We start from the raw sequence: 53,336 nt of genomic DNA on the forward strand, positions 1-53,336 counted from the left end.
TGTGCATAGGAGGAGCCGAAGGTCGGGAGATCGGCGGCTGTCGCGATCGATTCGGCGCGGCGCTCGTGATGGGGCCAAAATTTCGGATTGCACGTCTCGATCGCGTCGATCACGCCCCGATATTCTTCGATCAGCGCCGGACCTAAACTGACATTCAGGAACGACGGATGTGGCGTCAGTACAGCCACGCCCTGGCGATCGAACTCGTTCATTGCTGCTTCGAGCGTGATGAAATCGGGGATGGGCGCCTCGAGTCCGACCGCGAGGACGTGTCGACGGTTGCGCCAGGAGCCAGTGAACACTTCCCGACCGGGGACGACGAGCAGTTCGTCGTCGGAATACTGCTCGGCTCGCTCCCGGATGTCGTCCAGTCGCTTGAAGTGGGGTGCATACACGAGGACGTCGAGACCGCGAGCCTTCGCTCGACGGACGACCGTCCCGTCGAGTACCTTGACGTGGGGATCGACGGCGGTCACGCCATCCGGTAGCTACCCGTGGATCATATCCGTTCTGGTTCGGCGACACCCAACCCACCGTCAAAAGATGCCTTTATACGACTCTCCCGATATACGTCACGGTATGTCACGCTGGGAGTGCACAATCGAGGGCTGCGGGGACACGTTCGATCGGGTCGAGGATCTGGTCGTCCATCAGTCGACGGGCCACGAGCGCGTCGAGTGTGAAGTCTGCGGGACGGTCCTGCCCGATGGCTACTTCGCCATCCGGCACGCCTTCGAGGAGCACACCCGCGCCGAGTACGTCCGGTCGTACGACGCAAGCGCGGCCGAAGTCCGCCATCGCGAGAACGTCAAGGAGACCATCGAAGACCAGGCCGACATCCGCGAGGTCGTCGACCGACTGGAAGGCGGCGACGGCCGGAGTTTCTGACCGGACGCCTCGGCCTGCAAATACTTTTGCCCCCGGCGGCGCAAGCCACTCTCATGTACGTCCGGGACGCGAAAAACCGAGACGAAGTCTGGTTGCTTGATCGGATCGAGGAGATGGGCCTGGACGAGACGGCCTTTCGATCCCGCGATTACGTGATAGCGGTCGACGAACAGTCCAACGATCGGACGGGATTCGGGCGGATCCGCATCCACAAAGGCGAGGACGGCGATGTCTGTGAGCTTACGAGCATCGGCGTTCTCGAATCCTGGCGCGGACAGGGGATCGGCGCACACGTCGTCGAACGACTGGTTCAGGAGGCTGGCGACCAGGACTTCGAGACCGTCTACTCGCTGACCGACGAACCCGAGTACCTCACCAAGTTCGGCTTCGAACCCATCGATCCGAGTGATCTCCCGCCGTCACTACAGGATCGCCTCGAAACGAAGCGCGAGTCACTCCTTCCCGACGCCGTGCCGGTCGAACTTGCCGTCGAGGCGTTCACCATGCCACAGCATCTCCGTGACGCGTTCAAAGCTGCCGCCGAAAACGAGGGCCCGAGCGAACCCGAGGAGTCGGCTGAAGACTTCGGCATCGACCCCGACGAAGCGACCTACAAATACGACACTGGCAGCTGACCCCGGTTTCTCTCTCTCAGCTCCTTCTCGCTGACTGTTCGCTCTGTTCCCGTTTTTCCCGATCAAGGTGACTTCCATGTCGCAGGCTGTATCACTAGGTTATATAATCTAGTAGTACCACGATACGCTCGATGATGGGAACCCAACTGCAGCGCGCACGCAACGGTGAGATCACGCCGGCGATGGAGCGCGTCGCCGAGCGGGAGAACCGTGATCCCGAGTACGTCCGCGAGAAGGTCGCCGCGGGCGAGGCAGTGATCCCGAACAACCACGAGCACGACTCGCTGGATCCGATGATTATCGGGAAGGACTTTTCGACGAAAGTCAACGCCAACATCGGCAACAGCGAACCCGAAAGCGATATCGAAACCGAACGGGAGAAACTCCACACGGCCGTCGAATACGGCGCGGACACGGTGATGGATCTCTCGACGGGTGGTGACATTCCGGAACTTCGCGCCGGCCAGATCGAACACTCGCCGGTCCCGCTCGGGACAGTGCCGATCTACGAGGCGCTAAAGCAGGCCGGATCACCCGAGGAACTCACGGCGGACCTCCTCCTGGACGTGATCGAGTCCCAGGCCGCCCAGGGCACGGACTATCAGACGATTCATGCGGGGGTTCTCCGGGAGCACTTGCCGCTGACCGACGGCCGGATCACGGGCATCGTCTCCCGCGGTGGGTCGATTCTCGCCGAATGGATGGAAAATCACGGCGAGCAGAACCCGCTGTACACGCATTTCGACGAGATCTGTGCGATCCTTGCGGAATACGACGTGACGATCAGTCTCGGCGACGGGCTCCGACCCGGGAGCCTGGCAGACGCCAACGACGACGCCCAGCTGGCGGAACTGGAGACGCTGGGTGACCTCACCGAGCGCGCCCACGAGCACGGCGTCCAGGTCATGGTCGAGGGGCCGGGCCACGTCCCCCTAGACGAGATCGGCGAACAGGTCGAGTATCAACAGGAGGTCTGTGACGGCGCGCCGTTCTACCTGCTGGGCCCGCTGGTGACTGACGTTGCGCCGGGGTACGACCATATCACGAGTGCGATCGGCGCAACCGAGGCCGCCCGTCACGGCGCGGCGATGCTCTGCTACGTCACACCCAAAGAGCACCTCGGTTTGCCCGACGCCGAGGACGTCCGGGACGGGCTGGCGGCCTACCGGATCGCCGCTCATGCGGGCGACGTGGCCGCCGGGAAGCCAGGCGCTCGCGACTGGGACGACGCGCTTTCCCAGGCGCGGTACAACTTCGACTGGCGCGAGCAGTTCAACCTCGCGCTGGACCCCGACCGAGCCAAGGAGTATCACGACCAGACGCTCCCGGAGGACAACTACAAGGAAGCCCGCTACTGCTCGATGTGTGGCGCGGAATTTTGCTCGATGCGGATCGACCAGGACGCCCGTGAGGGGGAGGAGATGGAGGGACTGGACGCCGACGTCGATCTCGCGGACTCGCCCGCAGCCGACGTCAATCTGCCGCCGACGGGCAAACACGATACAAGTGGCCTGCCCACGGTGCCCGAGGCGTTGTGTGACCACGCCGGGGGCGAGGGTTTGCCGGGCGACGACTGATACGGATTGCTCTCACTGTTTACCGTGACGACCGCCCGACTGCGGGCGGTCGATCTGGTACTGACTGAGAGCAATCCGTATGAGAGGACTGTCTGGCCGTCCACTGATCTTTTGCAGGTAGTTCCCGACAGACCCACCGAGTCACGGACTGTCCCTTCCTTCTCGGGCCATGCTGTAGCCAGTGCGTCTCAGTCACTCCGGCTGATATGGGTTGTTCGCGGTGTCGAGACGGCTGATGTCCTCGGCGGCGTCGAAGTCGTCGTCGAGCGCGTAGAGGTACTGTCGTCCATTGGCTCGCATGAACGCGACGATACAGGCGTCGACGAGCGAGAACGCCTTGTATTGTCGAAAGAGTGCTTTCGCCGTTGCGAACTCGTCAGCCGTCAGTGAGTCGATGTGAAACTGGGCGTTTTCTTCGATCCGATCGAGAAAATCCGTCGCAGCGTCGTGGCCGGCATGTGTCGTCAGCCCGTTCATCGTCTCCGCGAGCACGTAGTCGAGCACTACCGCTTCCGGAAGGGCTGTACTGTCGATGCCCTGTACAATGGGGAGCGCGTCGTCGTGTGCACTGTCACGGCGGTAGGCAGCCGCGAAGAGGACGCTTGTGTCGAGGAGTACCCGAGGCATTTATTCGACGGTGACGCCCCACGAGTCGTGTTCACGTTCGACTGTCGTCGTCTGATCGCCCTCGTAGCCGTCGAAGTCACTGAACGTGCCGCTTCGTTGCTGGACGACTTCCACGCGGAGCGTCCCATCGTCTTCGAGGTGCCAGCGGAGTCGGTCACCGTCGTCGATGTCGAGTTCCGTCCGGATTTGAGCGGGAATGTTCGCCTGGTTCCCCGAGACCTTGCTCTCGGAGTTGATCTGCTCACTGCTCATAGACGAACGGAAGCGATGGCGCTTGATAAACCTAGTGTGCCTTCACACTAGCCCGGACAGGGTGATGACCATCCCTGGACATAGATGGCCAATTGCACTGATGACGGTTGCCCGAGCGCCTCACCCAATGAGACAGTATGGATGACTGCAAAACTCCCGCCGAAACTAACCCTTACCCGCCACTCGCGGTAATCGCCGGTATGTCACAGAGCGATCCCGACGCCCAGCGCAACGTACTGGGCGAGGCACTCGAACCCTGCAGCAAGACACTCTCGACAGGCTACCAACGCGACGGTCACTGCACGGCGGTTCCCGGCGACCGTGGCAGCCACCATCTCTGTGCGAAGATGACCCAGGACTTTCTGGAGTTCTCCCGCGCGCAGGGCAACGATCTGGTCACGCCGCGGCCGCAACTGGACTTTCCGGGCGTGAATCCCAAAGATCACTGGTGTCTCTGCGTCGGTCGCTGGCTGGAGGCCCACGAAGCCGGCGTCGCCCCGCCGGTCGTTCTCGAGGCGACCAACGAAACAGTGCTGGAAGAAATCGAACTGGAGACCCTGCAAGCCCACGCCGTCGAGGAGTGACTGGCCGACTGGCCGTTCGCCAGATCAGACCGGGAACGTCTCTTCGTGCTCCCGACTCACTTCTCCGGGTTCGACACGCTCGCCGTCGACGTCGACGGGCTGTCCGCTCGCCAGTTTGCCGAACTTCGGCCCCTCCGGGACGCCAGCATCCGCGGCCAGTCCGGGGTCGAAGGCTTCTTTCCTCGCAACGACTCGATCGTCTCTGACTGTCACCACGTCGTAGTCCGCGCGGAGGACGTCCGCGAGCGCCTCGACCAGTGCAATTCTATCATCGCCGTCGACAACAGCGGCTCGGTCGCCGACGAGCGTGGCGCTCTGCTCGGTGGTGAACGCGAGTGCGACACCCTCGACGGCGTCGCGGGTCGCCTCGCGGTCGATCCCCTGTGCTTCGTTGAGCAGCTCGCCCGGGATGTCGACGATCTGGAAATCACCGTCGTACCCGCGGGCCGGCTCCCCGAAGCGAAGCCCGTCGTCGATGGCTGCCAGTCGGTCCTCGACGCGGCGGGCAACGGGCAGCGGGACGCCCTCGACGGCCCGGAGCCACGACTCGCCGACGATCTCGAGTCCCAGGTCGTCGATCGCCCGTTCGAGACGCGGGCGATCACCGTCGATCAGCGCGTACTCGGCTGCGCTCTTCTCGAAGGCCGCCCGGAGCACGTCCTCGTTGTCGAGTGGATCCCCGAGTGCGTCCAGTCCCCAGTCAGCGGCGATGTGGCCCACGGCCCAGTCAGTCTCGCGGACGATACGCTCGAACCGCGGGACGTAGTGGTTCCCGTCGAACCCGACGAGGTGCCGGCGGGCGCTTGCCTCGCCGTCCTCTCGGGGCGCATCGGCCGCGACGCCACGCAGGTCGAGGATGGCCTGTGCGACCGCGCGGGCGGCGTCGGGGTCGTCCCACTGGTCGGGACCGCTGCCGACCTCGACGAACAGCGACGGGGAACCAACCTCGGTCGGACCGTGGTGGGTGCACTCCATGCCGACCTCGTAGCCTTCCGGCGCGTGCTCGGCCAGCGCGTCGAGGACGCGGCTATGAGCGTTCGGTGCGGCGCGGGCGAGGTCACGGTCCGCGCCGCCGTACTCGGCCGGCCCGAAGTTGCCGGTGTGGTGGGCGGCCAACAGTGGCCCGGTCTCCCCGGAGTGCCGGGACGCGAAGACGACGAGATCGGGGTCGTCGAAGGCCGCGGCCACGCCGTCGAGCTCGAGGTGCCATTCGTCGAAGACGCGCATTTCGAAGCCGTCGGTGCGGGAGACCTCGCCACCACCCTCGCCAGGGGATCGACTTTCGTCACGGGTCGTCGTCCAGTCCGCCACTTCCAGGAGGTGCTCGTGGATGTGTTCCGAGGCGCGATCAGCTGTCGAGACGACGATGCCGATCATGAATAGCCCTGCTTCGGGCGCGGTACTTTACTCGATATCGAAGTCGCTCCGGCGACCGAACGCCGTCTGGACTACTTCGTAGGTCATGCCGAGCATCTCCTTGACAGCCTTGCGGCGGCGGACGAACATCGCCAGCCCGATGAGGAGGTAGACGGCGGTGTAGCCGAGCAGGATCTGGTGGCTGAGTGCTTCGGGATGGGACAGCGAAAGGACGTTCAACACCATGAACTCGGCGAACACTTGGCTGACGAACAACACGAGCAACGCGACGGCCTCCCGGAGGCTGATGTTGAAGTTGACCAGGATCGCCAGCGCGAAGAACGACTGGGCGGCCGTGATCCAGATCTCCAGGCTCTGCTTGTAGTCGAATTCGAGGACGCCGACCCCGCCCGCCGCGATCGAGTAGACGATCGCGAGCGTCCCGATCAACAGCGTCCACTGGTTGAGTTTCGAGGAGATCAGGGCGTTGAACCCGGCCGAGGATCGGGCTTTGTTGACGAGATAGACGACGACAATCAACTCGGGTGACTCGCTTGCCAGCGGGGCGATCCACTGGATCATGAAGAACTTCGGCACGCCGTACTGCAGGCCGAGGTTTTCGAGGCCGTGGGCGAACGGTTCGACGGCGATCAGGATCATGACGCCCGAGTAGATGAACAGCGAGAGGACGGTTGCGATCCGCTTTGGTTTGCGGTAGGATTGAAGATAGCCCGGGACACCGATCTGCTCTTTTTCGGTTTCGATGCCGGAGCGGATGATGATCAGGATGTAACTCGCGTACAGGCCGACGAGGACGACGGTGTCGATCAGGTCGATGCCGCCACCGAGTGGGACCAGAAACGCCCACAGCGTCGCCAGCCAGAGGAACGTGATTTCGGTCGTCAGCGCCTTATCGAGCGTCACGACATCGGCGAGGAAGCCGGATCGCTTCTCGACGTTGTCGTCCCGAACCTTGTAGGCGCGATAGACGGTGAACAGCGCGATCCCGGACCAACCCAGGCCGATCAGAATCCGGTTGGCTCCCGTCATGTTCGCGATGGCGAGGTTGCCGGCCTCCGCGCCCGCGGTGGTCCCGGCTTGCGCCCCGGCGTCCCAGGCGTACAGCGCGTCGACGGCGTACTCCGGGGCGACGGCGAGGACCGCGAGGACGGCGAGGGCGAACGCCCGGGGGACGTCCTTCTCGGCTGTTTCGGCCCCCCACGCGAGCAGGAACGACGCGCCGACGACGGCCAGGCCGGTCACCAGGACGGTCGGGCCCGTCGAGAGCGCGATCCCGGCGTCGATCGGCATCCAGTCGAGTCCAGCGGCGAGCCGTGACAGTTCGACGACGACCCACGGCAGCGTCAGTACCAGTGCAGCGGCGACTGCCGTCAACGGATGGCGTAGACGAGACACACTGCGTGCTTAGCCCTCCCAAAATAATGTCTTGCGGTGTGGAGTGGCCGTGTCACACAGTGACACCGCAAGGGGCCACCGGTCGACGCCGTCACTGCCGACCGTCGTGGTTTTGACGCTCCCGGCCGTCGCCCTCGCTATGGACGTGTACGGACTCCTTGGCAACCCCGTGGAACACTCGCTGTCGCCGCCGATGCACGAGGCGGCCTACGACGAACTCGGCATCGACGCACGATACGTCACCTTCGAACCACCGGTCGACGCGGCACGCGAGGCCGTCGAGGCGGCCGAAACCCTCGGCGTCTCTGGACTCAACGTGACGATCCCGTTCAAACAGGACGTTCTCAACGCGGTCGCGGTCGACGACCTGGCCGAGCGGATCGGCGCGGTCAACACCATCGACTTCAGCGGTGATCAACCGACGGGGCACAACACTGACGCGATCGGTGCCGTGCGGGCGCTCACACGTCACGGTGTGGCCCTCTCCGGGACGGCCGTCGTCGTCGGAGCGGGCGGGGCTGGTCGCGCGATCGCCTTCGGTCTCGCTGACGAAGGCATGGACGTCGCAATCGCCAACCGGACCGTCGAGACGGCCCACGCCCTCGCCGAGGAGGTCCCGGGTGCCAGCGGGCATGGCCTCGATGCACTCGACTCCTTGCTGGCGGACGCGGATGTCCTCGTCAACGCGACGAGCGTGGGGATGGACGAGGACCGATCGCCAGTCCCCGCGACGGCGCTGCACGCCGACCTGGCGGTACTCGATGCAGTCTACAGCCCGATCGAGACGCGATTGTTACGCGAGGCGGCCGCGGCGGGTGCGACGACCGTCGACGGTGCCTGGATGTTGCTGTTCCAGGGCGTCGAGGCCTTCGAACGCTGGAGTGGGCAGGACGCTCCTGTCGAGGAGATGAACGAGGCACTTCGTGAACGCCTTTAAGTCCTGGCGTGTGTATTGAGGAGTATGGCACTCTTCCAACAGATCAAGGAACTTCTCGGTCTCAGCTCGGGGGAGTCTGATACCGAGATGCCAAGCCAGAACGCGGGGGAAACCGAGAACGTGGCCGTCACGGTCGAGCACGAACCGGATACCGAAAGTGAGGATGCAGTCAAGGGAACCAGAGCGGTCGCAACCAGCGAGTCGAGCGTAGACACGTCGACCGATGTCGAGACCGACACTGACGCCGCTGAAGACGCGGTCGAGAGAGACGACGAACCTGTCGAATCCGCCGATACGGAAACAGACGAGCCGGACGAGTCGGCCGAGGCGGAAGCGTCCGAGGAGGCTGAAACGGCTGGCGAAGGCACGGCGGCGACCGCAGACGAACCGACAGACGGAGCCGAATCTGACTCGGCAGCGTCGGCGAGCACAGAACCGGTCCAGTCGATCAACGGGATCGGGCCGGCCTACGCCGAGCGACTCGCCGAGGCGGATATCGAGACTGTCGGGGAACTCGCCGCCGCCGACGCCGACGCCGTCGCCGAGACGACCGGCATCGCAACTTCGCGCGTCGAGGGCTGGATCGACCAGGCCGGCGAGTGAGCACTCGCCAGCAGTCGGTCTTGCGAGTTGTGCCCCGATCGTAACACGATTAGTAGTCCTCCGTCTGTGTGAGTGTAATGACGGACCCGGAACTCGTGACCGACCTGGCGACGTTCCGCGCACGTGCGGCCGGGGCGGATCCTGGCGATCGCGTCCCGGTCGAGGCTCGCGTCACGGTCACGGATCCCTACGAAGCCTACCGGCGCGCGCGCCGGTCGACCGGCGGCTGTGTGCTGGAAACTACCGGCGGCACCGAGGGCTGGAGCTACTTCGGGGTCGAGCCCATCGAGTGGCTGACTGTCGACCCGGGCGAGGACACGATCGGACGGCTCGTCGATCGACTCGGCGAGGAGCACCTCCATCGCGCCGGGGCGGACGTTCCCTATCCGTGCGGTGCCATCGGGTGGCTCTCCTACGACATCGCCCGGGAGATCGAGGCGCTCCCCGGCTCGGCCGAGCGCGACCGGGACCTGCCACGCCTGCAGGTGGCCGTTTACGACACGCTGGTCGCCTGGGAGGAACCCGCCCAGGCTCCGGTGACGCTCCGCGTGACGGCGTGTCCGACGGTCGACGGCGATCCCGACGCGGCTTTCGAGCGTGGGCGCGAGCGCGCGCTGGAGCTGGCTGGCCGCGCCATCGACGGCGACCCCGGCGTCGAAGAGCCGCCGGCGACGGGGCCAGTTCGCTTCGAGAGCGACACCGGCCGCGAGGCCTTCACCGACCGCGTCGAACGCGTCAAGGAATACGTTCACGAGGGCGACACCTTTCAGGCGAATATTTCCCACCGGTTGGCCGCGCCGGCGGCGGTCCACCCGGTCGAGGCCTTCCAGTCGCTCCGGATCGGCAACCCGGCCCCGTACTCGGCGCTGCTTGAATTCCCGGCCGCCGACCTGGTGAGTGCCAGTCCCGAACTCCTCCTCCATCGCGAGGCCGACCGGCTGGTCACCGAACCGATCGCAGGGACGCGGCCGCGGGGCCGAACGGCCGACGCCGATGCCGGGCTGGAGAGAGAACTCCGGGACGACGAGAAGGAACGCGCCGAACACGCGATGCTGGTCGACCTCGAACGCAACGACCTGGGCAAGGTCAGCGAGTACGGGAGCGTCGACGTCGAAGAGTACCGACGGGTGGATCGCTACTCCGAGGTAATGCATCTCGTCTCGCTGGTCGAGGGGCAACTCAGGGACGATCAGGACCTGGCCGACGCGATCCGCGCGGTGTTCCCGGGCGGGACGATCACCGGCGCGCCCAAGCCACGGACGATGGCGATCATCGACGAACTCGAAGCGACCCGTCGTGGCCCGTACACGGGCAGCATCGGGATCTTCGGCTTCGACGACCGGGCGACGATGAACATCGTCATCCGGACGCTCGTCCGGCACGGCGAGCAGTACCACCTTCGCGTCGGCGCGGGGATCGTCGAGGACTCGGTGCCCGACCGGGAGTACGACGAGACCCTCGACAAGGCCCGGGCACTGGTGACCGCCGTCGACGACGCGCTCGCGGACGGGACGGACCTCTCGGTCGTCGAGCCCTCCCGCGCAAGGGATGCCGGGCGACTGGACGCGGGCGAAGAGGGGGCGTCCGGGGGGCCGGAGGAGGGCGAGGATGGCTGAGCCGACGGTCCTCGTCGTCGACAACTACGATTCGTTCGCCTACAATCTCGTGCAGTATGTGGGCGAGGTGGTCACGACGGACGCGTGGCTCCCCGGCGTCGACGGCGAGGTCCTGGTCCGGCGGAACGACGCGGTCGACCTCGCGGATATTCGGACGCTGGACCCGGACGCGATCGTCGTCTCGCCAGGCCCGGGCACCCCGCAGGCTGCCGGCGTTTCGATGCCCGTTTTCGAGTCGCTGTCGACACCCGCACTGGGGGTCTGCCTCGGTCACCAGGCGCTGTGTGCCGCACACGGCGCGTCAGTCGGCCACGCCCCGGCGGTGGTCCACGGCAAGTCCTCGGCGATCACCCACGACGGGCGGGGTGTCTTCGCCGCCCTCCCACAGGAGTTTCCGGTCGGCCGGTATCACTCGCTGGCTGTCGAACGCGACGCCCTGCCCGACTGTCTGGAAGAGACGGCCCACACCGACGACGAACGGTCGGTCGTCATGGGGGTGCGCCACCGCTCGAAGCCCCACGTGGGCGTCCAGTTCCATCCCGAGAGTATCCTGACCGACAACGGTAAGGCGATGATCGCCGCCTTCCTCGAGCAGCACGTCGTTTGACGCAGGCGACGTGCTCCCGGTCAAATGGACGTTTGACCGTGAGCAGGGCTTTTCGGCTCCGGGTACATCGGCATGGATATGCTCAGGGACACGTCTCTCGCGCGTTCGGCTATATCGCCCGCCCTTCCACCCAACAGTCGACCCGATCAACAGGCCGGGTGTCGAGATGCGTAGACGGCGCTTTCTCGCGGCGGCGGGTGTTGCCGCTGCCGGCGCGAGCGCGGGCTGTGGTGCGCTCAGATCCAAGACGACGCTTTCGGAGCCAAGCCGTCACTCCGATGCCCAGGGGGTAGCCAGCATCCACTTCAGCGAGGACGGCGAGGAGGTCGGCCACTTCGGCGTCAACGGCGGCGTCGCCGACGGCGTGGTCCCGATGTCGACCGAGATCTGGCACCGCGAGGGGACGACTGTCGAGTCCGTCCGGCTGCGCGTCTGGATGCCCGACGCCGAGACGCCAGCGGACGTGGCGGTCGTCTCGCCGGTCGAGGGCGACAGCTCGCCGCCGCCCGAGGTCAGGCTGTATTCGCCCGACAGGAGACCCGGAACGGTGATCGAACTGTCCGACCTCGACGACCTGGCTGACGAGACCATCAGCACGCTCGAGTGCATCGTCCGCCCGTGGTCGGAGACGGCCACGACGGTCGCCTTCGACGTGACGATGGCACTTGCCGGCGGCGGGATGCTGGGAACCGATTACGAACTCGACGGCGAACTCCGACTCGAGTACCCCGCCCTGGCCGAGTGATCGAACGCCAACACACAAGCCCCGGGCCCCCGTTGGCCGACGCGATGGAGTACCACGTCGACGGCGAACTTGTCCCGGCCGAGGAGGCCAGCGTCAACGTGCGCGACCGCGGCTTCATGTACGGCGACGCGGCCTTCGAGACGCTCCGGGCCTACGGCGGCGAGGTTTTCGCCTGGGACGCCCACGCCGACCGGCTCGAACGCACCTGCGAGACGCTCGGCTTCGCCCGGGCGATCCCGCCGCGTGCGGACCTCCGCGAGCGAATCGCGGAGACGCTTGCGGCAAACGACCTCACCGACGCCTACGTTAAGCTCTCGATCTCACGTGGCGTCCAGGCCGGAAAGCTCACCCCGGATCCCGCTGTCGACCCGACGATAGTCGTGATTGTCGACTCGCTTCCCCGGGGAGGAATCGACGGCGATCCGGTCTGGGACGACCCGGCGACAGTCCGGACGGTCGAGACCCGGAAGATCCCCGACGCTGCGCTGCCGGCGGATACCAAGACGCATAATTATCTCAACGGGATTCTCGCCCGGCTCGAACTCCAGCAGGAGGCCAGTGGCGACCCGGCCGACGAAGCACTCCTGCTCGACACCGACGGGTATCTCGCGGAAGGGGCGACGAGCAACCTCTTCTTCGTGGCGGATGGCGTCGTCCACACGCCGACGACCGACCAGCCGATCCTGCCCGGCGTGACCCGCTCGATCGTCCTGGATCTCGCTCGCGAGGAAGGACTTCCTGTCGAGACCGGCCCTTACGAGCGCGATGACCTGCTGGCTGTCGACGAGGCCTTCCTGACGAACACGACCTGGGAACTCCGCCCGGTCGGGGCCGTCGACGGCGAGTCCATCGGCGGCGGCCCGATCACGCGGCTGCTCTCCCGACTCTACGATCGGCGCGTCGAGCGCTCGTGTTACGAGTGACCAGCGGGTCGGCCGACAGTCTCCCCTCAGTCCGTCCGGGGCAACGTGAGTGCTCCGAGTCCGAACGTGACGAGCGCCAGCATCGACAGGATCGCGAGGTTGGCGGCCGGATCGGGGCCGGCGGGCCAGACGGCGACGACCGTTCCCTCGACGCCCGCGCCGGGATCGGTCACGACCGCTCGGACGCCCCGCGAGAAGTATGTCAGCGGCGAGAGCTCGATCAGCGGGCGGAACCATTCCGGGAGGAGTGCCGGCGGGACGAAGGTTTCCGAGAGGAACAGCAGCGGGAGGGCAAGCGTGTTCGAGGCGGCGATGACGCCGTCCTGGGAGTCCGTGAAACTCCCGAGTAGCGCGCCGATCCCACAGAACAGCGCGACGCCGATCGCGAGGAACGGCACCAGCCACGGTGACGGGGCGACCGTCGCCCCGGTGACGGCCACCATCACCGCGAGCACCAGCACGGCCGCGACGCCGATGATGGCGACGTTGACGAGCGTCTGGGAGAGCAGCCATTCGGCCCGCGACAGCGGCGTCGTCGCCAGCTTCTCGAAGCGCCGATCGTCGCGATGGCGCGCGACCTCGCTACCGACCCGAGAGAGCGGGGTAAAGAGGACGACGACCGCGAGATACCCCGGGACGTAGTAGGCTGGTGGCTCCGTAAAGAGACCGCCGCCGGTGGGCTGGGTCTGGACCAGCGCGCCGAAGATGAGGACGATCAGGAGCGGAAACAGGAACGTGAAGAAGACCGCGGTCCGGCGACGAAGGAACGCTCGCGTCGCGGCGCGCGTCTCGCTCGTGATTCGGCCCAGCCGGCTCACGACGATCCCTCCGTGGGGGGTGTCGGCGCGTTCGGTTCCTCGGCCGCGCTCGCGGCCCCGTCGTCGAGCCGCTGCCCGCCGCGCCCGACGGCGGTCCCCGTCAGTTCCAGGTAGACGTCTTCGAGCGTCGGCTCGGCCCAACTCAGCGATTCGACCTGGACGCCCGCATCTGTGAGACTGTCGACGACGGTGCCGATCTCCGTCGGCGCGACGTCGAAGACCCGCAGGTCATTGTCGACGATAGCGGCTCGGTAGTCGAGGCCGGACGCGTCCACTTCGGCGAGTGGGGACGCCGTCTCGACGGTCAGTCGGCTCTCGCCACCGTGGGCGTCGATCAAGGCACGGGGCGTGTCCACGGCGACCAACTCGCCGTCGGCGAGCAGTCCCACGCGGTTGGCCAGCCGCTCGGCCTCGTGCATGTCGTGAGTCGTCAGAAAGATCGTCGTGCCGTCTGCGGCCAGCCCTTCGAGGAGGTCCCAGAGCTGTCGACGGCCGGCAGGGTCGATTCCCGTCGTCGGCTCGTCGAGGACGAGCAGATCGGGGTCGTTGACGAGCGCGCTCCCGACACAGACCCGGCGTTGCTGGCCGCCCGAGAGGTTCTCGTAGTACGTGTCGGCGCTGTCGATCAGGCCGACGTCGTCGAGCACGCGCCCTGGCGTGAGGGCGTCGTCGTACAGGCCCGCGTAGTACTCGAGTAGCTCACGGGCGGTCAATCGCTCGTGGGGCGAGAAGGACTGGGGGAGCGAGCCGAGTCGGGAGCGGTCGATCGCCCGCGGCTGCTCGCCGAACAGCGCGACCGTCCCATCGTAGTCGGTCGTCCCGGTGATCGCCCGGGCGAGTGTGGTCTTGCCCGCGCCGTTGGGCCCGACAAGTCCGAAGATTTCGCCGGGGTCGACCGATAGCGAGACGGCATCCAGCGCGACAGTGTCGCCGTAGGTTCGCCGGACGTCATCGATGGCGATGGCAGTCACGCTTCGATCACCGCCGACCTCCACCTAAGTCGATTCGGTTCCCGACGGTCGGTCGCCACGCGAGCAGGACCACCGAGACGACGAAGATCGCCGTCGAGAGATCGTAGCCGCCGCCGAAGACGAGGCTCGCCAGGGCTGTCGAGCCGCCGACCGTGCCCGCCAGCGGGACGACGACCGCTGCCCAGACGCAGGACACACACGAGAACAGCCCCAGGATCGCCGGCAGCACGCCAGCGGCTTCGACGACCAGCGCGTATACGAGGTATGACAACGTAATGTATCCCAGAACCTTGTACGGAAGCAGTGTCAGCGAGAGGCCGGCGATATCGGCCGAGACCACTGGAGCCCAGCCGGGCGGAAACACCAGCGGTCGGATCGAGAGGCCGATGCCGTCGGTCATGGCCGTCGAGACCAGGCCACCGAGATATGTGAGGACGAGGGCGTAGCCGGTGGCGACCGCGCCCCCGAACAGTTTCCGGCGACGCGGGGCAGCCGGCGGTCGGACCGTCGCGAGCGCCCACAGTGAGACGTTGATCCAGACGAAGGGGTAGACGTACAGTCTGAGCGACGCCAGATCGAACAGCTGTGAATCGCTGACCGAAAGATACCCGAAGAGGAGGAGTACTTCAGTGTTGACCAGTAACGCGCCCCAGAGGAGGTGACTTTTCGACGGCGTCGGGATCGGTCCGAAGCGTCTCGCGGTGCTCATACGGCCATCGCGTCGATCACGACTGCGACCAGCAGGGCCCCGAGGAAGGCGTTCGAGGCGTGGAAGGCCCGGAAGGCCGCGTCGGTCGTTCGCTCACGGTGCAGTACCAGAACGGCCCACAGGAAGATGGCCCCGACAATCGAGACCGTGGCTCCATAGAGGACGCCGAGGTTCGCCAGCGTCGCCAGTCCGCTTGCGGCCAACAGCGTCGCACCGAGGTACAGCAGGATGTGCTTGCGCGTCACCGTCTCGCCGCGGACGACTGGCATCATCGGGAAGCCGCCGCGTGCGTAGTCGTCCTGGTAGGCCAGCGCCAGGTTGTAGAAGTGCGCCGGCGTCCACAGGAAGACGATTCCCGCCAGCGCGAGGCCTGGAACCCCGAACGTCCCGGTGACGGCGACCCAGCCGATGAGTGCCGGCAGCGCGCCGGCGAACCCGCCGATGACGGTGTTCTGGACGGTGTTTGGCTTGAGCAACAGGGTGTAGACGACGCTGTAGAAGAGGATCGCCGAGAGGCCCAGTGCGGCAGCCAACACGTTGACCGTGGCGAAGATGGCAAGCGAGAGTGCAGACAGGAGTAGTCCGAACGCGACCGCGTTCCGGATCGGGATGCGGTCGGTCACCACCGGTCGGTCGGACGTGCGCTGCATCCGCTTGTCGACGTCACGTTCGAGGACGTGATTGAACGTGCCACTGGCACCGATCGCCAGCACACCGCCGGACAGCGTTGCCAGGATCGTCTCGACCGTCAGCGTCCGTCCGCCCGTCGTCGCCAGGGCCATGCCCGCCGAGGCAACCAGACACAGCAACCACATCAGGCGTGGCTTGGTCAACCGGACGTAGGCTTGCAGCGTCGCCAGCATCTCTCCCGCCGGTCCTCGGTCACGCCGGGTCGACGGGTGGTCGTCATCGACGGCTGTCTCGACCGGCTCTGGTTGGGTCGTCACGCCCGAATCTGGTTCCTCAGTCGGGTCGCCGTACATCGTTTCGAGATGCCAGGCCAGCGCGAGCACGAGCGATCCGAAGATGCTCATCGCCACGCCGAGGTGGACGGCCGGCGAGATTCCGGCGGCCCCGGTGACCGTCACCACGGCACCCAGCGCGACCTGGACTGGAAAGAGGACGACCGCGACGGCAAGAGCGGCCCGGACCCGGCGATCCGAGACGCGCCGGAAGCCGACGATCGCACTCAGTAGTACTGCAACGCCGACGGTTGCCGCAAGCACCCGATGGCCCCAGGCGACGGCAAGCGCTGGCGACTCCGTAGAGGGAAGCTGGCAGGCCGGCCAGGTCGAGCAGGTCGCCGCCGCGTCGGCGATCGAGGCGGTTGCCCCCGCAATGACAAGCAGATAGACGCCGACGATCGTCCCGGCGAGCAGCGTCGAAAGTGGGACATCGTCGATCTGGTTCCGTAGCACTGATTCTCGTTTCATCTCGGTGGCGAGCGATACTTAGGCTTCCCCCCGATGCAACACTTGTCGCGTTTGTCGGCATGGAAGTCGAGTAACTCTCACGGTAGAACGACGGCTGGACAGGAGTGGCCCCCCGACTGTCAATTCAGCCCTCTGTGGCCGCCCAAAGAGTCATCCTTCCAGCCCCCCTTCATTTCAATATGAGATGCCCTCAGCCGCCAGTGTGTCCCGATCGCAATCGGACAGTCCGCTGAGCAGGTGAGACAATGACTCATTCCGAACCGATCCATGTCCTCACGGTTTCGACGGACGGCACGACCCACTCCTTGCAAGCGAGCGACCGGATCGATGTTTCGGCCGTGACGTCGATCGAGGCGGCGATCGATGACATCGATCGGAACGGCGGCGTCGAGTGTGTGGTCTGCGATCACGATCCGCCGGCGATCGACGGTGTGGCGCTGCTGGAGGCGGTCCGATCCCGGGAACCCGACCTGCCAGTCATGCTCTTTGCCGCCGGCGAGGCGGCTCGACGAGCAGCGGCAGCCGGTGTGACTGATACGTTTTCCGACCGGGCGGACACCGATCGACTCCCGACACTCATCGAGGAAGCTGTCGGCTATTACCGCGCGAAACGGGATCAGGTCGCCGCCGAAGCCCGGGCGGCGACGCACCTCGACGCGGCCAGAGATGGGGTGGCGATCGTGCGGGACGGCCGCTATGTCTTCGTCAACACCCAGTTGCTCGAGCTATTCGGTGCCCAACGCCGCGAACACGTCGTCGGTGAATCGTTCCCGGCAAATCTAACCTTCGAAGGAATCGATCTGGATGCGGCTCGTCTCGAGGCCGTTTCGAACGGTGGGCGAACGCTCGACGCCGCAGACGCGATCCTCCAGAGCCAGGCGGGATCGCTTTCGGTGGAGGTATCCGCCCAGCCGACCGAATGGGTCGGTCGCCCGGCGGCTGTTCTAATCGTCAGAGACGTCAGCGACGTCCGGCGGGTCGAGGAGCGACTTCGCAACTACGAGCAAGCCGTCGAGAGTTCGACCGATCTGCTGGCGGCACTTGACGCTGACCGGCGGTTCCTGTTCGCCAACGAGACGTACTGTGCTTACCACGGCGTCGAACCGTCGACCATCGAAGGCAGCCCGCTGGCAGATGTCGTCGGTCCCGATACCGACGACCGGCTCGATGCATACGTCGATCGCGTGTTGGCCGGCGAACGCGTCCAGTATGAGACAGTACGTGACCATCCGGAGCTGGGAACTCGATTGCTCGACGTCCGGTACTATCCGCTCCGGGGTGTCGACGGCGAGGTTCGTGGGTACGGGTCGACGATCCGGGATATTACCGAACGGAGCGAGCGCATCAACCAGTTACACAAGATCGACCGGATCCTTCGGCATAACGCGCGGAACAGACTCAACGTCATCACCGGCCACGCCGAGATGATCGAATCAGCGGGCGATGTCGAAGTTCGGACTCACGCCGGCAAGATTCTCGAGACGAGTGAATCGCTGCTCGACACGTTCAACAAAGAGCGCCGGATCACGCAGCTACTTGCTCACCCACCCAGCCGTGAACGAGTCGACGTCTCGACGGTCGTGCCCGCTGCCGTCGAGATGGCCCGTCGCCAATATCCTGCCGCCCGAATTTCGGTCTCGACGCCCGACGGCGCGACCGTCAAAGCCTCGCCTCGCTTGACGGAGGGCATACTCGAACTCATCGAGAACGCTGTCATCCATGCAGACGACCCGGCACCGACGGTGACAGTCGATGTCAGCATCGATGACGAGGCTGTTCGCATCGAAATCGGTGATTCCGGCCCGCCCATTCCGGACCAGGAAGTCAACATTGTGACGGGTGACAGTGAAATCGACTCCCTGAACCACGCCCGTGGACTCGGGCTGTGGCTCGTCTCGCTGATCGTGAGGCGATCGGGTGGTCGCCTGGAGTTTGATGACAACGAACCGAGTGGCAACGTGGCCCGGATCGTCTTACCCGGTTGAGCACTTCGTTCCATGTCGAACTCGGTCGAGTCCGGCTGGGACACCCGCGAGGAATCGCCGAAATTCGCCGGATGAACGCTCTTTATGACCGGCTGTCCCAAAGCGTTGCATATGACCAAGACGCGAAACGGACTGGTGGCAGCACTCTCGGTGGGGGGACTCGCGACGTTCGTCTCCACTGTGGCCGCCCAGTCCGAGGGAACCTCGACGACGAACGACCTGATCTGGGGGCTGATGAACGAGTTGCTGTGGGTTGCGATCCCGATCACGCTGCTCGTCGAGGCGATCCTGCTCTACACCGTCTGGCGATACCGGGCCGGCAAAAGCGAGGCGGCAAAGCCAACCCAGGAAAACCGCCGGCTCGAAATCACCTGGACGGTCACCACGGCGATCGTCCTGCTGTTCGTCGGCGTTGCCTCCTACGGTGTCCTCGGCCAGCAGCCCGTCACGGATACGGGTCCGTCCGAAGACGCCCTGGAAGTCGACGTGGTTGCCGAACGATACGCCTGGACGTTCAACTATCCCGAACAGAACGTCACCACGGGCGAGACGCTGGTCCTTCCGGTCGACCAGAAGGTGCGTCTGAACGTCACCTCCAAGGACTGGATTCACTCCTTTCACGTCTCCGGGCTGGGGCTGAAACAGGACGCCTTCCCCGGTAAATCGAACCATTTGACCACAACCCCGACAAAAACTGGCTCATACCAGCTGTACTGTGCGGAGTTCTGCGGTGTGGGTCACTCCGCCATGCTCGGGACGGTCGAAGTAATGGAGCAGGACGACTTCCAGGACTGGCTCGATCAGCAATCCGAATAAGTGTCGTCGACGGTCCTGCAGGGTGGCCTGGTGAGGACATTTTTCGAAGCGACGTTTCGGGACTACCCGCGACACGAGGTTGTTTTGTCCGCTCGGCCGCTATGATCCAGCGATGGTTCGGCACTACGAGGACTTTGCTGTCGGTGAGTCCTGGACGTTCGGAACGCGGCGTGTTACCGCCGACGAGATCCAGGACTTCGCACGCAAGTACGACCCACAGTCGATGCACGTCGATAGCGAGGCCGCGAGCGAGGGGCCCTTCGAGGGCCTGATCGCGAGCGGGTGGCACACCGCCGCGCTCTCGACTCGGCTGCTTGTGGATGGACTCTTCGAGGATGCGGCCGGCCGTGGCGGCCTGGGTGTCGACGATCTGGAGTGGCGGACGCCGCTTCGGCCGGGTGACGAACTCACCGTCGACGTCGAGGTGGTCAATACGGAACCGTTCGACGACGACCGCGGCCAGGTCGACCTTGCGGTGCGGACGACGACACAGGAGGACGACGAGGTACTCTCGATGGTCGTCAAGGGGCTGTTCGCGCGCCGGAACGACGGACATTGACATCCTCCCCGCCCTAAAGGGCGAGGATTCCCCGAAGGGGATATTCAGGTTGCGCGTTTCCTCGGTTCTCAAGTACGCTTTCGCGTGGAACGTCGAAGGTCGCCGTCCAGTTGTGACCAAGGACGTGCTTTCCAGCGCGTGTAGCCCTGTCAATGGGGCCTTCCTCCCCGCATACAGCGGGCGTCAACAGCGTGGGACAACGTCCCACGAGCAATCGGGCGTAGCCCGATGACGACGACTGGCTATTCAACCAGCGAGGTAGCACGGTTCGACTCGCCCGAAGGCTACGGAAATCAGAGATTTCCGTGCTCCCGAAAACGCCGAGCGTTTTCGAAGACGTTAGCCCGTGCATGGTTCACCCTCCCGTTGTGCGATATTCTCGGAAGCGTTCAGGTCGGCGTGGCGTCCACGACCACACTCCGAACACGAAAAGTGGTCGCCATCACGGGTTCCCATCGAACCACATTCCGAACACCGCTGACTGGTATGGTACGCATCGACTTTCTCGACGCGGATACCAGCGCGTTCGGCCTTGTACGTGATGAACTGTTGGAGTTGGTGGAAATGCCACGAGTGGACACCTGACCACGAACTGTTCTCGCGGATGCCTTCGAGGTCTTCCATTCGAATGACGGGGTTCTCGAACTGTTCCGCGAACGTGATGAGACGACGGGAGAGTTTGTGGTTCAAGTCCTTGATTCGACGCTGTTCTTTGTCACCCACACGGTTACGTGCGCGAAGCGCACCCGCTTCCGAAAGCGAATCGCGTAGGGAACGATATTTGCGTCGAACGTACTTCGCCTCACCACCAGACACCAGCATCGACTCGTCCTCACCGTAGGCGGTCACAGCGAGGATGTGCCGTTCACCAATATCGACACCGATGGCCGTTTCGCCCGACGTACCAGTGTCGTACTCGATGTTGAACGTACAGTACCAGTCGTCTCCGCGACGGTAGACCTGTAGACGGGTCTTGTCGGCGTCTCCTTCGACCAGTCGGCCTACGGGGTCGGCAATGTCATCGTACACCTCTATGGGAGTGTACCACCATTGAGAGACGCATGGGAAGCCGACGACGACTGTGCCGTTCTCGGTCGTGTCAAGTTCCCAGTTCTGGTTGTTGACTGCGAACGGTTGACTCTCTCGGTAGCGAACCTCTCCGTCCGTGTTGTGGTCGGATTTCGCCTCTCGGATGGCTTGGTTCTGGATGGCCGAGTAGAGGTCGTTGTCGATGCTGGCCGTGGTCACGGACTTGTCGAAGTCGCCGTTCTCCCATCCGTCGATGCAGAACTGTTTGGTGTCACGGTAGAGGCAAGAGGCATGTTGCCACTCCTTCCGTCGTGCGAGAGATGGGTTGTGAAACTTCGCGGTGACAGTCACCGTGACCATTACATTTGTAATTGGGTGCGCCTGCTTAAGTATTTGTTGGAATATCAGGCCGTGCTATCGTCGGTGGTTTGTGCCATCGTTTGTCGGCTTCATCCCCGCCCTGAAGGGCGAGGCTTTCGCCTCGAATTTTCCGTAACACGCTTTTCCGAACGCCGATCAGTCGTCGGCCGGCACCGCCTGTGGGCGTATCGTCTCGGCGATCGCCGGGACGAGTCCGTGAATCGATGCCGTCAGCGCCCGCGATTCGAGGTCGCGATATCGATCTCGTGCGTCCTGGCCGCCGTGATTGCGCTCTCCGAGCGGACGCGTTTCCACCAGGATCGGCCGCCCGCTCGACTCGGCCAGTTCGAGGACGGTCCCGTCCGGCCCAACCTCCGGATCGGCCAGGACTGTCGCTACGGCCGTCCGGCAGTGTTCCTGGGCTTCCCGGAGCGCCGACTCGCTTGGGCCGGAAAGTGGTGGAGCGGTGATCGCCTCGATGTCGAGTTCCGCGGCGACCGACAGCGCGGTGTCCCCGCTCGGCATCGGGCCGGCAGTCACCTCGAAGCCGGCCTGCCAGAGCTTCGTCAGGGCGCGGGCGGCGGTCGCGCCGCTGCCAAGGACGTGGACGTGCGCGTTTCGATCCCGCCGCGGTTCGGCGATGGCCGTCACACTCGGCGTCCCGGTGACGGCATCGGGCGTGACGGCCGTCCGGGTGTCGAAGGCCGGCCGGAGGTGTTCGTCCGACAGGACTGTCTCCGGGTCGCCGACGGCCTGGAGCTCCCCGTCGGCGAGCAACGCGAGTCGATCGCAGTAGCGGGCCGCCAGATCCAGGTCGTGGATCGCCGCGACTGCCCCTCTCCCGTCAGCGATCAACTCTCCCACCAGCTCCAGGACGCCGACCTGGTGGTTGATGTCGAGGCTGGCGGTCGGTTCGTCCAATACGAGCGCCGGTGTGTCCTGGGCCAGGGCTCGCGCGACAAAGGCCCGCTGGCGCTCGCCGCCGCTGACGGCCGTGATCGGTCGGTCACGGAGATCGGCCATTTCAGTTCGTTCGAGCGCTCGCTCGATGGCTTCTCGGTCGGCCTCGTCGCCGGTCAGGTCGGTCCGTGCCCGATAGGGCGTCCGACCCATCCGGACGACGTCCTCGACGCTGAACGCGAACGAGACGGACGTATCCTGGGGCACCGTGGCGACGTGTCGACTCACGCCCCGCGGTCCGAGTTCAGTTACCGCCGTGCCGTCGAGACGGACGGCTCCGCTGTCCGGTGTGATGACGCCGTTTACCGTCCGCAGGAGCGTCGTCTTTCCGGCCCCGTTCGGGCCGACGAGTCCCAGGAACTCCCCGGCATCGACCGACAGTGAGACGTCACGTAGTGCGTCGACCTCGCCGAGCGAGACCGAGACGTCGTCCAGTTCGATCGTGTGGTGGTTCATAGTTCGTGCACCTCCCGGCGACGCAGCAGATAGAGGAAGAAGGGGGCCCCGAGCGCGGACGTGACGATCCCGACGGGCAACGGGGCGGGGTTGGAGCGGGCGACGGTGTCGGTCGCGACGAGGAAGGCCGCCCCGGCCAGTGCGCTCGTCGGGAGGAGAATCCGGTGGTCGGGGCCGACGAGCAATCGCATGACGTGGGGGACGATCAATCCGACGAAGCCGATGACGCCCGCGACGGCGACCGCGGCGGCGGTCACGATACTCGAAAGCGCGAGCAAGATCCGCTTGGTCCGCTCGACCGCGATCCCGACAGTCTGGGCGTCCTCCTCGCCGAGCATGAGGGCGTTGAGGTCCCGAGCGTAGGCAAGCAGACCGAAGAACGTCACCAGTACCACTGGCAGCGTCACCTCGACTTCGGCCCAGGAACTACTGTGAAGGTGCCCCATCAGCCAGAAGACGGCCCGTTCGAGGCTTTCGCCGGCGTGCAAGAGGAGATAGGAGATCACCGCGCCCAGGAAGGTCTGGACGGCCACGCCCGCAAGCAGCAGCGTCGCGACCGGCGTCCGGCCGTTCTCGGTGGCGATCGCGTAGACGACGAAGGCCGCCACCAGCGCGCCGGCGAAGGCGGCAGTCTGGAGCCCGAACGGGAACGCGATCGGAAACGCGATCGTCGCGACTGCGCCGACCGCCGCGCCCGAGGAGACGCCGATGATCGAGGGGTCGGCCATCGGATTCCGGAAGAAGCCCTGCATGACGGCACCGGCACTCGCCAGTGCGAAACCCACGACACCGCCGAGTGCGATCCGGGGGAGGCGAACGTCTCGCACGATCGTCTCGGCCGTTCCGGGCACGCCAAACGAGAACGGGTAGGCGTAGCGTACGTCGACAGTGGGAGCGGGGACCGACAGACTGAGAACCGATGTCTCGACGATTCCGACGTTGAGACCTGCCGGGATGCCGACCGCGTTGAGCGTCGCCTTCGCGACAGTCGGCAGGTCCAGGGCGACTGGTCCGATCGCTGCACTCGTGACTGTGACGACAAATAACGTTACCGTCAGGCCAACTGTCCAGACGCCGATCCGCAACCCCATCCGCATTGACGACAAGTTGAGTTGCATTAGATAAGTATTTATTGGATAAGCCCACAGCCCGGAGTACATGTCACGGACCATCGCAGGCGTACTCGCAGTGCTGTTGGTCGTCGGTGGTGTGGCCGGTGTGGCGCTGTCGCCCGCTGCCGGCCAGGCCGCTACCCACGAATCGACTGTCAACTGCTCGTTCCCGATCACCGTCACCGATGCCAACGGGGCGAACGTGACGGTGAGTGAGCGACCGGAACGAGTCGTCACCCTTGCACCGAGTGCTTCCCAGGTCGTGTGGGAACTCGGTGCCCAAGACAGCGTTGTCGGGATGCCGGTCAACCAGTACACGAGCTACCTGAACGGATCGAGCGAGAAGACGAACGTCGTCACCGACAACGGACAGCCCCAGATCGAGACGATCATCGGACTCGAACCCGATCTGGTGCTTGCGCCGAATATCATCAGCTCTGACGCGGTCGAACAACTCCGGGACGCGGGCGTGACGGTCTATCGTTTCGAAAGTGCGAGTTCGATCGGTGACGTCGTCGAGAAGACGCGACTCACCGGGCGACTGCTCGGCACCTACGAGACCGCCACCGACGTCAGTGCTCGGACGCAGGCAGCCGTCGAGGCTTACCGGAATGCGACCACCGGGGCGGAACGACCGACAGTCTACTACGCCATGGGCGGTGGATTCACCGCCGGTCCCCAGACGTTCATCGGTGACGTGATCGATGCTGCCGGCGCGGATAACGTTGCCAGTGCCGCAAACATCAGCACCTACGATACGATCAGTACCGAAGTTGTCGTCGAGGAAAATCCCGACTGGATCGTCGTCTCGGGGCAATCGCCGATCCCGTCCGATCCCGCGCTGTCGAACACCACGGCGATACAGGAAAACCAGACTGTCCGCGTCGACGCCAACTTCATCAGCCAACCCGGGCCGCGGGTGACCCAGCCGCTACGGACGCTGGCGACGGCATTCCATCCCGAAGCGGCGGCCGACGTGACTGCGGATCCGTCGACGGTGTCGGCCCCGGTCTGTGCGGCTGATGCGATGGAGCCGACGACGACTGAGTCGGCGTCGGCAACGACGACCGATTCATCGGCCGAGACGACCGAGATGACGACCGATTCAACGACCGAATCGACGACGGCCGAGACGGTCACGCTGGAAACTAATCAGACGATGGACCAAGCCACCGAACAGACCACGACCGCCACTGGCCCTGGGTTCGGGATCGTCGCGGCACTCATCGCGCTGGTTGGCGCGGGAACGGTTACCCGGCGTCAGTAACGTGACGATCATCGCGGCGGCCCCAGGCGAGTTCGTGGTTCGCATCCAGCCGGGGATCTGCGTCGCGCTCGCCCTCGCGCTGGACGGGGCTGTCGGCGAACCGCCCGAATCGATTCATCCCGTCGCGCTGTTCGGTCGAATGATCGCTCCCCTTGATCGCGAGTGGCCGTTTTCGCGGGCCGTGGGCACGTCGATCGCGCTGGCTGCTCCACTCGCCGTCGCTTTCCTCGCCTGGCTGCTCGTCGAGTTTGCCACAACTGTCCCGGTCCTCAGCTCGATCGTCGCCGGCCTCGTTCTTTTCAGTACGCTAAGCCTCCGCCGGCTGCTCACGCGGGCCCGAGACGTGATCGATGTCAGCAGGACAGATCTGGAGACGGCCCGGGAGCGCCTCCCCGCGCTGGTGGGTCGCGACCCGAGTTCCCTCTCGCCGCCATTGATCCGGAGTGCCAGCGTCGAGAGTCTGGCCGAGAATCTGGCAGACGGGTTCGTCGCGCCGTTGCTCGCATTCACTCTCGGCGCGCAGCTCTCGCTGTCGGTCGGCGTCGCTGCCGCTGTCTGGATCAAGGCGGTCAATACGCTCGACTCGATGCTTGGCTACCGTTCGAAGCCCGTCGGCTGGGCGAGCGCGCGACTCGACGATCTCGTGATGTGGCTGCCGGCGCGGACGACGGCTGTTTTGATCGCGCTGGCGGCCCGTGATTTCGGGGCACTCTGGCGTGCCCGGGGATGGCGTGGCGCGCCCCCGTCGCCCAACTCCGGGTGGCCGATGGCGACGCTGGCTGCCGTACTCGACACCCGGTTCGAGAAGCCCGGCGTGTACGTACTCAACCCGGATGCAACGCTACCCGACGCAGCGGCGGCGACGCGAGCGATTCGGATCGTGGCGATCGCGGGGACCATCGCCGGCGCGATGTCACTCCTCATCGCGTCCGTTCAGCTCAGTCCTGGCTCACTCGGACTCGTCGCCGTGGGGGTGGGGTCATGTTGAGTGCGCTCCGCGGTGCAGTGGGATTCCTGACGCGGCTCCCGGTGGGCCACGACGAGGCGGCCTGGGAGGCGTTCCGATCGCAGCCAGCAGCGTTCCCGCTGGTCGGCTACGCGATCGGCGCGCTGGCGGCGCTTCCGTTGCTCGCGCCGGTCCCGTCCGCCACGGCGGCCGTTGGCTTTCTCGCCTGGTTGTATGTTCTCACTGGCATCAATCATCTGGACGGCGTGGCCGATCTGGGCGACGCGGCGGTCGTCCACGGCGACTCCGAGCGCCGCCAGGAGGTGCTTGCCGACACGACCGTCGGCGTCGGCGCGGTCGCCGCGGTCGGCATCGTGTTCGCTGGACTCGCGACGGCGGGGTACACCCTGGCCCAGTTGCCGGCACGTGCCGCTTTGCTCGTCGTCGCGGGTGAGGTCGGCGCGAAGACCGCTGTCGCACTCGCGGCCTGTCTCGGCACGGCGACGCACGACGGCCTGGGTGCGCAGTTCACGGACCGGCTTCACTACCGTCACGCGCTCGCTCCGCTGGTCGTCGCTTTTCCCGCTGTCGCCCTGACCTGGCCTGATCCCTCGGCGCTCGTGGCTGTCGCCGCGGCGGTTACGTGTGGCGTGGGCATGGTCGTCTGGGCTCGCCGGACGCTCGGCGGCGTCGACGGCGACGTCCTCGGCGCGACTGCGGAACTCGCCCGCGTCGTCGGGCTACACGCGGGGGTGATCGCGTGGACGCTCTTTTGATGTGTGGCGGCCGCGGGACTCGACTCGGCCTCGACAGGGAGAAACCGCTTGTCGAGGTCGGCGGGCGACCGCTGGTCGATCGCGTCGCGGCGGCGCTGGCGTCGAGTTCGATCGACCGGAGCCACGCCGTCACATCGCCCCACGCCCCGGAAACACGAAAACACGTTTCCCGCCCGACGATCGACGCCCCCGGCGATGGATATGTGTCCGACCTCCAGTATGCACTCGAACGCATCGATTCGCCAGTGGTGACAGTCACTGCGGATCTGCCCCTGTTGACGGGTGCAACGATCGACGCTGTAGTCGATTCCTTTGAAGGTAATTCAATGACAGCCTGTGTTCCAGCGGCACTGAAACGACGGCTCGGAGTTCGCGTCGATACGACGATGCCCGGTGACGGGCAGCAACTTGCCCCGACCGGCGTCAACGTGATTGCGGCGGGTGATGGCGATCGCCAGGTCGTTTTCGAGGACCCTCGACTGGCAGTGAACGTGAACTACCCGCGGGACGCACTCGTGGCCGAAGGGCTCCTTCGGTCGGGGGTGGTCGGGTGACGTTCGTGCTGGTCGCCGGGACGACCGAGACGGCGCGGATCGAGGGGATTAGCGCGGCGGGGGCCGATCCCGCGGCGATAGCGATGACCCCGACGGCCGACGCGGAGATCCTCCAGAAGGGTCGGCTGGTGAACGCACCGGCGGTGCCCGTCAGTCCGACCGGGTGTCCCACGCCGGCGCTCGTCACCCGGGCCGTCCGCGAACTCGTCGGGTTCGACGTCGAAGTCATCGATGCCGGACTCGCGGTCGAGCCGGGGATCACGACGCGACCCGTCGCCTCGGATCCGGGTGGCGACGTGCGGACGAGGGAGTCAGTACCGGACGCCGCTTCACTCTGGGAGCGTGCCAGGGAGATCGGCGAGAAATTGGCCGGGCAGTCCGACGAGCGGGTCTACATCGGCGAGACGATTCCCGGCGGGACGACGACCGCCTTCGGGGTCGCCCAAGCCCTCGGCGTCGAACTGTCGGTGTCGTCCTCGCTTCCCGAGAACCCGATCGAGCGAAAGCGAGCCGCGATTCGAGAGGGATTTACCGCGAGCGAGATCGAGCCGGGGGAGCTGGCTGGGGAGCCGCGGCAGGCGCTCCGACGACAGGGCGATCCGGTCCTGGCCGGCGTCGCGGGGCTGGTCGAGGGCGTACTCTCATCCGAGGTGTCAGTGACGCTCGCCGGCGGGACGCAATTGCTCGCGGCTGCCGCGTTAGTTCGACATGCCGGGATCGAGGCTTCGTTCGAACTCGCGACGACCAGCTACGTCGCGGACGATCCGACGGCGAGCGTCGAGGTGATCGCCGAGGTGTTGGATCTCTCGCTTACGGTCACCGATCCGGGCTTCGCGGGCTGTGGACACACCGGCCTGGAACGGTTTGGGACGGGCGAAGGCAAGGAGGGCGTCGGGATGGGCGGCGCGCTCGCGTTAGGGAAACGCCGCGGGATCGAGCTGTCGGCGGTTCGGGACCGGACACTGACGCTGTATGATCGACTGCTGGGGGATCCCTGATGGATCGTGATCGTGCACGCGAGGTCGGTCGCGTCGAACACGGCGGCAGCGACGACCCCGACGTGCTGGACCTGAGCGCGAACATCAACCCACGGACGCCGATGGGGGTCGAGGAGGTCTACCGGAACGCGCTCGAAGACGCCAGACGATACCCGGCCGAGCCGCCGGACGCCTACCGGGATGCGGCCGCCGGGTACGTCGACTGCGATCCGGAAGCCGTGGTCCCGACGCCCGGCGGGCTGGCAGCGATCAGACTGGCGATCGACCTCGCCGTCGAACCCGGCGAGTCCGTCCTCGTCCCAGCGCCGAGTTTCAGTTCCTACGCGCGGGAGGTCCGACTCCAGGGGGCCGAGCCGTCGTTCGTCCCTCACGAGGAGATACTGACTGCCGATCCGGCCGGTCACTCGCTGGCAATCGTCTGCAATCCGAACAATCCGACCGGGACGCTGTACCCGCGCGAGGACCTGCTCGCGTTCGCCCGGCAGTGTCGCGAGACGGACACCCACCTCCTGGTCGACGAGGCTTTTCTCGGGTTCACCGAGCAGGCGTCGCTGGCCGGGACGCCGGGGGTGACCGTGGCCCGATCGCTGACGAAGCTCTTTGGCCTGCCGGGCATCCGGTCGGGATTTGCGGTGGCTACCGGCGAGATGCGCGAGGCGATGGTCGCCGCTCGCCGCCCGTGGAACGTGAGCGTGCCGGCGCTTGCGACCGGTCGCTACTGTATGTGCCAATCGGCGTTCGTCGAGACGACTCGAAACCGAGTCCGCGAGGAGCGAGCACTCCTTCGGCATGGACTGGACGATCGATTCGCGATTCGGCCTTCGGACGCGCCGTTCGTGCTGATCGATGCGGGAGGTCCCGGCGTCGATGCCGTGCTCAAGACGGCGGCCGACCACGACGTCGCGATCCGTGACGCGCGAACGTTCCGGGGGCTGGACAATCACGTCAGGGTCGCTGTGCGGGACAGTGCGGCGACCGATCGGACCGTGGAGGTGTTCGCGGATGTCTAGGCACTTCGAGACGACGCGACGGGGTGGTGTACTCCGGCTCGAACGCTCGGACACTCGCTGGCTCTCGACTGGCTGGAATGGTGGGTTCTGCCGGGCGGGGGCAGCCTACAACTGTACGGTTCCGGCGGGCTGGAACCCGGATGATATCCGGGCGGACGTTACTCAGCGGCTCGACGATGCCGGGTTCGATCGGGGCGACGGTCCGGTGCTGTTGACCGGCGTCGATCAGCGTCACGCGAGGGGCGCGCGCCTCGGTCCCGTCACTGTCTTTGGGACCGTCGGGCTCTCGAATCCGGCGACGCTCCCCGTCGATCCGGCCCAGAAACCGGCCGACACGAGGGCGGCCACCGGTGCGGAGACGGGTGGACCGCCCGGCCCAGGGACGGTCAACCTCTTTGTCGGCACGACACGGTCGCTGACGGAGGCGGGCATGGCAAACCTCGTTGCGATCGTCGCCGAGGCGCGGACGGCCACGTTGCTCGAACTCGCCGGCTTCACCGGGACGACCAGCGATGCGATCGTCGTCGCCTGCGATCCTGGCGGGGAGCCCGCGCGGTACACGGGCAGTGCCACGCCGGTCGGCAGCGCGGCGAGAGCGTGCGTCCGGGAGGCACTTACGGCGAGCTATCGGTCACGGTACAGCGGTTGGAAGCCGCCTGAAAGTGTCGCCGATGCCGAGCACGGCGAGTCGACCACCTGCCGGGCAACGGTGTTCGAGCCATGATTCCCACGAGATCCACCGCTGAATCCATCAGAGAGACACGATGACACGAAAACCAGCCGACGACAGTGAGGCAGCGACGAGTGAGCGTGAGGCAGCATCGACGACCGACGAGGGCGGCGACGGGCCGGAGACCGAGGCCGTTCCGGATGTCGAAGTGATCGCTCCCGCCGCGCCCGACGCATTCGGCCTCGTCCAGGCGTGGTGGGGCGATGGCAAAGGCAAGACGACGGCTGCCCTCGGGATGGGCTTGCGTGCGGCCGGGCACGGCTATCGCGTGCACGTCCTCCAGTTCATGAAAGGTGGCACGCCCTCGGTCGAGGGTGTCCGCGGGGAGTACAACGCGATCGAGCACGTCCCGGGATACACCATCGAGAACACTGGCCACGTTGGCTGGCACGGCTTCATGGACGACACCGCGGACGACGAACACGCCGCCAGGGCACGGGCAGCACTGGAACGTGCCCGGGCGATCGTCGACGCCACTGGCGAGCGTGATCCAACGACGCCATTCGCGCTCGACGGTGCGCCGACTGACGGTGTCCACATGCTGATTCTGGACGAAGTGCTGTATGCGGCCAACCGTGGACTGATCGACCCCGCGGATCTGCTCGATCTGATCGCCGTGAAGCCGGACGGCCTCGAATTCGTTTTGACCGGCGGCCACGAGCATCCGGCATACCTTGAAGGGGAAGCCGACCTCCTCAGCCACGTCGAGAAACAGGCCCACCCGCTGGAGGCGGGCCAGCCAGCGCGGAAGGGGACCGAGTACTGAGGAGGCCGGGACCACTCATCAGAGGGACACCGACAGACCGGGTATCAACGCAGCCATCACGACGCCGTAGACGAGTGAGTAGGTGACATTGGCGACGCTTCCGGTCAGATAGTACGTCGTGTTGCCGCTCGTGATATCCTGCCAGCGAACGATCGACTTCGCGGTGAAGACGAGGCCGAGGGCGGTGTACGCCGAGAGCAGGGTCAGTGTGAGGATGAGAACGTTCTCGACCTTGCCGACTGCCCGGCCGGTGTCTGCTTCCTCCCCGCTGACTTCCGCGCCCGCAAACCGGAGCGTGCCGTCGACGACGTAGCCACTTGTTGCCACGAGGAGGCCGTAGCCGCCGAGGACCGTGCCGATCCACTCGAGTTCGACGTCGCTCGTGACGGTCGCCGGCGCGGACGCGATCAGCAGGGCGATAGAGACTCCCGCCAGGACCAGCGACGCTGCAGTCCAGCGATTCATGGCGTCCCCTCCGCGAGGTGAGACAGTGCCGTCTCGAGTGTCTCCTCTATCTCGATGATCGTCACGGCCCGCGCACGCTTGAGCGTCTTCGAGACTGATTGCACTGAGACACCAAGCCGTTTCGCTGCGGCTCCCATCGTCGCCGCGTCGCGGTAGGTCCGGACGACCTCTGCCTGCCGTGGCGTCCACGCTTCCTTCCACATCGAGAGCAGTTCCATCTGCGCTTCGATCAAGCCGACCTGCCACGAATGGGCCTCCTCGAGGGACAGGGCAACGAGGCGTTCGCGTTTGTCGAGTCGTCCGAGCGCGTCGTCGGCCGTGTGAAACGCCGGGCCATCCATCTCGGCGACGTCACCAGTGTTTGCACCGATGTCGACCGACCCATGAACGATCGCCACCCGCATCGTGGTCGGATGGATCGCCTCGGTCAACAACTGAAGTGCACGGTAGGCACCCTCCGGGGATTCCAGGACGCCGCCGACCTCGTCGACGCCTTTCAGCGTCGCGAAGGGGGCGACGAGCCGATCAGCAAGCGCGTCGTTGACCGCTTCGAGCCCGGTTTCGAGACGATCCCGCAACGCCGTGCGATCGTCCACCTCGCGGGACCCGATCACGTCGCCGATGACGACACAGCGTCGGGTGGTCATGCGTGAGTATTCAACCACTTCTGGTTTATGCGCTTTGGTTCAACCGATATAGTCTCATCATCGTCAAAGATTCAACCGAAAAAAGTTGTTTGCGTGGAGTTCAACTATATATAGTTGATTCGAGTGGCGGGAACCCCTCACCTCTCTTCTCCCCTCGACGCTGTCACTGACCGCAGGACCGGTCGAAAGACACGTGTCTCCCCGACTCCCAGAAATGGCCAGCAGATGGGACGAACTGTTCTGGTCGCCGGGACGGCCAGTCACGTCGGCAAAAGTACGATCGTCGCCGGACTTTGCCGGCGGCTGGCCGACCAAGGCGTCTCCGTCGCGCCGTTCAAGGCCCAGAACATGTCCAACAACGCCCGGGTGGGATTCAAACCGGGTGCGGTCGGGACCGTCGGTGAGGGCGGTGACAGCGAACTCGCGGACGGCGATCCTGACGCCTACGGCGAGATCGGCATTGCACAGTACGTCCAGGCCCGGGCCGCCGGCGTGGTACCGACGACCGATCACAATCCAGTCCTGCTCAAACCGCGAGGGGACGGCGAGAGTCAACTGGTCATCGACGGCGAGGCCGTGGGCCACTTCGCCGCGGGGACGTACTACGACGACCACTGGGACCGCGCCCGTCGGGCCGCCCGCCAGGCCTACAATCGGCTCGCCGCCCGCCACGACGTGATCGTCGCCGAAGGCGCGGGCTCGATCGCCGAGATCAACCTTCAGGATCGCGATCTGGCGAACGTCGAGACCGCGCGCTTCGCCGACGCGTCGATCCTGCTGGTCGGCGACATCGAACGCGGTGGCGTCTTCGCCAGTCTCTACGGGACGCTCGAATTGCTTCCCGAGGATCTCCGTGACCGAGTGGCCGGGCTCGTGATCAACAAGTTCCGGGGCGATCGTTCACTGCTCGAACCCGGCCTTGCGGCGATCGAAGAACGGACGGGCGTCCCGGTCGTTGCCGTCCTGCCTCACGACGATCCCGGATTGCCCGCAGAAGATAGCCTGTCGCTCCCGTCGGCGGGCGAGCGCGGCACGTGGGGCGATGAGGATGGTGTCCCGCCGGACGACTGCGTCACGGTCGGCGTCCCGCGACTTCCACACCTCTCGAACGTGGCCGACGTGGCACCGCTGGCCCGTGAACCGGGCGTCCGCGTCGAGTTCCTGCCACTCGACAGTGGGGCCGCGACCGCTGACGCGCTCGCTCTGCCGGGGACGAAGAATACCGTCGACGACCTGCTTGCAGTACGGGACTCACGACTCGGTGCTGCAATCAGTGCGTTCGACGGGCCGATCGTGGGGATCTGTGGCGGCTATCAGTTACTCGGCGAGCGGCTCCGGAACGTCGGCGTCGAGAGCACGACGGCGACCGGGACGGTCGCTGGCCTTGAGCTGCTTCCCGTCGAGACCCATTTCTCGGCCGAGAAGCGTGTAACTGCGGGGACCTACGAGGCGACAGGTGTCGGCCCGATCGCGGGTGCGACGGGGACCGTCTCGGGATACGAGATCCACATGGGCGAGACGACAGTTCCGGACGGTGTGGCCCGACCTATCGGCCCGGAGAGCGTCGCGAACCAGCAGGTACTCGGGACGTATCTCCACGGCTGCTTCGAGAACCGGAGACTCCGGGACGCGTTCGTCGAGAACGTCTTCGAGCAGGCCGGCGTGGAGCGTCCCGAGCGCACAGTAGCGCAGAGCGATCCCTTCGATCGCGCTGCCGAGCTGGTCGAACCCATCGACCTCCCGGCGGTGGTTCCGTCAGTCGCGGAGACGAGTGGACGCGACCAGTAAGGGGTTTACCCCTGGGCCAACGATCGGGACACATGGTCGAGAACGTCATCTGGCCCGCGGCCCTCGATGCCGACCTCGCACGAAGCGAGGGGCGTCGCGTCTCGGAGGAGCTGGCAGTCGAGGAGCCGACGATCGAGGAGATCGCGGAGGCGGTTCAACAGGTCGGGTACGACGCGGTGATCGAACGCGAGAAGACGTATCCGCGGGAGTACGAGACCCGTGGCCGCGTCCTCGTGAAGGATGCTGACGACGCAACGAAGAGTGACCTCCTGGGAGCCGTGGCGGCGTACGTCGCCGCGCTCCGCGAGTGATGCGCCGAGCCGGGGAGGTTCGGGGCATTGCTCAAAGTGTGGCCGTCGTGCAGTGTCCCGACGAAACCCATCCTGATATCGGAACGAGCGTCATCGACGACTCCCTGGCGACGGTCGGCCGCGTCGTCGACGTGTTCGGGCCGGTCGAGCGGCCGTATCTCGCGGTCTCGCCGGTCGACAGCGTTCACCCGCCAGCGCTTGTCGGCCAGCCGCTGTATTATCGCTAACTCGCGTTCGGCCGTCGCCGGACCGAAATCGCTTTTCCTGACGGCGTCCCGAAAGGTATTGTATGGCCCGGTACCGCGGACTCACGCTTTCGATTTCGGTGATCGTCTCGATCTTCCTGTTCGTTCAACTCGGCGCGCTTGCGCTGGTCGATCCGTTCAAGACTGCCGGACTCCAGGCGGTCGAGGATCCCCAGAACCCGGTCAATAGCCTGCTGTACATCGCGGCGATCCTCGTGATGACCGGCGTGATGCTCGCCGCGTTCAAGTACGAGGTCCAGTGGGCGATCCGTGGCCTGATCGTCGCGACCGGCGCGTACATCGCCCTGCTCGTGTTCTCGATCCTGCTGCCGCCCGTCGTGACGCTGCCAGTCGGGGACGGCCTCCACGGGCTTGCGTGGGTCGGCGCGATCGGCCTCGGCGTCGCACTGTACGCCTATCCGGAGTGGTACGTCATCGATGCCACGGGTGCCGTCATGGGTGCGGGAGCGGCCGGCCTGTTCGGTATCACCTTCGGTGTGTTCCCGGCCCTTGTCTTGCTCTCCGTCCTGGCTGTCTACGATGCCATCAGCGTCTACGGCACCGAACACATGCTGACGATCGCTTCGGGCGTGATGGATCTCAAAGTCCCCGTCGTACTCGTCGCGCCGATGTCCGTCGGCTACTCCTTCCGGGAGGATACGGCAGGGCTCGACGAGGAGTCCGACAATGAGCAAGCGGATCCGACTGCGGACGACGCCACCACTGAGCCGGAGGACACCGACGTAACTGCCGAATCCGGATCAGCCGAGGCTGCTGAGGGCGACAGCGCCGATCCACTCGAAGACCGTGAGGCGCTGTTCATCGGTCTCGGCGACGCGATCATTCCGACGGTGCTGGTCGCATCAGCCGCATTCTTCGCGGATGCGTCCGTTCCGACCGTCGATATCGGCGCGTTCTCGGTCGCCGTGCCCGCAGCCACTGCCGTGGTCGGGACGTTCCTCGGGCTGGCCGTGTTGTTACGGATGGTTCTGGCCGGGCGCGCACACGCCGGGCTCCCACTGTTGAACGGTGGGGCCATCGCGGGGTACCTCGTCGGGGCACTCGCCAGCGGGATGACCCTCGTCGAGACGCTCGGACTGGGGCCGTATCTTTAGAACCACTCAGCGTTCTCCCAATCAGAGGTACGGTGAAGCGACGTCGGCAGTGTCGCCGCTCTATTCAGTCCGCGACGCCTCGCATCGCCTGCTCGGACTCTGTCTGAATCGGGGTGCGAACGAACAGTCCGTGGGCGATGAGTCCGATCGCCACCAGTGATGCGAGTGCCATCGCCGTGAAATGCCCGATCCCTGCGCCAGTGAGCCCGCCCGCGACGCTGACCAGGACCAGCGGGATCAGCCCCAGGACGAGGTCGTAATATTCTATCATGGTATATTATAATACTCATTTGAGGTCACTGAATAGTTTCCCATACCCGACTTTACAGCGTGTTATACCACATGCAGATCCCATTTAACTTATTTTTCATGGTTCAAGCAAATATTCTCATAACTTACGCAAGCTATTTTGCGGTTGGAATAGCGACGACACTGCGTCCGAGCCCAGTCGCTCACGAGCGAACAGGCCGGCAAAAGGAACTGTCGGAACCGTCGGGCGTGGTTCGGTGCGGACGGGACGGTCGCTGTTTCAGGTCAGCGTTCCGCCGCCGAGCCAGTACGCCACGCCTGCTCGCCAGGGGACCAGCAGGGCCAATCCGACGACGGTCGAGATGAGCAGAAAGATCGGCGAGAACGAGCCATGGAACAACGTCGTTGCTCGCAGTAACTGCCCGACCAGTGCCGCCGTGATCCAGGCCGGAACCGTCCAGGAGATCGCCCGCAGAACTGAGCGCCGGGCGTCGGTCGTATACAGACTGCCGAGCATCGAGGCGGCCAGCCAGCCGATCAGAAAGGGAAGGAAGGTTCCGACGTGTCTCCCGACGTTCCAGAGTGATTCGCCGTGGCCGTACACTGCCCCGATAAGGACGAACGCCGCGATCGCGACCAGGTCGCCGACGGCAAGGATCGCCGTCGCTCCGGAGATATCGATCCGGCTTCGGATCGTGGTGGTCACCGTACCCATATCCGGGACGTACGGTGCCGGGGACTTGGGCGTTCTCGTTTCGACTGTCGCATCCTCCTCCGAGAGGGAGCGAACGTGAGAAGAGCGGGGTTGTCTCACGGGAGCAAGCGGGGCGCTCGGAACACTCCCATTCTACGGCCGATATGTTGTCAGTATAGAAATACTGCGCCGGCTCGCTAGTTATCAGTAGTTGAATCTACGAGCATTTAGTTCGCAACTGAGTGAGATCGCCTGTGGAGAAACGGCCTTGATGCGGCATAATACTCCGATATGTCGCCGCGGTCCCCCATTATCTCGTCTGATATTGTGGTGCAAGTGTTTATTGCTGTTGCGTGATCACTGCCATATAGGAGGTAAACGAGGCACCCAAGCCATCGTGACATACAATGAGCGCAACGCACACGGACGATATGGCCGACCGGCAATGCCAACAGCCGGATGACCGATACGCCCAGCTGATACTCAACGAGGACAAGTGCATCATCTACGACCGGGAGAACTACACAGCCTGGGTACAGTCGTCCGTGGCGGTGTCCCCCGAGGACTACCGCTGACGTCCCCGCCTCTTTTGGAATCGTTCAACCGCTGAGCCGTTGGGTTGTTGATTGCCCCACTCGTCGTTCGACCGCTACGATGATGGTGACTATCGTGTATCAAGCGAGTACATGACGAACGAGCGCGATCCGTAGGTATTCGTGTTCGAGACACCGGACTGATCGGTCCACTACTTTCCGCGAACGCGGGTAGCGCTCTCGGACCCTGTCTCCGGTGGAGTCAATCACTTTTGGCTTCCGCCCGAAGCAACCGACGTGGAGTACTCCATACGCGGGTGGCCCGCCGATGGACCGACGTTGAACCTCGATCACGAGCGCTTCGCCTACGCCGGGAAGTTCGTCATCTCGACGACTGGCAAGGCCGTAGTACGGGCGGACGACGCCATCGTCGCCGCGGCCGCGTTCGACACCGATCGAACCGACGAGGACTGCCTCCGTCTCCGGTATGTGACCGTCCGCGAGGATCGACGTGGCGAGGGGATCGGGTCACGACTCCTCCGGTTCGTCGTCGAGCGAGCCCGCGAACGCGGGTACGACGAAGTGAAGGCCGGCGTCAACAACCCCGTTGCCTACGAGGCCTTTTATAAAGGTGGGCTGGCCTACACCGGCGAACAGACAGGACTCGCCGAACTCGTCTGCTCGACGACGGCCGAGCGACGGCCCGGCCGCTATCGGGCCGGTCTCGAGGCCTATCGTGAACGCGATCTGAGTGAGACCGATCAACGGTTCGTCGACGACCGAGCATCCGGGGGACCGCCGTCGGTGATCGACAGTCCCGAGTGAACGCGGACAGCCGCCCGTCGGGTGGCGGGGGATTCAAACCACTCAGGTGCCTACTGGACGGTCATGGGAAACGCCGATCTCCGGGATATCGCCGTCATCGAGGACGTCAGCTTTGACGTGTTGGAGGGCTCGGTCGTCGCCGTCGACGCCCACAACTGGCTGTATCGGTATCTCACGACCACGGTCAAGTGGACGAACGACGACATCTATACGACTGCGGACGGAACGGAAGTCGCCAATCTTGTCGGCGTCGTCCAGGGCCTGCCGAAGTTTTTCGAGGCCGACGTCACGCCCGTGTTCGTCTTCGACGGCGCAGTCACGGACCTCAAGGACGACGAGGTACAGCGTCGGCGCGAGCAGCGCGAACAGTACGAGGACCAACTCGAAGACGCTCGCGAAGCGGGTGACGCGGTCCGGGTAGCCCGTCTCGAATCCCGGACCCAGCGACTCACCGACGTCATTCTGGAGACGACTCGTGAACTCCTCGCGCTGCTCGACGTGCCGACCGTCGACGCCCCAGCCGAGGGGGAAGCGCAAGCCGCCCACATGGCCCGGCGGGGCGATGTTGACTACGTTGGCACCGAAGACTACGACGCCCTCCTCTTTGGCGCACCCTTCACGCTCCGGCAACTCACCAGTTCTGGTGACCCCGAGCTGATGGACTTCGAGGCGACGCTTGCGGAACACGACCTCTCCTGGGAGCAACTCGTCGACGTCGCCCTGCTCTGTGGGACGGACTTCAACGATGGTGTCCGGGGTTACGGCCCCAAGACAGCGGTCAAAGCCGTTCGCGAGCACGGCGATCTCTGGGGCGTCAGCGAGAACGAGGACGTCTACGTCGAGAACGCCGATCGGATCCGCGAGCTGTTTCTCGATCCCGCCGTCACCGAGGAGTATACCATCGAGACGAGTATCGACCCTGATCTGGCAGCCGCCCGCGAGTTCGTCACCGACCAGTGGGCGGTCGACGCCGAGGAAGTCGCTCGCGGGTTCGAACGGATCGAATCGTCGGTCGTCCAGACGGGCCTGGAAGACTGGACCTGACTCCAACTGGTCCAGTCATCCGCCCGGGACCACTCACAGCGAAACCGAACTCGAGTGCCAGCCGGCCGAGCCACTCGGGTGAGGCGGTGCCGTCTGGCTGGTCTGACGAGTTCCCTCGCCGTCAGTGGCCCGCACGACCGCGTCCAGTGGCCCCGCATCCGGGCGGTCCACGACGAGTTGCCACCGCCGCCAGGCGTGTGGTGAGATCGGCGCTTCGAGGTCCGCGTCGGTCCAGGTCTCGCCGCCGTCGAGGCTCACCTCGACGCCCTCGATCCCGCGGGTGCCAGCATACGCGACGCCGCCGATCCCGACGCGATCGCCACGTCGTTGGATCGCCCGGATATACGAGAGTGTGTTGACGACTGCCTCCTCGTCCCAGCCGCGCTGGTCCCAGTATGCGGTGTGGTCGCTGTCCGCGAGTTCGATCTCCGTGACCCACTTCGTCGACTTCATCCCGTATCGACCCGGGATGAGCAATCGAACCGGAAAGCCGTGTGCACGGGGCAACGCCTTGCCGTCCATGCCGACCGCCAGGATGATGTCGTCACGATCACGGACGACCGACCACGGGATCGCCTCGGAGTAACCGTCTCTGGCGTGTGTGACGACGTCGACCGCGTCGTCGGTGACGTTCGCCTCCGCGAGCAGTCTCCGGACTGGAATCCCGATCCAATCAGTGGTCCCGATCAGGTCGCCGCCGACCTCGTTGGAGATACACAGCGTCGTGACGGTCAGTTCCCGACGGTCGGGGTGCTTCCGGAGCGTCTCGTAGGCGAAATCGATCTCGTCGTCGACGGCACCCCTGATCGCGAGCGCCCAGTTCTCGGTATTGACCTTCGGTGCGGAGATGTTTTTGTCGACCACGAAGTGATCCGCGGCACTCTGACTCTGTGGGGGCATCCCCGCGAAGTCGAACGCGAAGTCGGTCTCGTCGTTCGAGAGTGACACCACGACTCCCTCGCTCGATCGCCGGGATTCAATGGCAGCTTCGTCACGTGCCCCTCTCGTGGTCGGCGTGGTCGTCCCGGTTTCGGTCTTCTCTTCGAGTTCGAGCGGTTCGCCCGGCTGTGGGCCACCCTTTGGGACTGGCTGGCCGATGAGTCTGGCGACCGCTCCCCCCGCAACTACCGCGCTGATTCCACCACCGATCCTGCCGAGTGCTCGCCGCCGCCCGATTGACGCGCGCGTTCCTGTGTATATCCACCAGACCATACCCGGACCCGTCAGCGCAATACCCGAGGCAAGCAGCCACCGGGTCGAGACCCCGCCCGCTGCCAGGTAGAAGCCCCCCGCCGTCGCGATCGTCGCCGTGACTGCGGTGCTCCGTAGCACTCGGCTCCGCTGGCGTCGGGAAACCTCGACTCTGTCGCCGATCGCGCCGACGATGCCGGCCGCGATGACGATGCCCACACCGACGCCGGCGACGAGTACCGTCTGGGCGGCAACGCCGAAGGTTTCGATCGCCCACGTCGCCAGCGAGCCTGGTGCCGTCTCGATGACGGTCTGGGAGATGACTAACAGCGGGTCCGAGCCGACAAGCGGCCGCGCCGCCACCATCGCCAGCACCCATGCAATGGCGCCAGCGGTCCAGGCGAACTCGCCTGTCGTGTTCTGTGGCATACGGTCACACAGGACTACGTGTGCTAATGCCTTGGGTAACCGGCGATACCGCGGGAACGCATCGCTCGCGGCCGACAACGAGTCGAAAACAAATGCACGAACGCGACGAACGTCAGACCCAAAATACGAGCGACTGCGTCGTCGAGTTAGAGGTCGCTCTCGAAGTCCGAGAGCGAGTAGGCCGGCTTCGCACCGCGGCGATCGAGCGTCTCGTTGGCGAGCAGCCAGTAGACGACGCTCAGTGCCTTCCGTCCCTTGTTGTTGGTCGGGACGATCAGGTCGACGTTGCCCGTCGTGTTGTTGGAGTCACACATCGCGATGACCGGGATGCCGACCGTGATGGCCTCCTTGACGGCCTGGGCGTCACCGATCGGGTCGGTCACGACCACGACGTCCGGCTCGATGTAGCCGTCGTAATCCGGGTTGGTGAGCGTTCCGGGGATGAACCGGCCGGTCCGGGCGCGTGCGCCAACGGCGTCGGCGAACTTCTCGGCCGGGAAGCGACCGTACTGCCGGGAGGAGGCGACCAGGATCTGCTCGGGCTCGTAATTGGCCAGGAAGTCCGCGGCGGTGCGGATGCGCTGGTCGGTCATGCTCACGTCGAGCACGTACAGCCCGTCGGTCCGGACACGGTGGATGAACCGGTCCATGTCGCTGGTCTTCTGCTGGGTCCCGATGTGAACCCCGGCCGAGAGGTAATCGTCGACCGGAATCAGCAGGTCAGCCTCCGATCGCTCGTCCGGCATGACGTTCTCATCGAGCTGGGCCGGACTCTCTTCGGCCGCGTCGTCCGTTCCAGCGTCGTCCTGTGCCCCAACCTCGTCGTCGCCCGACGGCTCCGCGTCGTCCGCCTCGGGCGCGCTCTCCTCGGTCACCACGCCGGCGTCATCGGCGGGCTCCGAGGCGGCGTCGGTCTCGTCTGCCTCGATGTCACTTTCCTCGTCGCTCATGCGTTCTCTTCGATCCTGATGAGTTCGTTCAGCTTGGCCGTCCGCTCGCCGGCCACCGTCCCCGTCTTGATGTAGGGGGCGGCCGCGCCGACGGCCAGGTGGGCAATCGTCGTATCCTCGGTCTCGCCCGAACGGTGGGAGACGACCGACTGGATGCCGTTCTTCGATCCGAGTTCGATCGCGTCGACGGCGTCGGTCAGCGTCCCGATCTGGTTGGGCTTGATGAGGATGGAGTTCGACGAGCCCAGGTCGATCCCTTCCTGGAGGCGCTCGACGTTCGTCACGTACAGATCGTCACCGCAGATCAGCGTCTGGTCACCGACGCGCTCGGTGAGTTCGGCGAAGGCCTCGAAGTCGTTCTCGTCGAGGGGGTCCTCGACGTAGGCCATGTCGTACTCCTCGACCATCTCGACGACGTAGTCGATCTGCTCCTGGGTGGTCCGGTCGGGCTCGCCCTCGTACTCGTAGACGCCTTCCTCGGCGTCGTACATCTCGGCGGCGGCCATGTCCAGCCCGAAGCTGATCTCGAAGCCGCGCTCGTCGCTGATCCGGTCGGTCGCCTCGGCGACGACCTCGAAGGCCTCGTCGTCGCCGATCGGCGGGGCCCACGCGCCCTCGTCGCCCTTGTTGACGGGCACGCCGCGACCCTCGAGGATCTCGCTGATCTCGGCGTGGACCTCGGCGTTGGCGAAGATGGCCTCCGTCACGCTCGGTGCGCCGACGGGTGCCGAGAGGAACTCCTGGATGTTGGTCGCCTCCTCGGCGTGCTCGCCACCGCCGACGACGTTGCCCAGCGGGGTCGGGAACTGATCGCCGCGGAAGGTGCCACCGAGGTGCTGATAGAGTGGCGCACCCAGGACGTCGGCACCGGCCTTCGCGGCGGCCATCGAAATGGCGACCGCGGAGTTCGCGCCGATCTCCGAGAAGTTGTCGGTGCCGTCGGCGGCGTGCAGTGCCGCGTCGACGGATCGCTGATCGCCGGCGTAGACCTCGCCCTCGAGTCGGGGGACGGCCAGGTCGCGGGCGTTCGCGATCGCCTCGCTCGGCGGGAGTTCGATCGCTTCGTGCTCGCCGGTGGAGGCACCGCTCGGTGCGGCAGCGCGACCGAAGCCACCGCTCTCGGTGGTGACGTCGGCTTCGACAGTCGGGTTGCCTCGTGAGTCCAGTACGCGTCGGAGTGTTACGTTCGTGATTAGCGTCATTGTTAGTTACCTCGATTGACCGTAAACGGCAGGACACCAGCGTCGTACTCCTCGGCCGCGATGAGGATCGGCTGGGTCTGATCGGTGTCGATCAGTACCGGTGCACCGTATGCCACCTGCAGCGCTCTGGCACCGAGAATCCGGGCCTTTTCGTAGCGGTTGTATTGTTCGTTCGGCATTATTGGTAGGGGGAAACCACGTCGACCAGGTCCTCGTGGGAGACGAGCATCCGGCGACAGCAGTGTCGATCGACGCCGAGTTCGTCGAGCACTGCCTCGGGATCCTCCTCGCCCTCTCGAGCCCGTTCTTTGAATTCCTCCCACTCGTTGCCGATCACAGTGCCACAGGTGAAACATCGAACCGGTATCATCATAACGTGTGGTCACCTCAGCGGTAAGATTTTTGGTATCGGGCGCGGGCACCAGGGCCGCCCCACTTCTTGGGCTCGCTCTGGCGCACGTCGTTGACCAAAAGCGAGCGATCGAACGCCATGTAGGCGTCCCGGAGTTCCGCGTCGTTGGTGTGCTGGACGAGTCCACGGGCGATGGCCGTCCGGATGGCATCGGCCTGTCCCATCACGCCGCCGCCTTCGACAGTCACGTCGATGTCGACGTTCTCGCGGAGATCGTCGTCGGCGATGCGGAACGGTTCGAGCATCTTGAGTTTCGCCAGCTCCGGGTCGATGAGTTCGACCGGGCGGGAATCGATCCGAATCCGCCCGCCGCCGTCCGACACTGTCGCGCGGGCGACTGCCGTCTTCTTCTTGCCTGACGTGTTCGTTACCATGTTACGTTCGCTCCGAGATCTTCCGACAGTTCGCCCAGTTGGACGAACTTGATGTTCGACAGTCGATCCAGTGACGTGCCCTCGAGGACGTCCGGTTCGTCTTCCTCGTAGGGGTTGCCCAGATACACACGGACGTTCTCCAGCGCCTCACGACCGCGTGGCTTCTTGTAGGGGAGCATGCCCCGAATCGCACGCTTGAAGATCCCGTCCGGGCGCGTGGGGTAGGCCGGCCCCCGGTCGGAGCCGACGTCGGTCCGGGTCTTGTACGTCCCGTAGACGTCATCATCGCTGCCGGTGATGACCGCCCGCTCGGCGTTGACGACGGCGATCGTTTCGCCGTCGAGTGCGCGCTCGGCCACCTGGCTCGCGACGCGACCCATGATGCAGTCACGGGCGTCGACGACGACGTCCGCATCGATGGTTGCGATACTCATCGGATCACCCGTACGTTCGAACCGTCCGGATTGTCTTCGAGTGCCTGTTCGACTCTCAGTGTCTCGCCGACCTGGTCGATCTTCCGCTCGGCCGTCGACGAAAAGTCGACGGCGGCGACGGTAACGTCCTTCTGCAGGACGCCGCTGCCGAGAACCTTCCCGGGAACGACCACGGTTTCGTCCTCCTGGGCGTATCGCTCGATGCGACCCAGGTTGACCTCCGCGTGGGTCCGTCGGGGTTTCTCTAAGCGCTCGGCGACGTCGCTCCAGACGTCACCGCCGCCGTCGCGGGCGACCGACTTCAAGTCGGCAATGAGACTACGCAGTCTCGGATTTGTTTTACTCATGACGTCCCTCCTGAAAAGTGCAGGGAGCAGGATTTGAACCTGCGGACCCCTACGGGACAGCGCCCTGAACGCTGCGCCGTTGGCCAAACTTGGCTATCCCTGCGAACATGATTCGATTCTGTCTGCCCCGTAAAACCCCTTTCGGTCGAACCGATGGACGCCGCGCTCGCACCACGAGGGGCAGGCGACGTCGGTGTAGGGGTTCGGGGGCTGGTCATCGTTATAGCTGGATGGTTTCGGTCAGTTCCTCGGCGCGGCCTCGAAGCGTGCCCACACCCGCTTTGACGAGGGTGTCCACGTCGAAGGACCCGTCAGTCTCGACGTGGAAGACGAAGGCATCGGTCACGTCTTCGATCTCGACCTGCGTGTCGGGGTATCGGTTCGTCAGATCGTGATCGAAGTCCTCGGTCGGGACGAGTTCTCCGTCGTCCTCGATGACGCCGCGGACGATCTCCGCGTCGTCGTCGGCGAACTCCTCGCGCTCGCCCTGGGGCTCGACGCGCTGGAGGTGTCGATAGGAGACGGCCACGCCACCCTGATGTTTCGCGTGCTCTCGCCCTTTGTCCAGCACGGCGTCGGCCTCCAGTTCCAGCCGCTGGTCGTCCTTGAGTTCGATGATCGGCACGTCCGGCTCGGCCGGCTCGACCATCTCGTCGTTGCCGACCAGGTCGCCGGAATAGGCCGTATCGGGGCCCTGGACGTCGAGCGCTAGCGTGACTTCGTCGCCGATCTCGAACTCGCCGACAGGGGTCGTCAGCGGCACCAGTCCGAGGCGGAGCCCGATCTGTTCGTCGAACATCACGCTGGAGTTCTCGATGACGCGGACGTTGTCGATACTGAACGTCGGCACGTCAGCGATCATCGCCCGGCGGACGCCGTTCGCGAACGCAGGTGTGACTCCCCGGACGAGAAACCGGGCCTCGCGTTCTCCGCGTTCGATGAACGTGACGTCGTATTCGGCCATGTTAGAATCCGCTGGATTTTGGGCTGCGGGTGCCGTCGTGTGGGATCGGGGTCACGTCTTCGATCCGACCGATCTCGAGGCCGGCGCGAGCCAGCGCCCGGATGGTCGCCTGCGCGCCCGGCCCGGGGTTCTGCTGCTGGTTCCCCCCGGGACCACGCACGCGGACGTGAACGCCCTCGACGCCCTGCTGGAGGACGTCCTCGGCGACGGTCTCGGCCATCTGCATCGCGGCGTACGGCGAGGCCTCGTCGCGATTCTGCTTGACGACCGTCCCGCCACTGGATTTTGCGAGGGTCTCGGCACCGGTCTGGTCGGTGATCGTGATGACCGTGTTGTTGAACGATGCGTGCACGTGGGCGATGCCCCACTTGGATTGCTCTCCGGACATGGTTTTATCGTTCCTCCGCGCGCTCGGGGTGGAGGTCGTCGGCGAGTGGGCTGTTCTCGTCGAATTCGATGGCGCCCTCTTCCTCGACGGCGACCGTCTTCGAGGGGATCGAAACCCGCTCACCGTCGACGGTGACGTGGCCGTGGCTGATGAACTGGCGGGCCTGCTGGGCCGTGTTGGCCAGCCCCTTTCGGTAGGCGACCGTCTGAAGACGACGCTCGAGGACGTCCGTCACGTCGAGCGACAGCACGTCGTCCAGGGCGTCGCCCTCGTCGAGGATACCGTAGCGCTTGAGTCGCGCGATGAACTCCTCGCTTTCCTCTGCCGTGCCACCGCCACCCAGCAGCTTCCGGGCCTCACGCCGGTAGGAACGAAGCTCCGACTGCGCTCGCCAGAGTTCCTCCTTGTTTTTGAGGCCGTACTGGCCGATGAGACTCTGCTCGTCGGCGATCCGTTCGCCCTGGAAGGGGTGGTTGGGCGTCTCGTAGAACTTGGTGTTGGAACCGAGTGCCATTATTCCTCATCCTCCTCGGCGGCCGCCGCTTCCTCGGCCTGCTCTTCTTTGATCGCTTCGACGTTGACGCCGATGGTCCCCTCGGTCCGGCCGGTGGATTTGGTCCGCTGGCCGCGGACCTTCTGGCCGCGCTTGTGACGAACGCCCTTGTAGGCGTTGATCATCTTCATGCGGTTGATGTCCTGCCGGCGGGTGAGACTGAGGTCGGTCCCGATCTCGTGGGTCGTCTCGCCGTCGAAGAAGTCGTTGCGGTGGTTGGCGAGCCACTCGGGAACGTCGTCGGCGAAGCCTTCGACACGGTCGACGATCGCTTCGATCTGATCGTCTTCGAGTCGGCCGAAGGTTTCGCGTCGATCGATGTCGACGTCGTTGGCGATGATGCGGGCCGCGCGTTGGCCGATTCCGTTCATGTCTGTCAGGGCACGTTCAACGGACTTCGTGCCGTCAAGGTCCGTCTGTCCGATGCGGACGAAATAGCGGAGGTCCTCGTCGTCCTCCACTTCGGCCGCGTCTGGGTCTTCTGCGCTCATATGTGGTGATCTCGTGAAACGTCGTGGCGGGGATTCGAACCCCGGAGGCTTTACGCCACATGGTTAGCAACCATGCGCCTTGGGCCGCTTGGCTACCACGACTCGCGGTCACGTACTCGCGCCCTCTCGGACTCGGGGCCAATGCCCCTACACGATGCGTACTCTCCCGTACCTGTCGTCGGTATATAAACGCAACGAAAGGGTCGCCGACGTGATGTGAACATGCATCACAGAACTTATGCTCGTCGTGATGCCATCTTTGCTAATATGAGTGATTGGTCCCCTGACGGATCGGACGGTGGGTGGTCCGAGGACAGGTCCGAAACGGAGTGGGGAACCCACGAGACCGACGTGGAGTGGGCAGCCGACGAATCCGAGACGGAAACGGAACAGCAACGGCTCCCCGGCCCTCGGGTTCTGCCAACCTTCCGGTGGGCAGTGAGCGTTCTCCGTGAGTCGCCATTCCTGCTCGTGGTGGCGCTCGTCGCCAGCAGCGTGACACTGGTCGCACTTCAGAGCCCCGTGGAGCTGTTCGCCGTGGGCGGTGACCTGCTTCGATGGGGTGTGTTGTTTCTCGATATCGCACTGGTGGCAGCCCTCGCTGCAGTCGTGGCCGAGGATACTTTCGAGGATCGCCACCGGACCGTCGTCGCACAGCTCGGCGCTTTCCTGGAGTCGCTCCCGGCCGTTTTGCTCACGGCTATCCTATTTGCGTTCCCGATACTTTTCGGCGTCTCTTTCCTGCTATCCGACGGCTACCTGCCGTATAAGCTTGTCATCGCCGTCCTCGGTGGGTATCTGATGGCTGAGCTTCTCGTCGTCGTTTCCGCTGTCGTCCTCGACCGATCGATGAGACAGGGACGAACCGCATTCGCCGAGTCGAGACTCGTTGCACTCGGGTTGTTCCTCGTCCTCACGCTGGGACATGCGCCGATCGTGCTCCTCTCGCCGACGCTTGCCGAGCCGGTCCTTGCGATGGTTCTCGCCGTGTGGGCAGGGGTGGTGACCGTTGTCGTCTCCCTCGCGTATACCCGAGTATACGTTATCCATGGCCCCAAGAAGCAGCGTCAATCCGGCAGCCAGGGAGGAGGCATACCGCGGGAGATGGAGGGTCGTCACGGCATGTGGCAACAACAAAGTGACGGAGCGTGATTTTGTCAGCTACTGACCTCGCTTCGAGCGGAACGACTTTCGGCCAGGGCTGTGATCGCTGTCTCGATGGAAACCGTTCTCGTTACCGGCGCTGGCTCCGGGATCGGTCGGGCGACAGCCCGCCAGTTCTCCGACGACGGCTGGCAGGTCTACGCCGTCGACGTCGACGCCGACGGACTCGGGGACCTCGACGGCTGTGAGACCGCCACCCTGGACGTGACCGACAGTGCCGCACTCGACCGGCTTTACGACCGGATCAGCGCCGAGGCCGGCGGCCTCGATTGCGTGGTCGCCAACGCCGGGTACTGTCAGCCGGGGCCGCTCGAGGACCTGCCGGCGGAGCGCCTCGACCGGCAGTTCGCCGTCAACGTCCACGGGACACTCCGGACCATCACCACTGGACTGCCCTTGCTACGGGAGCGAGACGGGACGGCCGTCGTCGTTTCGAGCACGCACGGCCGCGTGGTCACGCCCGGCATGGGCGCGTACGCGGGATCAAAACATGCAATCGAGGGAGTGGCCGACACTCTCCGGATCGAGGTCGCCGATCAGCCCGTCGACGTGGCATTGGTTGCACCCGCCTGGGTGGACACCGACTTCAGTGCCGAGTCAGATCATCTCCTGTCCGGGTTCGAGCGGTCAGACCGGTACGCGGATATCTACGACGCACTCGAAGGGCAAGCACTGCTCGGTGGCGGGCCGCTGGCCGTCTCGCCCGAACGCGTCGCGGCGGCGATCCAGGACGCCGCGACTGCGGATGATCCGGCTGCCCGGTATCCCGTCGGCCTGCCGGCCAGGCTGGTGCTGGCGACGCGCTGGCTCCCGCGGCCCGTTCAGGACCTGGGCCAACGAGTAGCGATCCGTACGCTCGCAGCCATCGAACGCTTTCGGGAGGCGATCGACGGATGACCGACTCGATCACCGTCTCGACTGGCCACACCTTCGAACTCCCGGTCTCCCTCTCGGCGACGATCGCAGGAGCCGTCTTTCCCGCCGATCGGGCGGCCGTCGAACAACGGCTCCCGGCCGGAATAGCGCCCGTTGGGATGCGGGCTGACAGTGCCGCGATGACCGTCCTCGTCGTCCGGTACGACCGCGTGGGCGAGGAGACCATTCCGCCCTATGATGAGGTCGGCGTCCTCTTTCCCGCAGTCGAGGCTGGAACGCGAACGATACCGCTGCTCTCATTGCTCCGGCGAGCGGTCAGCGGCTACGTCGAGACGCTTCCGGTGACGACCGAACCCGCCCGGGCCTTCGGCGTCGACATCTGGGGCTACCCAAAGCTCGTCGCGGATATCGACGTGACCGACGAGGGAAAGACACGGACCGCGACTGTCAGAGCCGATGGGGAGACCCTGCTCTCGGCCGCGATCCAGCGGCCGCCGACGCTGCCTGCCCGACTCTCCGGGTACAATTTCACGCTGAAAGACGACCGATTGCTCCGGGAGCCGACGAAATTACGGGGTCGCGTGGGTGCCTGGCCGGCCACTTCGCGAGCGTCGGTCTCGTTCGGCGAGCATCCGATCGGTCGGCAACTGGGCGCGATCGACGTGGGCGATCGGGCCATCCTCAGACTGGCGGCCGACTGTACGTTCACGATCGGTGCCGGCGAGCCAATCATCGACTGAATTCCCTGTGGGCGATCCGTCCGCGCAGGGTCACAAGTCTTTTCGCTCGTTCGGAGCCTACCGCGGTGTATGGACGAAGCCGAGCTGCGGGAACTGCTGGCATCGGTCGAGGACCCGGATCTTGACGACGACATCGTCTCGTTGGGCCTGGTCAACGACGTCGAGTTGGAAAACGGGACGGCACATATCGACCTCGCGCTGGGTGCGCCGTTCTCGCCGACTGAGACGACCATCGCCGACCGCGTCCGCGAGGTGATCGGCGACGCCGCACCGGATCTGGCCGTCGAGCTTTCGGCGACGATCGACCGTGGCACCGAGGGCGACATCCTGCCGGGCGTCAAGAATGTCATCGCTGTCGCAAGCGGGAAGGGCGGCGTCGGGAAGAGTACGACTTCAGTCAATCTCGCCGCGGGGCTCGCCGATCGGGGCGCTCGCGTCGGGCTGTTCGACGCCGACATCTACGGACCGAACGTCCCGCGGATGCTCGACGCTCACGAACGCCCCGAAGCCACGGACGACGACAAGATCATCCCGCCGGAGAAACACGGGATGAAGCTCATGAGCATGGACTTCCTGCTCGGCGAGGACGACCCCGTGATCTGGCGTGGGCCGATGGTCCACCAGACCCTGACTCAGCTGTTCGAGGATGTCCAGTGGGGCGAACTCGACTACCTCGTCGTCGACCTCCCGCCGGGCACCGGCGACACCCAGCTCACACTCCTCCAGACCGTCCCGGTCACGGGCGCGGTGATCGTCACGACACCGCAGGGTGTCGCGCTGGACGACGCCAAGAAGGGCCTGGAGATGTTCGGCAAGCACGACACGCCCGTCCTGGGCATCGTCGAAAACATGAGCTCGTTCAAATGCCCCGATTGTGGCAGCGAACATGCCATCTTCGGCGAGGGCGGCGGTCGGGAGTTCGCCGAGCAGGTCCAGATGCCGTTCCTGGGCGAGATCCCACTCGATCCGGAGATCCGCGAACGCGGCGACGAGGGCCGACCCGCGGTGCTGGCTGATGACCTCGACGTGAGCGATGCCTTCCGGAACTTCGTCGCCAACACGGCGAACAACCAGGGGATCGTCCACCGGAATCGGGTTGCAGAGCAGAGCGAGTGAGCGCTCGGGCGACAGTCCGGTCGAGCCGGGAAACGAATCGTTTTAGGGACGGACTCCGGACGAACGCGTATGGACACGGACGAGCGAGTCGACCTGGCGACCCGCAACACCGCCGAGGTCGTCACCGAGGACGAGTTACGCGAGCTGTTCGAGGACCGCGAGGAGCCGTCGGTCTACATCGGCTACGCCCCGACCGGCGAGATGCACATCGGCCACTTCACGACGATCCGGAAACTCGCCGACTTCCTGCACGCCGGGATGGACGTGACGGTGCTGATCGCCGACCTGCACGCCCACCTCGACGACGCAAAGAGCCCGTTCGACCTGCTGGAGGCCCGCACTGCCTATTACCAGGAAACAATCGAAGCGATGGTCGAGGCCGCCGGGGCCGATCCCGAGCAGATCACCTTCGTGCGCGGACGTGACTTCGAACTCGATTCCGAGTACACCCTCGAACTCCTGCGGATGACCGCCGAGACGACGATCGCCCGCGCCCAGCGGGCCGCAAGCGAGGTCGTCCGGGAGTCTGACTCGCCGAACCTGGGTGGACTGGTCTACCCACTCATGCAGACCCTGGACGTCGACGCTCTCGACGCCGACGTGGCCTACGGCGGGATCGACCAGCGTGGGATCTACATGCTCTCCCGCGAGATCCTGCCCGAACACGGCGGCGAGGCCCCGACCTGCGTCTTCGCGCCGCTGCTTTCCGGCCTGACGGGCGGGAAGATGAGCGCTTCCGAGGAGTCCTCGAAGGTCGCGCTCACGGACGATCCCGACACCGTCGTCGAGAAGATCGGCGACGCCTACTGCCCGATGGGCGAGGTCGAAGGCAACGGTGTCCTGGAGTACGTCCGATACCTCGTGTTCCCGATTCTCGATGAGCGCGAGGAGGCCTTCGTCGTCGAGCGCCCTGAAGAATACGGCGGGAACCTCACCTACGACACCTACGCCCAACTGGAAGACGACTTCGTCAGCGAGGAACTCCACCCCCAGGATCTCAAGAACGCCGCCGGCGAGTACATCGGCGAAATTGTCGATCCGATTCGGGAACGTCTCGAATCTCAGCCGGAGCTACTGGCCGAGGCCTACCCTGAGAAGTACGACTGATCGAGGATCGAAATGGATCGCTCCCGCGCGGACGTGCGTGAAACGTACGACCGCATCGGCACGCACTTCTCGAAGACCCGGGTGAACCCGTGGCCGGAAGTCGAGGCGTTCGTCGCCGACGCCGCCGACGCGGACCTGGGTCTCGACGTCGGCTGTGGCAACGGCCGCCACGTCGAGATCCTAAAGCAGCGCGCCGGTCGAGTGGTCGGTGTCGACGCGAGTCGGTCGCTGCTCGATGCTGCGACCGAGCGCGTCCCGGATGGTCGCTTCCTGCTTGGTGATGCGTCGAACCTCCCGATAGCGACCGATCGCGTCGATCTGGCTCTCTACATCGCGACGCTGCACCACCTGCCATCCCGGGAAGCGCGGATCGAAAGCCTGGACGAACTCGCGCGGGTGCTCGATCCCGACGGGGAAGCGTTCGTCAGCGCCTGGAGCACCACCCACGACAATTTCGACGCACCGCCAGATGCCGAGATGGGCTTCGATACGACTGTCGAGTGGACGCTGCCCGGTGGCGAGACCGTCCCGCGATTCTATCATATCTACGCGCCTGCAGAGTTCCAGGCGGATGTCGAAGCGAGTCAGCTTTCGCTTGATGCGTTCGAGCTCTCGAACGGGAACTGCTATGGGACCGTTAGTCCGGCGTCGCACTGAAAGGAAACACCCTTAACGAGGGCTGGATAACGTCCGGATGCGAACGCGGGTTCGACACGGGCCGAAGTGTGCCCGTCCCGTTGCAGTCGAGCGCCGGTGTCTTGCCGAACGAAGTGAGGCAAGGCTCGGCGCGCGAACGAGTGAAACGAGTGATGCGCGCCGGTGTTGAGACGGACGGAGTCCGTCGATGCTCGGCGCGAGTGAACGCAGTGAACGAGCGCCGGTGGTCTAGTGGTATGACAAGAGCCTTCCAAGCTCTCGACCCGGGTTCAATTCCCGGCCGGCGCATCTCATTCCTCCTTTCAGTCGTCATTCGATGCGCCGCCCGTAGATCGCAAACGCTTCGCGTTTGCTCACTCCCGGCCGGCGCACTATCTCTGCATATGATTCTGGTTCTGAAAATTTATTAATAGTTCTGTGATAGTATTATAAAATTGTTTGTAGATCATATCCAAGTGCTCCAATTATCAGAATTCCTTTTCCAATAGATATGATAAACTCCTGCTTCAGCGGGAACCTAATTTCTGAGAAGTCTTCCGCTGCACCGTAGTTGAAATAAATATATCTAGCTTGATCTCTTAAAATGAGGACTGAAAATACAGTTAAAACCGCAACTAGTGGATCAAGGAATAGGCTGAGGATAGCCCAAACGGGGAGCGTGATCAATATTAAACCGACTGTAAATATACTGAAATATATGGCGAATTTGATTGAGTGTCGGCTTGTTCGATTATCGTTTCCCGTCTCGCTAATCTCTTCTTCTGCAAAGTCAATGAATCCGCGGAGAAGATCGCCAACCAAGTCATCTTCTGTCTCTTGGTATACAACTTGTTTCCATGGTCGAACGTATTCACCAAGAACCAATTGGTTTACACATATGAATAATACTGTGAAAGCTACAGCAAGAATCGAGAATAGTCCAGCTGGGGGTATGAACGCAACTGAGGAATTGAGGCCAAGAGTAATAGATACTAATACCCCGATCATGGAAAATTGTAAAATAT

63 protein-coding genes and 3 tRNA genes (2 of these 66 only partly in view) are annotated in these 53,336 nt (G+C 64.8%); 35 read left to right on the top strand and 31 right to left on the bottom strand.

Going from position 1 to position 53,336, the window contains the following annotated elements; translation table 11 throughout:
- Window positions 1-476 carry the 5' portion of a PHP-associated domain-containing protein gene (locus tag HUTA_RS12115; RefSeq protein ID WP_015790199.1) on the bottom strand. It extends 274 nt beyond the left edge of the window, so 476 of the gene's 750 nt are visible here — the first part of the coding sequence; the start codon lies at window positions 474-476; the stop codon falls past the left edge of the window.
- A 103-nt stretch (window positions 477-579) separates the two neighbouring features.
- Between HUTA_RS12115 and HUTA_RS12120 the strand changes: the two genes are divergently transcribed.
- The 3 genes from HUTA_RS12120 to thiC all read left to right on the top strand — a co-directional run bounded on the left by HUTA_RS12120 (window position 580) and on the right by thiC (window position 3,100).
- A complete protein-coding gene (locus HUTA_RS12120) occupies window positions 580-888 on the top strand; it encodes a DUF7565 family protein (protein ID WP_015790200.1) in 309 nt (102 codons plus the stop codon).
- 53 nt (window positions 889-941) lie between these two features.
- Window positions 942-1,523: a GNAT family N-acetyltransferase gene (locus tag HUTA_RS12125; protein WP_015790201.1), complete on the top strand. Its 582-nt coding sequence runs from the start codon at window positions 942-944 to the stop codon at window positions 1,521-1,523.
- Between the two features lie 131 nt (window positions 1,524-1,654).
- Entirely contained in the window at window positions 1,655-3,100 is a 1,446-nt protein-coding gene (gene thiC, locus HUTA_RS12130) for a phosphomethylpyrimidine synthase ThiC (protein WP_015790202.1), read from the top strand.
- A gap of 192 nt (window positions 3,101-3,292) precedes the next feature.
- On the opposite strand, the gene HUTA_RS12135 is transcribed toward thiC, so the two are convergent.
- Complete coding sequence (locus HUTA_RS12135) at window positions 3,293-3,727, bottom strand: type II toxin-antitoxin system VapC family toxin (protein ID WP_015790203.1); 435 nt, start codon at window positions 3,725-3,727, stop codon at window positions 3,293-3,295.
- Window positions 3,728-3,979: an AbrB/MazE/SpoVT family DNA-binding domain-containing protein gene (locus HUTA_RS12140; protein WP_015790204.1), complete on the bottom strand. Its 252-nt coding sequence runs from the start codon at window positions 3,977-3,979 to the stop codon at window positions 3,728-3,730.
- Between the two features lie 200 nt (window positions 3,980-4,179).
- Here HUTA_RS12140 and HUTA_RS12145 point away from each other — a divergent pair, with 200 nt between their 5' ends.
- Window positions 4,180-4,563 carry a DUF2237 family protein gene (locus HUTA_RS12145; RefSeq protein WP_143920377.1) on the top strand — a complete coding sequence of 128 codons (384 nt, stop codon included), beginning with the start codon at window positions 4,180-4,182 and terminating at the stop codon, window positions 4,561-4,563.
- 24 nt (window positions 4,564-4,587) lie between these two features.
- Here the strand turns inward: HUTA_RS12145 and HUTA_RS12150 are convergent, their stop codons facing one another.
- Window positions 4,588-5,940, bottom strand: a complete 1,353-nt coding sequence (locus HUTA_RS12150; protein WP_015790206.1) for a D-aminoacyl-tRNA deacylase — start codon at window positions 5,938-5,940, stop codon at window positions 4,588-4,590.
- Between the two features lie 27 nt (window positions 5,941-5,967).
- Window positions 5,968-7,335: a sodium:calcium antiporter gene (locus tag HUTA_RS12155; protein WP_049941340.1), complete on the bottom strand. Its 1,368-nt coding sequence runs from the start codon at window positions 7,333-7,335 to the stop codon at window positions 5,968-5,970.
- A gap of 139 nt (window positions 7,336-7,474) precedes the next feature.
- On the opposite strand from HUTA_RS12155, the gene HUTA_RS12160 reads away from it, so the two are divergent.
- From HUTA_RS12160 to HUTA_RS12185, 6 genes are all read left to right on the top strand, one after another.
- On the top strand, window positions 7,475-8,272 hold the full coding sequence (locus HUTA_RS12160; RefSeq protein WP_015790208.1) for a shikimate dehydrogenase: 798 nt from the start codon (window positions 7,475-7,477) through the stop codon (window positions 8,270-8,272).
- 24 nt (window positions 8,273-8,296) lie between these two features.
- Window positions 8,297-8,875, top strand: coding sequence for a helix-hairpin-helix domain-containing protein (locus HUTA_RS12165; protein WP_015790209.1), 579 nt, complete (start codon window positions 8,297-8,299; stop codon window positions 8,873-8,875).
- Window positions 8,876-8,952: 77 nt separating this feature from the next.
- Entirely contained in the window at window positions 8,953-10,491 is a 1,539-nt protein-coding gene (pabB, locus tag HUTA_RS12170; protein WP_015790210.1) for an aminodeoxychorismate synthase, component I, read from the top strand.
- Entirely contained in the window at window positions 10,484-11,098 is a 615-nt protein-coding gene (locus HUTA_RS12175) for an anthranilate synthase component II (RefSeq protein WP_015790211.1), read from the top strand. Before pabB ends, HUTA_RS12175 begins: the two co-directional genes overlap by 8 nt.
- Window positions 11,099-11,264: 166 nt before the next feature.
- Complete coding sequence (locus tag HUTA_RS15960) at window positions 11,265-11,843, top strand: hypothetical protein (protein WP_015790212.1); 579 nt, start codon at window positions 11,265-11,267, stop codon at window positions 11,841-11,843.
- A gap of 44 nt (window positions 11,844-11,887) precedes the next feature.
- Window positions 11,888-12,766: an aminotransferase class IV gene (locus HUTA_RS12185; RefSeq protein WP_015790213.1), complete on the top strand. Its 879-nt coding sequence runs from the start codon at window positions 11,888-11,890 to the stop codon at window positions 12,764-12,766.
- Window positions 12,767-12,792: 26 nt separating this feature from the next.
- Here HUTA_RS12185 and HUTA_RS12190 read toward each other — a convergent pair whose 3' ends face one another.
- The 4 genes from HUTA_RS12190 to HUTA_RS12205 are packed head-to-tail and all read right to left on the bottom strand — an operon-like array spanning window position 12,793 to window position 16,697.
- A complete protein-coding gene (locus HUTA_RS12190; protein WP_015790214.1) occupies window positions 12,793-13,584 on the bottom strand; it encodes an ABC transporter permease in 792 nt (263 codons plus the stop codon).
- Entirely contained in the window at window positions 13,581-14,555 is a 975-nt protein-coding gene (locus HUTA_RS12195) for an ABC transporter ATP-binding protein (RefSeq protein ID WP_015790215.1), read from the bottom strand. Before HUTA_RS12195 ends, HUTA_RS12190 begins: the two co-directional genes overlap by 4 nt.
- 7 nt (window positions 14,556-14,562) lie before the next feature.
- The gene (locus HUTA_RS12200; RefSeq protein WP_015790216.1) at window positions 14,563-15,264 is read right to left on the bottom strand and encodes a DUF7546 family protein; all 702 of its coding nucleotides are present in this window, start codon (window positions 15,262-15,264) and stop codon (window positions 14,563-14,565) included.
- On the bottom strand, window positions 15,261-16,697 hold the full coding sequence (locus HUTA_RS12205) for a heme o synthase (RefSeq protein ID WP_015790217.1): 1,437 nt from the start codon (window positions 16,695-16,697) through the stop codon (window positions 15,261-15,263). The genes HUTA_RS12200 and HUTA_RS12205 overlap by 4 nt, the downstream gene beginning before the upstream one ends.
- Before the next feature lie 245 nt (window positions 16,698-16,942).
- Between HUTA_RS12205 and HUTA_RS12210 the strand changes: the two genes are divergently transcribed.
- From HUTA_RS12210 to HUTA_RS12220, 3 genes are all read left to right on the top strand, one after another.
- Window positions 16,943-18,682 carry a PAS domain-containing protein gene (locus tag HUTA_RS12210; RefSeq protein WP_015790218.1) on the top strand — a complete coding sequence of 580 codons (1,740 nt, stop codon included), beginning with the start codon at window positions 16,943-16,945 and terminating at the stop codon, window positions 18,680-18,682.
- A 111-nt stretch (window positions 18,683-18,793) separates the two neighbouring features.
- The gene (coxB, locus tag HUTA_RS12215; RefSeq protein ID WP_049941342.1) at window positions 18,794-19,498 is read left to right on the top strand and encodes a cytochrome c oxidase subunit II; all 705 of its coding nucleotides are present in this window, start codon (window positions 18,794-18,796) and stop codon (window positions 19,496-19,498) included.
- A gap of 112 nt (window positions 19,499-19,610) precedes the next feature.
- Entirely contained in the window at window positions 19,611-20,057 is a 447-nt protein-coding gene (locus HUTA_RS12220; RefSeq protein ID WP_015790220.1) for a MaoC/PaaZ C-terminal domain-containing protein, read from the top strand.
- Between the two features lie 339 nt (window positions 20,058-20,396).
- Here the strand turns inward: HUTA_RS12220 and HUTA_RS12225 are convergent, their stop codons facing one another.
- The 3 genes from HUTA_RS12225 to btuC all read right to left on the bottom strand — a co-directional run bounded on the left by HUTA_RS12225 (window position 20,397) and on the right by btuC (window position 23,959).
- A complete protein-coding gene (locus HUTA_RS12225; protein ID WP_015790221.1) occupies window positions 20,397-21,446 on the bottom strand; it encodes an RNA-guided endonuclease InsQ/TnpB family protein in 1,050 nt (349 codons plus the stop codon).
- Window positions 21,447-21,602: 156 nt separating this feature from the next.
- The gene (locus HUTA_RS12230; protein WP_015790222.1) at window positions 21,603-22,862 is read right to left on the bottom strand and encodes an ATP-binding cassette domain-containing protein; all 1,260 of its coding nucleotides are present in this window, start codon (window positions 22,860-22,862) and stop codon (window positions 21,603-21,605) included.
- Window positions 22,859-23,959, bottom strand: a complete 1,101-nt coding sequence (gene btuC, locus HUTA_RS12235; protein ID WP_049941343.1) for a vitamin B12 ABC transporter permease BtuC — start codon at window positions 23,957-23,959, stop codon at window positions 22,859-22,861. The genes HUTA_RS12230 and btuC overlap by 4 nt, the downstream gene beginning before the upstream one ends.
- Before the next feature lie 61 nt (window positions 23,960-24,020).
- On the opposite strand from btuC, the gene HUTA_RS12240 reads away from it, so the two are divergent.
- From HUTA_RS12240 to HUTA_RS12275, 8 genes are read left to right on the top strand one after another with little or no spacing between them, the layout of a single operon-like run.
- Window positions 24,021-25,241: a PGF-CTERM-anchored ABC transporter substrate-binding protein gene (locus tag HUTA_RS12240; protein WP_015790224.1), complete on the top strand. Its 1,221-nt coding sequence runs from the start codon at window positions 24,021-24,023 to the stop codon at window positions 25,239-25,241.
- A 1-nt stretch (window position 25,242) separates the two neighbouring features.
- Window positions 25,243-26,229 carry an adenosylcobinamide-phosphate synthase CbiB gene (gene cbiB / locus HUTA_RS12245; protein WP_015790225.1) on the top strand — a complete coding sequence of 329 codons (987 nt, stop codon included), beginning with the start codon at window positions 25,243-25,245 and terminating at the stop codon, window positions 26,227-26,229.
- A complete protein-coding gene (cobS, locus tag HUTA_RS12250; protein WP_015790226.1) occupies window positions 26,223-26,963 on the top strand; it encodes an adenosylcobinamide-GDP ribazoletransferase in 741 nt (246 codons plus the stop codon). The genes cbiB and cobS overlap by 7 nt, the downstream gene beginning before the upstream one ends.
- The gene (locus HUTA_RS12255; RefSeq protein WP_015790227.1) at window positions 26,963-27,517 is read left to right on the top strand and encodes an NTP transferase domain-containing protein; all 555 of its coding nucleotides are present in this window, start codon (window positions 26,963-26,965) and stop codon (window positions 27,515-27,517) included. Before cobS ends, HUTA_RS12255 begins: the two co-directional genes overlap by 1 nt.
- Window positions 27,514-28,515: a nicotinate mononucleotide-dependent phosphoribosyltransferase CobT gene (gene cobT, locus HUTA_RS12260; protein ID WP_015790228.1), complete on the top strand. Its 1,002-nt coding sequence runs from the start codon at window positions 27,514-27,516 to the stop codon at window positions 28,513-28,515. The genes HUTA_RS12255 and cobT overlap by 4 nt, the downstream gene beginning before the upstream one ends.
- A complete protein-coding gene (locus HUTA_RS12265) occupies window positions 28,515-29,525 on the top strand; it encodes a threonine-phosphate decarboxylase (protein ID WP_015790229.1) in 1,011 nt (336 codons plus the stop codon). The genes cobT and HUTA_RS12265 overlap by 1 nt, the downstream gene beginning before the upstream one ends.
- Window positions 29,518-30,249, top strand: coding sequence for an adenosylcobinamide amidohydrolase (locus tag HUTA_RS12270; protein ID WP_015790230.1), 732 nt, complete (start codon window positions 29,518-29,520; stop codon window positions 30,247-30,249). The genes HUTA_RS12265 and HUTA_RS12270 overlap by 8 nt, the downstream gene beginning before the upstream one ends.
- Before the next feature lie 40 nt (window positions 30,250-30,289).
- On the top strand, window positions 30,290-31,021 hold the full coding sequence (locus HUTA_RS12275; protein WP_015790231.1) for a cob(I)yrinic acid a,c-diamide adenosyltransferase: 732 nt from the start codon (window positions 30,290-30,292) through the stop codon (window positions 31,019-31,021).
- A gap of 18 nt (window positions 31,022-31,039) precedes the next feature.
- Here HUTA_RS12275 and HUTA_RS12280 read toward each other — a convergent pair whose 3' ends face one another.
- Complete coding sequence (locus HUTA_RS12280) at window positions 31,040-31,486, bottom strand: hypothetical protein (protein ID WP_015790232.1); 447 nt, start codon at window positions 31,484-31,486, stop codon at window positions 31,040-31,042.
- The gene (locus tag HUTA_RS12285; RefSeq protein WP_015790233.1) at window positions 31,483-32,133 is read right to left on the bottom strand and encodes a SatD family protein; all 651 of its coding nucleotides are present in this window, start codon (window positions 32,131-32,133) and stop codon (window positions 31,483-31,485) included. The genes HUTA_RS12280 and HUTA_RS12285 overlap by 4 nt, the downstream gene beginning before the upstream one ends.
- Before the next feature lie 225 nt (window positions 32,134-32,358).
- Between HUTA_RS12285 and HUTA_RS12290 the strand changes: the two genes are divergently transcribed.
- From HUTA_RS12290 to HUTA_RS12305, 4 genes are all read left to right on the top strand, one after another.
- Complete coding sequence (locus tag HUTA_RS12290; protein ID WP_015790234.1) at window positions 32,359-33,921, top strand: cobyric acid synthase; 1,563 nt, start codon at window positions 32,359-32,361, stop codon at window positions 33,919-33,921.
- A 32-nt stretch (window positions 33,922-33,953) separates the two neighbouring features.
- Complete coding sequence (srp19, locus tag HUTA_RS12295) at window positions 33,954-34,232, top strand: signal recognition particle subunit SRP19 (protein WP_015790235.1); 279 nt, start codon at window positions 33,954-33,956, stop codon at window positions 34,230-34,232.
- On the top strand, window positions 34,232-34,459 hold the full coding sequence (locus HUTA_RS12300) for an H/ACA ribonucleoprotein complex subunit GAR1 (protein ID WP_015790236.1): 228 nt from the start codon (window positions 34,232-34,234) through the stop codon (window positions 34,457-34,459). The genes srp19 and HUTA_RS12300 overlap by 1 nt, the downstream gene beginning before the upstream one ends.
- Window positions 34,460-34,521: 62 nt before the next feature.
- Complete coding sequence (locus tag HUTA_RS12305) at window positions 34,522-35,592, top strand: presenilin family intramembrane aspartyl protease PSH (protein WP_015790237.1); 1,071 nt, start codon at window positions 34,522-34,524, stop codon at window positions 35,590-35,592.
- A 64-nt stretch (window positions 35,593-35,656) separates the two neighbouring features.
- Here the strand turns inward: HUTA_RS12305 and HUTA_RS12310 are convergent, their stop codons facing one another.
- Both HUTA_RS12310 and HUTA_RS12315 read right to left on the bottom strand, forming a co-directional pair.
- Window positions 35,657-35,863, bottom strand: a complete 207-nt coding sequence (locus HUTA_RS12310; protein ID WP_015790238.1) for a hypothetical protein — start codon at window positions 35,861-35,863, stop codon at window positions 35,657-35,659.
- A 258-nt stretch (window positions 35,864-36,121) separates the two neighbouring features.
- Window positions 36,122-36,556, bottom strand: a complete 435-nt coding sequence (locus tag HUTA_RS12315; RefSeq protein WP_015790239.1) for a DUF3054 domain-containing protein — start codon at window positions 36,554-36,556, stop codon at window positions 36,122-36,124.
- A 386-nt stretch (window positions 36,557-36,942) separates the two neighbouring features.
- Here HUTA_RS12315 and HUTA_RS15660 point away from each other — a divergent pair, with 386 nt between their 5' ends.
- From HUTA_RS15660 to fen, 3 genes are all read left to right on the top strand, one after another.
- Window positions 36,943-37,110, top strand: a complete 168-nt coding sequence (locus tag HUTA_RS15660) for a DUF7331 family protein (RefSeq protein ID WP_015790240.1) — start codon at window positions 36,943-36,945, stop codon at window positions 37,108-37,110.
- Between the two features lie 255 nt (window positions 37,111-37,365).
- Window positions 37,366-37,893 (top strand): GNAT family N-acetyltransferase, encoded by a 528-nt coding sequence (locus HUTA_RS12320; protein ID WP_015790241.1) that lies wholly within the window; start codon window positions 37,366-37,368, stop codon window positions 37,891-37,893.
- Between the two features lie 63 nt (window positions 37,894-37,956).
- Window positions 37,957-38,937: a flap endonuclease-1 gene (gene fen / locus HUTA_RS12325; protein WP_015790242.1), complete on the top strand. Its 981-nt coding sequence runs from the start codon at window positions 37,957-37,959 to the stop codon at window positions 38,935-38,937.
- 33 nt (window positions 38,938-38,970) lie between these two features.
- Here fen and HUTA_RS12330 read toward each other — a convergent pair whose 3' ends face one another.
- From HUTA_RS12330 to HUTA_RS12395, 14 genes are all read right to left on the bottom strand, one after another.
- Window positions 38,971-40,557 (bottom strand): molybdopterin-dependent oxidoreductase, encoded by a 1,587-nt coding sequence (locus tag HUTA_RS12330; RefSeq protein ID WP_015790243.1) that lies wholly within the window; start codon window positions 40,555-40,557, stop codon window positions 38,971-38,973.
- A gap of 146 nt (window positions 40,558-40,703) precedes the next feature.
- Window positions 40,704-41,507 (bottom strand): 30S ribosomal protein S2, encoded by an 804-nt coding sequence (gene rpsB, locus HUTA_RS12335; RefSeq protein ID WP_015790244.1) that lies wholly within the window; start codon window positions 41,505-41,507, stop codon window positions 40,704-40,706.
- On the bottom strand, window positions 41,504-42,709 hold the full coding sequence (gene eno, locus HUTA_RS12340) for a phosphopyruvate hydratase (RefSeq protein WP_015790245.1): 1,206 nt from the start codon (window positions 42,707-42,709) through the stop codon (window positions 41,504-41,506). Before eno ends, rpsB begins: the two co-directional genes overlap by 4 nt.
- Before the next feature lie 2 nt (window positions 42,710-42,711).
- The gene (locus HUTA_RS12345) at window positions 42,712-42,888 is read right to left on the bottom strand and encodes a DNA-directed RNA polymerase subunit K (protein WP_008523732.1); all 177 of its coding nucleotides are present in this window, start codon (window positions 42,886-42,888) and stop codon (window positions 42,712-42,714) included.
- Window positions 42,888-43,082, bottom strand: a complete 195-nt coding sequence (locus tag HUTA_RS12350) for a DNA-directed RNA polymerase subunit N (RefSeq protein ID WP_015790246.1) — start codon at window positions 43,080-43,082, stop codon at window positions 42,888-42,890. Before HUTA_RS12350 ends, HUTA_RS12345 begins: the two co-directional genes overlap by 1 nt.
- Before the next feature lie 14 nt (window positions 43,083-43,096).
- Complete coding sequence (locus tag HUTA_RS12355; RefSeq protein WP_015790247.1) at window positions 43,097-43,495, bottom strand: 30S ribosomal protein S9; 399 nt, start codon at window positions 43,493-43,495, stop codon at window positions 43,097-43,099.
- A complete protein-coding gene (locus HUTA_RS12360; RefSeq protein ID WP_015790248.1) occupies window positions 43,489-43,929 on the bottom strand; it encodes a 50S ribosomal protein L13 in 441 nt (146 codons plus the stop codon). Before HUTA_RS12360 ends, HUTA_RS12355 begins: the two co-directional genes overlap by 7 nt.
- Window positions 43,926-44,276: a 50S ribosomal protein L18e gene (locus HUTA_RS12365; protein WP_015790249.1), complete on the bottom strand. Its 351-nt coding sequence runs from the start codon at window positions 44,274-44,276 to the stop codon at window positions 43,926-43,928. Before HUTA_RS12365 ends, HUTA_RS12360 begins: the two co-directional genes overlap by 4 nt.
- An 18-nt stretch (window positions 44,277-44,294) precedes the next feature.
- Window positions 44,295-44,379: transfer RNA gene (locus HUTA_RS12370), tRNA-Leu, on the bottom strand.
- Window positions 44,380-44,496: 117 nt separating this feature from the next.
- Window positions 44,497-45,240, bottom strand: a complete 744-nt coding sequence (locus tag HUTA_RS12375) for a DNA-directed RNA polymerase subunit D (protein WP_015790250.1) — start codon at window positions 45,238-45,240, stop codon at window positions 44,497-44,499.
- Between the two features lies 1 nt (window position 45,241).
- Entirely contained in the window at window positions 45,242-45,628 is a 387-nt protein-coding gene (locus HUTA_RS12380) for a 30S ribosomal protein S11 (RefSeq protein WP_008523720.1), read from the bottom strand.
- 4 nt (window positions 45,629-45,632) lie between these two features.
- Entirely contained in the window at window positions 45,633-46,142 is a 510-nt protein-coding gene (locus tag HUTA_RS12385; protein WP_015790251.1) for a 30S ribosomal protein S4, read from the bottom strand.
- On the bottom strand, window positions 46,142-46,672 hold the full coding sequence (locus tag HUTA_RS12390; protein ID WP_015790252.1) for a 30S ribosomal protein S13: 531 nt from the start codon (window positions 46,670-46,672) through the stop codon (window positions 46,142-46,144). Before HUTA_RS12390 ends, HUTA_RS12385 begins: the two co-directional genes overlap by 1 nt.
- A gap of 19 nt (window positions 46,673-46,691) precedes the next feature.
- A tRNA-Ser gene (locus tag HUTA_RS12395) sits at window positions 46,692-46,774 on the bottom strand.
- A gap of 336 nt (window positions 46,775-47,110) precedes the next feature.
- Between HUTA_RS12395 and HUTA_RS12400 the strand changes: the two genes are divergently transcribed.
- The 7 genes from HUTA_RS12400 to HUTA_RS12430 all read left to right on the top strand — a co-directional run bounded on the left by HUTA_RS12400 (window position 47,111) and on the right by HUTA_RS12430 (window position 52,620).
- Window positions 47,111-47,824, top strand: a complete 714-nt coding sequence (locus HUTA_RS12400; RefSeq protein WP_245529109.1) for a hypothetical protein — start codon at window positions 47,111-47,113, stop codon at window positions 47,822-47,824.
- A 66-nt stretch (window positions 47,825-47,890) separates the two neighbouring features.
- A complete protein-coding gene (locus HUTA_RS12405; RefSeq protein WP_015790254.1) occupies window positions 47,891-48,733 on the top strand; it encodes an SDR family NAD(P)-dependent oxidoreductase in 843 nt (280 codons plus the stop codon).
- A complete protein-coding gene (locus HUTA_RS12410) occupies window positions 48,730-49,452 on the top strand; it encodes an acetoacetate decarboxylase family protein (RefSeq protein WP_015790255.1) in 723 nt (240 codons plus the stop codon). Before HUTA_RS12405 ends, HUTA_RS12410 begins: the two co-directional genes overlap by 4 nt.
- A gap of 69 nt (window positions 49,453-49,521) precedes the next feature.
- On the top strand, window positions 49,522-50,568 hold the full coding sequence (locus HUTA_RS12415; RefSeq protein ID WP_015790256.1) for an Mrp/NBP35 family ATP-binding protein: 1,047 nt from the start codon (window positions 49,522-49,524) through the stop codon (window positions 50,566-50,568).
- Window positions 50,569-50,637: 69 nt separating this feature from the next.
- Window positions 50,638-51,675 (top strand): tyrosine--tRNA ligase, encoded by a 1,038-nt coding sequence (locus tag HUTA_RS12420; RefSeq protein ID WP_015790257.1) that lies wholly within the window; start codon window positions 50,638-50,640, stop codon window positions 51,673-51,675.
- A 12-nt stretch (window positions 51,676-51,687) separates the two neighbouring features.
- Window positions 51,688-52,332, top strand: coding sequence for a class I SAM-dependent methyltransferase (locus HUTA_RS12425; protein WP_015790258.1), 645 nt, complete (start codon window positions 51,688-51,690; stop codon window positions 52,330-52,332).
- A gap of 217 nt (window positions 52,333-52,549) precedes the next feature.
- Window positions 52,550-52,620, top strand: a tRNA-Gly gene (locus HUTA_RS12430).
- 138 nt (window positions 52,621-52,758) lie between these two features.
- Here HUTA_RS12430 and HUTA_RS15380 read toward each other — a convergent pair.
- Window positions 52,759-53,336, bottom strand: the 3' portion of a protein-coding gene (locus HUTA_RS15380; protein ID WP_015790259.1) for a hypothetical protein. 235 nt of this gene lie beyond the right edge of the window; 578 of the gene's 813 nt are visible here — the last part of the coding sequence; its start codon lies beyond the right edge, outside the window — the gene reads right to left on this strand; its stop codon occupies window positions 52,759-52,761.

The organism is Halorhabdus utahensis DSM 12940, assembly GCF_000023945.1.
GTDB lineage: Archaea > Halobacteriota > Halobacteria > Halobacteriales > Haloarculaceae > Halorhabdus > Halorhabdus utahensis.

Bases quoted from the DNA above. Each gene is read 5' to 3' on its own strand.
- srp19 (WP_015790235.1), top strand. From the start codon at position 33,954: ATGGTCGAGAACGTCATCTGGCCCGCGGCCCTCGATGCCGACCTCGCA.
- eno (WP_015790245.1), bottom strand. From the start codon at position 42,709: ATGACGCTAATCACGAACGTAACACTCCGACGCGTACTGGACTCACGA.
- pabB (WP_015790210.1), top strand. From the start codon at position 8,953: ATGACGGACCCGGAACTCGTGACCGACCTGGCGACGTTCCGCGCACGT.
- HUTA_RS12345 (WP_008523732.1), bottom strand. From the start codon at position 42,888: ATGCCGAACGAACAATACAACCGCTACGAAAAGGCCCGGATTCTCGGT.
- HUTA_RS12240 (WP_015790224.1), top strand. From the start codon at position 24,021: ATGTCACGGACCATCGCAGGCGTACTCGCAGTGCTGTTGGTCGTCGGT.
- HUTA_RS12415 (WP_015790256.1), top strand. From the start codon at position 49,522: ATGGACGAAGCCGAGCTGCGGGAACTGCTGGCATCGGTCGAGGACCCG.
- HUTA_RS12420 (WP_015790257.1), top strand. From the start codon at position 50,638: ATGGACACGGACGAGCGAGTCGACCTGGCGACCCGCAACACCGCCGAG.
- HUTA_RS12290 (WP_015790234.1), top strand. From the start codon at position 32,359: ATGGGACGAACTGTTCTGGTCGCCGGGACGGCCAGTCACGTCGGCAAA.
- HUTA_RS12300 (WP_015790236.1), top strand. From the start codon at position 34,232: ATGCGCCGAGCCGGGGAGGTTCGGGGCATTGCTCAAAGTGTGGCCGTC.
- HUTA_RS12205 (WP_015790217.1), bottom strand. From the start codon at position 16,697: ATGAAACGAGAATCAGTGCTACGGAACCAGATCGACGATGTCCCACTT.
- HUTA_RS12305 (WP_015790237.1), top strand. From the start codon at position 34,522: ATGGCCCGGTACCGCGGACTCACGCTTTCGATTTCGGTGATCGTCTCG.
- fen (WP_015790242.1), top strand. From the start codon at position 37,957: ATGGGAAACGCCGATCTCCGGGATATCGCCGTCATCGAGGACGTCAGC.
- HUTA_RS12210 (WP_015790218.1), top strand. From the start codon at position 16,943: ATGACTCATTCCGAACCGATCCATGTCCTCACGGTTTCGACGGACGGC.
- HUTA_RS15660 (WP_015790240.1), top strand. From the start codon at position 36,943: ATGAGCGCAACGCACACGGACGATATGGCCGACCGGCAATGCCAACAG.
- HUTA_RS12220 (WP_015790220.1), top strand. From the start codon at position 19,611: ATGGTTCGGCACTACGAGGACTTTGCTGTCGGTGAGTCCTGGACGTTC.
- btuC (WP_049941343.1), bottom strand. From the start codon at position 23,959: ATGCGGATGGGGTTGCGGATCGGCGTCTGGACAGTTGGCCTGACGGTA.
- HUTA_RS12140 (WP_015790204.1), bottom strand. From the start codon at position 3,979: ATGAGCAGTGAGCAGATCAACTCCGAGAGCAAGGTCTCGGGGAACCAG.
- HUTA_RS12385 (WP_015790251.1), bottom strand. From the start codon at position 46,142: ATGGCACTCGGTTCCAACACCAAGTTCTACGAGACGCCCAACCACCCC.
- HUTA_RS12405 (WP_015790254.1), top strand. From the start codon at position 47,891: ATGGAAACCGTTCTCGTTACCGGCGCTGGCTCCGGGATCGGTCGGGCG.
- HUTA_RS12330 (WP_015790243.1), bottom strand. From the start codon at position 40,557: ATGCCACAGAACACGACAGGCGAGTTCGCCTGGACCGCTGGCGCCATT.
- HUTA_RS12175 (WP_015790211.1), top strand. From the start codon at position 10,484: ATGGCTGAGCCGACGGTCCTCGTCGTCGACAACTACGATTCGTTCGCC.
- HUTA_RS12375 (WP_015790250.1), bottom strand. From the start codon at position 45,240: ATGGCCGAATACGACGTCACGTTCATCGAACGCGGAGAACGCGAGGCC.
- HUTA_RS12230 (WP_015790222.1), bottom strand. From the start codon at position 22,862: ATGAACCACCACACGATCGAACTGGACGACGTCTCGGTCTCGCTCGGC.
- HUTA_RS12200 (WP_015790216.1), bottom strand. From the start codon at position 15,264: ATGAGCACCGCGAGACGCTTCGGACCGATCCCGACGCCGTCGAAAAGT.
- coxB (WP_049941342.1), top strand. From the start codon at position 18,794: ATGACCAAGACGCGAAACGGACTGGTGGCAGCACTCTCGGTGGGGGGA.
- HUTA_RS12185 (WP_015790213.1), top strand. From the start codon at position 11,888: ATGGAGTACCACGTCGACGGCGAACTTGTCCCGGCCGAGGAGGCCAGC.
- HUTA_RS12355 (WP_015790247.1), bottom strand. From the start codon at position 43,495: ATGGTAACGAACACGTCAGGCAAGAAGAAGACGGCAGTCGCCCGCGCG.
- HUTA_RS12160 (WP_015790208.1), top strand. From the start codon at position 7,475: ATGGACGTGTACGGACTCCTTGGCAACCCCGTGGAACACTCGCTGTCG.
- HUTA_RS12310 (WP_015790238.1), bottom strand. From the start codon at position 35,863: ATGATAGAATATTACGACCTCGTCCTGGGGCTGATCCCGCTGGTCCTG.
- HUTA_RS12390 (WP_015790252.1), bottom strand. From the start codon at position 46,672: ATGAGCGCAGAAGACCCAGACGCGGCCGAAGTGGAGGACGACGAGGAC.
- HUTA_RS12145 (WP_143920377.1), top strand. From the start codon at position 4,180: ATGTCACAGAGCGATCCCGACGCCCAGCGCAACGTACTGGGCGAGGCA.
- thiC (WP_015790202.1), top strand. From the start codon at position 1,655: ATGATGGGAACCCAACTGCAGCGCGCACGCAACGGTGAGATCACGCCG.
- HUTA_RS12315 (WP_015790239.1), bottom strand. From the start codon at position 36,556: ATGGGTACGGTGACCACCACGATCCGAAGCCGGATCGATATCTCCGGA.
- rpsB (WP_015790244.1), bottom strand. From the start codon at position 41,507: ATGAGCGACGAGGAAAGTGACATCGAGGCAGACGAGACCGACGCCGCC.
- HUTA_RS12275 (WP_015790231.1), top strand. From the start codon at position 30,290: ATGACACGAAAACCAGCCGACGACAGTGAGGCAGCGACGAGTGAGCGT.
- HUTA_RS12135 (WP_015790203.1), bottom strand. From the start codon at position 3,727: ATGCCTCGGGTACTCCTCGACACAAGCGTCCTCTTCGCGGCTGCCTAC.
- HUTA_RS12425 (WP_015790258.1), top strand. From the start codon at position 51,688: ATGGATCGCTCCCGCGCGGACGTGCGTGAAACGTACGACCGCATCGGC.
- HUTA_RS12280 (WP_015790232.1), bottom strand. From the start codon at position 31,486: ATGAATCGCTGGACTGCAGCGTCGCTGGTCCTGGCGGGAGTCTCTATC.
- HUTA_RS12380 (WP_008523720.1), bottom strand. From the start codon at position 45,628: ATGTCCGGAGAGCAATCCAAGTGGGGCATCGCCCACGTGCACGCATCG.
- HUTA_RS12165 (WP_015790209.1), top strand. From the start codon at position 8,297: ATGGCACTCTTCCAACAGATCAAGGAACTTCTCGGTCTCAGCTCGGGG.
- HUTA_RS12125 (WP_015790201.1), top strand. From the start codon at position 942: ATGTACGTCCGGGACGCGAAAAACCGAGACGAAGTCTGGTTGCTTGAT.
- HUTA_RS12350 (WP_015790246.1), bottom strand. From the start codon at position 43,082: ATGATGATACCGGTTCGATGTTTCACCTGTGGCACTGTGATCGGCAAC.
- cobS (WP_015790226.1), top strand. From the start codon at position 26,223: ATGTTGAGTGCGCTCCGCGGTGCAGTGGGATTCCTGACGCGGCTCCCG.
- HUTA_RS12410 (WP_015790255.1), top strand. From the start codon at position 48,730: ATGACCGACTCGATCACCGTCTCGACTGGCCACACCTTCGAACTCCCG.
- HUTA_RS12270 (WP_015790230.1), top strand. From the start codon at position 29,518: ATGTCTAGGCACTTCGAGACGACGCGACGGGGTGGTGTACTCCGGCTC.
- HUTA_RS12150 (WP_015790206.1), bottom strand. From the start codon at position 5,940: ATGATCGGCATCGTCGTCTCGACAGCTGATCGCGCCTCGGAACACATC.
- HUTA_RS12225 (WP_015790221.1), bottom strand. From the start codon at position 21,446: ATGGTCACGGTGACTGTCACCGCGAAGTTTCACAACCCATCTCTCGCA.
- HUTA_RS12265 (WP_015790229.1), top strand. From the start codon at position 28,515: ATGGATCGTGATCGTGCACGCGAGGTCGGTCGCGTCGAACACGGCGGC.
- HUTA_RS12360 (WP_015790248.1), bottom strand. From the start codon at position 43,929: ATGAGTATCGCAACCATCGATGCGGACGTCGTCGTCGACGCCCGTGAC.
- HUTA_RS15960 (WP_015790212.1), top strand. From the start codon at position 11,265: ATGCGTAGACGGCGCTTTCTCGCGGCGGCGGGTGTTGCCGCTGCCGGC.
- HUTA_RS12285 (WP_015790233.1), bottom strand. From the start codon at position 32,133: ATGACCACCCGACGCTGTGTCGTCATCGGCGACGTGATCGGGTCCCGC.
- HUTA_RS12365 (WP_015790249.1), bottom strand. From the start codon at position 44,276: ATGAGTAAAACAAATCCGAGACTGCGTAGTCTCATTGCCGACTTGAAG.
- HUTA_RS12120 (WP_015790200.1), top strand. From the start codon at position 580: ATGTCACGCTGGGAGTGCACAATCGAGGGCTGCGGGGACACGTTCGAT.
- HUTA_RS12255 (WP_015790227.1), top strand. From the start codon at position 26,963: ATGTGTGGCGGCCGCGGGACTCGACTCGGCCTCGACAGGGAGAAACCG.